This window comes from Nonomuraea montanisoli (assembly GCF_013363975.1).
GTDB lineage: Bacteria > Actinomycetota > Actinomycetes > Streptosporangiales > Streptosporangiaceae > Nonomuraea > Nonomuraea montanisoli.
Genome location: NZ_JABWGN010000005.1, coordinates 226,376 through 282,515 on the forward strand (window position 1 = coordinate 226,376; position 56,140 = coordinate 282,515).

The 56,140-nt window shown below is 72.3% G+C and carries 52 protein-coding genes (1 of these 52 only partly in view); 28 read left to right on the forward strand and 24 right to left on the reverse strand.

The window, feature by feature from the left end; translation table 11 throughout:
• The 8 genes from HTZ77_RS13665 to HTZ77_RS13700 form a co-directional block, all read left to right on the forward strand.
• A protein-coding gene (locus tag HTZ77_RS13665; protein ID WP_175589923.1) for a DUF418 domain-containing protein crosses the window boundary here: on the forward strand, positions 1–790 show its 3' portion. It extends 410 nt beyond the left edge of the window; only the last 790 of its 1,200 coding nucleotides appear in the window; its start codon lies off the left edge, out of view; the stop codon is at positions 788–790.
• 147 nt (positions 791–937) lie between these two features.
• Positions 938–2,041, forward strand: a complete 1,104-nt coding sequence (locus HTZ77_RS13670) for a lytic polysaccharide monooxygenase (RefSeq protein ID WP_175589924.1) — start codon at positions 938–940, stop codon at positions 2,039–2,041.
• Positions 2,026–2,604 carry a hypothetical protein gene (locus HTZ77_RS13675; RefSeq protein WP_175589925.1) on the forward strand — a complete coding sequence of 193 codons (579 nt, stop codon included), beginning with the start codon at positions 2,026–2,028 and terminating at the stop codon, positions 2,602–2,604. Before HTZ77_RS13670 ends, HTZ77_RS13675 begins: the two co-directional genes overlap by 16 nt.
• Positions 2,605–2,932: 328 nt before the next feature.
• A complete protein-coding gene (locus tag HTZ77_RS13680; RefSeq protein ID WP_235994660.1) occupies positions 2,933–3,508 on the forward strand; it encodes a hemerythrin domain-containing protein in 576 nt (191 codons plus the stop codon).
• Between the two features lie 114 nt (positions 3,509–3,622).
• Complete coding sequence (locus HTZ77_RS13685) at positions 3,623–4,306, forward strand: sensor domain-containing protein (RefSeq protein WP_175589926.1); 684 nt, start codon at positions 3,623–3,625, stop codon at positions 4,304–4,306.
• 206 nt (positions 4,307–4,512) lie between these two features.
• Positions 4,513–5,442, forward strand: a complete 930-nt coding sequence (locus HTZ77_RS13690) for a helix-turn-helix transcriptional regulator (RefSeq protein ID WP_175589927.1) — start codon at positions 4,513–4,515, stop codon at positions 5,440–5,442.
• A gap of 72 nt (positions 5,443–5,514) precedes the next feature.
• Positions 5,515–6,624, forward strand: coding sequence for a class I SAM-dependent methyltransferase (locus tag HTZ77_RS13695; RefSeq protein ID WP_175589928.1), 1,110 nt, complete (start codon positions 5,515–5,517; stop codon positions 6,622–6,624).
• A 33-nt stretch (positions 6,625–6,657) separates the two neighbouring features.
• On the forward strand, positions 6,658–8,085 hold the full coding sequence (locus HTZ77_RS13700) for a pyridoxal phosphate-dependent decarboxylase family protein (RefSeq protein WP_175589929.1): 1,428 nt from the start codon (positions 6,658–6,660) through the stop codon (positions 8,083–8,085).
• 52 nt (positions 8,086–8,137) lie between these two features.
• Here the strand turns inward: HTZ77_RS13700 and HTZ77_RS13705 are convergent, their stop codons facing one another.
• From HTZ77_RS13705 to HTZ77_RS13720, 4 genes are all read right to left on the reverse strand, one after another.
• Positions 8,138–8,959, reverse strand: a complete 822-nt coding sequence (locus HTZ77_RS13705) for a DUF1206 domain-containing protein (protein ID WP_328808575.1) — start codon at positions 8,957–8,959, stop codon at positions 8,138–8,140.
• 84 nt (positions 8,960–9,043) lie between these two features.
• Complete coding sequence (locus HTZ77_RS13710; protein WP_175589930.1) at positions 9,044–10,294, reverse strand: hypothetical protein; 1,251 nt, start codon at positions 10,292–10,294, stop codon at positions 9,044–9,046.
• Positions 10,291–10,800, reverse strand: coding sequence for a SigE family RNA polymerase sigma factor (locus HTZ77_RS13715; RefSeq protein ID WP_175589931.1), 510 nt, complete (start codon positions 10,798–10,800; stop codon positions 10,291–10,293). The genes HTZ77_RS13710 and HTZ77_RS13715 overlap by 4 nt, the downstream gene beginning before the upstream one ends.
• A 147-nt stretch (positions 10,801–10,947) precedes the next feature.
• Complete coding sequence (locus HTZ77_RS13720; RefSeq protein ID WP_175589932.1) at positions 10,948–12,462, reverse strand: M28 family metallopeptidase; 1,515 nt, start codon at positions 12,460–12,462, stop codon at positions 10,948–10,950.
• A 280-nt stretch (positions 12,463–12,742) separates the two neighbouring features.
• On the opposite strand from HTZ77_RS13720, the gene HTZ77_RS13725 reads away from it, so the two are divergent.
• Complete coding sequence (locus HTZ77_RS13725) at positions 12,743–12,925, forward strand: hypothetical protein (protein ID WP_175589933.1); 183 nt, start codon at positions 12,743–12,745, stop codon at positions 12,923–12,925.
• Positions 12,926–13,238: 313 nt separating this feature from the next.
• Here HTZ77_RS13725 and HTZ77_RS13730 read toward each other — a convergent pair whose 3' ends face one another.
• On the reverse strand, positions 13,239–13,466 hold the full coding sequence (locus HTZ77_RS13730; protein WP_175589934.1) for a hypothetical protein: 228 nt from the start codon (positions 13,464–13,466) through the stop codon (positions 13,239–13,241).
• A gap of 137 nt (positions 13,467–13,603) precedes the next feature.
• On the opposite strand from HTZ77_RS13730, the gene HTZ77_RS13735 reads away from it, so the two are divergent.
• Together HTZ77_RS13735 and HTZ77_RS13740 are read left to right on the forward strand one after the other, a co-directional pair.
• Positions 13,604–14,458, forward strand: a complete 855-nt coding sequence (locus tag HTZ77_RS13735) for a sulfotransferase family protein (protein ID WP_175589935.1) — start codon at positions 13,604–13,606, stop codon at positions 14,456–14,458.
• Positions 14,455–15,663: a glycosyltransferase family 4 protein gene (locus HTZ77_RS13740; RefSeq protein WP_175589936.1), complete on the forward strand. Its 1,209-nt coding sequence runs from the start codon at positions 14,455–14,457 to the stop codon at positions 15,661–15,663. Before HTZ77_RS13735 ends, HTZ77_RS13740 begins: the two co-directional genes overlap by 4 nt.
• Here the strand turns inward: HTZ77_RS13740 and HTZ77_RS13745 are convergent.
• A complete protein-coding gene (locus tag HTZ77_RS13745) occupies positions 15,602–16,957 on the reverse strand; it encodes a cytochrome P450 (RefSeq protein ID WP_205302610.1) in 1,356 nt (451 codons plus the stop codon). The genes HTZ77_RS13740 and HTZ77_RS13745 overlap by 62 nt on opposite strands.
• 248 nt (positions 16,958–17,205) lie before the next feature.
• Between HTZ77_RS13745 and HTZ77_RS13750 the strand changes: the two genes are divergently transcribed.
• Entirely contained in the window at positions 17,206–17,676 is a 471-nt protein-coding gene (locus HTZ77_RS13750; protein WP_175589937.1) for a hypothetical protein, read from the forward strand.
• Between the two features lie 28 nt (positions 17,677–17,704).
• On the opposite strand, the gene HTZ77_RS13755 is transcribed toward HTZ77_RS13750, so the two are convergent.
• Together HTZ77_RS13755 and HTZ77_RS13760 are read right to left on the reverse strand one after the other, a co-directional pair.
• On the reverse strand, positions 17,705–19,096 hold the full coding sequence (locus HTZ77_RS13755) for a CU044_5270 family protein (RefSeq protein WP_175589938.1): 1,392 nt from the start codon (positions 19,094–19,096) through the stop codon (positions 17,705–17,707).
• Complete coding sequence (locus tag HTZ77_RS13760) at positions 19,089–19,661, reverse strand: RNA polymerase sigma factor (protein ID WP_328808576.1); 573 nt, start codon at positions 19,659–19,661, stop codon at positions 19,089–19,091. Before HTZ77_RS13760 ends, HTZ77_RS13755 begins: the two co-directional genes overlap by 8 nt.
• 204 nt (positions 19,662–19,865) lie before the next feature.
• Here HTZ77_RS13760 and HTZ77_RS13765 point away from each other — a divergent pair, with 204 nt between their 5' ends.
• The 3 genes from HTZ77_RS13765 to HTZ77_RS13775 all read left to right on the forward strand — a co-directional run bounded on the left by HTZ77_RS13765 (position 19,866) and on the right by HTZ77_RS13775 (position 22,107).
• On the forward strand, positions 19,866–21,179 hold the full coding sequence (locus tag HTZ77_RS13765) for a PP2C family protein-serine/threonine phosphatase (protein WP_175589940.1): 1,314 nt from the start codon (positions 19,866–19,868) through the stop codon (positions 21,177–21,179).
• The gene (locus HTZ77_RS13770; protein WP_175589941.1) at positions 21,176–21,541 is read left to right on the forward strand and encodes an STAS domain-containing protein; all 366 of its coding nucleotides are present in this window, start codon (positions 21,176–21,178) and stop codon (positions 21,539–21,541) included. The genes HTZ77_RS13765 and HTZ77_RS13770 overlap by 4 nt, the downstream gene beginning before the upstream one ends.
• A 167-nt stretch (positions 21,542–21,708) precedes the next feature.
• Positions 21,709–22,107, forward strand: a complete 399-nt coding sequence (locus HTZ77_RS13775) for an STAS domain-containing protein (RefSeq protein WP_175589942.1) — start codon at positions 21,709–21,711, stop codon at positions 22,105–22,107.
• 15 nt (positions 22,108–22,122) lie between these two features.
• On the opposite strand, the gene HTZ77_RS13780 is transcribed toward HTZ77_RS13775, so the two are convergent.
• The 3 genes from HTZ77_RS13780 to HTZ77_RS13790 all read right to left on the reverse strand — a co-directional run bounded on the left by HTZ77_RS13780 (position 22,123) and on the right by HTZ77_RS13790 (position 25,457).
• The gene (locus HTZ77_RS13780; protein WP_328808577.1) at positions 22,123–23,577 is read right to left on the reverse strand and encodes an MFS transporter; all 1,455 of its coding nucleotides are present in this window, start codon (positions 23,575–23,577) and stop codon (positions 22,123–22,125) included.
• A 79-nt stretch (positions 23,578–23,656) separates the two neighbouring features.
• Positions 23,657–24,145 (reverse strand): MarR family winged helix-turn-helix transcriptional regulator, encoded by a 489-nt coding sequence (locus HTZ77_RS13785; RefSeq protein WP_175589944.1) that lies wholly within the window; start codon positions 24,143–24,145, stop codon positions 23,657–23,659.
• A gap of 61 nt (positions 24,146–24,206) precedes the next feature.
• The gene (locus HTZ77_RS13790; RefSeq protein WP_175589945.1) at positions 24,207–25,457 is read right to left on the reverse strand and encodes an MFS transporter; all 1,251 of its coding nucleotides are present in this window, start codon (positions 25,455–25,457) and stop codon (positions 24,207–24,209) included.
• 97 nt (positions 25,458–25,554) lie between these two features.
• Here HTZ77_RS13790 and HTZ77_RS13795 point away from each other — a divergent pair, with 97 nt between their 5' ends.
• Together HTZ77_RS13795 and HTZ77_RS13800 are read left to right on the forward strand one after the other, a co-directional pair.
• Positions 25,555–25,935: an ArsR/SmtB family transcription factor gene (locus tag HTZ77_RS13795; protein WP_175589946.1), complete on the forward strand. Its 381-nt coding sequence runs from the start codon at positions 25,555–25,557 to the stop codon at positions 25,933–25,935.
• A 198-nt stretch (positions 25,936–26,133) separates the two neighbouring features.
• Positions 26,134–28,050: a multicopper oxidase family protein gene (locus HTZ77_RS13800; RefSeq protein ID WP_175589947.1), complete on the forward strand. Its 1,917-nt coding sequence runs from the start codon at positions 26,134–26,136 to the stop codon at positions 28,048–28,050.
• 8 nt (positions 28,051–28,058) lie between these two features.
• On the opposite strand, the gene HTZ77_RS13805 is transcribed toward HTZ77_RS13800, so the two are convergent.
• From HTZ77_RS13805 to HTZ77_RS13815, 3 genes are all read right to left on the reverse strand, one after another.
• On the reverse strand, positions 28,059–29,108 hold the full coding sequence (locus tag HTZ77_RS13805; RefSeq protein WP_175589948.1) for an NAD-dependent epimerase/dehydratase family protein: 1,050 nt from the start codon (positions 29,106–29,108) through the stop codon (positions 28,059–28,061).
• Between the two features lie 49 nt (positions 29,109–29,157).
• Positions 29,158–30,339, reverse strand: a complete 1,182-nt coding sequence (locus tag HTZ77_RS13810) for a zinc-dependent alcohol dehydrogenase (RefSeq protein ID WP_175589949.1) — start codon at positions 30,337–30,339, stop codon at positions 29,158–29,160.
• A gap of 108 nt (positions 30,340–30,447) precedes the next feature.
• Positions 30,448–31,005: a DUF4142 domain-containing protein gene (locus tag HTZ77_RS13815; RefSeq protein WP_175589950.1), complete on the reverse strand. Its 558-nt coding sequence runs from the start codon at positions 31,003–31,005 to the stop codon at positions 30,448–30,450.
• 288 nt (positions 31,006–31,293) lie between these two features.
• Between HTZ77_RS13815 and HTZ77_RS13820 the strand changes: the two genes are divergently transcribed.
• The 4 genes from HTZ77_RS13820 to HTZ77_RS13835 all read left to right on the forward strand — a co-directional run bounded on the left by HTZ77_RS13820 (position 31,294) and on the right by HTZ77_RS13835 (position 37,475).
• Positions 31,294–32,292 carry a polyprenyl synthetase family protein gene (locus tag HTZ77_RS13820; RefSeq protein WP_175589951.1) on the forward strand — a complete coding sequence of 333 codons (999 nt, stop codon included), beginning with the start codon at positions 31,294–31,296 and terminating at the stop codon, positions 32,290–32,292.
• Positions 32,293–32,394: 102 nt separating this feature from the next.
• Positions 32,395–33,804, forward strand: a complete 1,410-nt coding sequence (locus tag HTZ77_RS13825) for a family 2B encapsulin nanocompartment shell protein (RefSeq protein WP_175589952.1) — start codon at positions 32,395–32,397, stop codon at positions 33,802–33,804.
• 19 nt (positions 33,805–33,823) lie between these two features.
• On the forward strand, positions 33,824–35,290 hold the full coding sequence (locus HTZ77_RS13830) for a family 2B encapsulin nanocompartment shell protein (protein ID WP_235994661.1): 1,467 nt from the start codon (positions 33,824–33,826) through the stop codon (positions 35,288–35,290).
• 4 nt (positions 35,291–35,294) lie between these two features.
• Complete coding sequence (locus HTZ77_RS13835) at positions 35,295–37,475, forward strand: terpene synthase family protein (RefSeq protein WP_175589954.1); 2,181 nt, start codon at positions 35,295–35,297, stop codon at positions 37,473–37,475.
• On the opposite strand, the gene HTZ77_RS13840 is transcribed toward HTZ77_RS13835, so the two are convergent.
• From HTZ77_RS13840 to HTZ77_RS13860, 5 genes are all read right to left on the reverse strand, one after another.
• Complete coding sequence (locus tag HTZ77_RS13840; RefSeq protein ID WP_175589955.1) at positions 37,472–37,891, reverse strand: STAS domain-containing protein; 420 nt, start codon at positions 37,889–37,891, stop codon at positions 37,472–37,474. The two genes, HTZ77_RS13835 and HTZ77_RS13840, sit on opposite strands and share 4 nt — an antisense overlap.
• A 645-nt stretch (positions 37,892–38,536) precedes the next feature.
• Positions 38,537–39,139, reverse strand: a complete 603-nt coding sequence (locus HTZ77_RS13845) for a hypothetical protein (RefSeq protein WP_175589956.1) — start codon at positions 39,137–39,139, stop codon at positions 38,537–38,539.
• Between the two features lie 503 nt (positions 39,140–39,642).
• Positions 39,643–39,876 carry a hypothetical protein gene (locus tag HTZ77_RS13850; RefSeq protein ID WP_175589957.1) on the reverse strand — a complete coding sequence of 78 codons (234 nt, stop codon included), beginning with the start codon at positions 39,874–39,876 and terminating at the stop codon, positions 39,643–39,645.
• Between the two features lie 454 nt (positions 39,877–40,330).
• A complete protein-coding gene (locus HTZ77_RS13855; protein ID WP_328808578.1) occupies positions 40,331–40,735 on the reverse strand; it encodes a MarR family winged helix-turn-helix transcriptional regulator in 405 nt (134 codons plus the stop codon).
• 188 nt (positions 40,736–40,923) lie between these two features.
• On the reverse strand, positions 40,924–41,550 hold the full coding sequence (locus HTZ77_RS13860; protein WP_175589959.1) for a DJ-1/PfpI family protein: 627 nt from the start codon (positions 41,548–41,550) through the stop codon (positions 40,924–40,926).
• 60 nt (positions 41,551–41,610) lie between these two features.
• Between HTZ77_RS13860 and mads6 the strand changes: the two genes are divergently transcribed.
• Positions 41,611–42,957 carry a methylation-associated defense system protein kinase MAD6 gene (gene mads6, locus HTZ77_RS13865; RefSeq protein WP_175589960.1) on the forward strand — a complete coding sequence of 449 codons (1,347 nt, stop codon included), beginning with the start codon at positions 41,611–41,613 and terminating at the stop codon, positions 42,955–42,957.
• A gap of 483 nt (positions 42,958–43,440) precedes the next feature.
• Here mads6 and HTZ77_RS13870 read toward each other — a convergent pair whose 3' ends face one another.
• Positions 43,441–46,116: an AfsR/SARP family transcriptional regulator gene (locus HTZ77_RS13870; RefSeq protein WP_175589961.1), complete on the reverse strand. Its 2,676-nt coding sequence runs from the start codon at positions 46,114–46,116 to the stop codon at positions 43,441–43,443.
• A gap of 113 nt (positions 46,117–46,229) precedes the next feature.
• Between HTZ77_RS13870 and HTZ77_RS13875 the strand changes: the two genes are divergently transcribed.
• Both HTZ77_RS13875 and HTZ77_RS13880 read left to right on the forward strand, forming a co-directional pair.
• Entirely contained in the window at positions 46,230–47,186 is a 957-nt protein-coding gene (locus HTZ77_RS13875; protein WP_175589962.1) for a M23 family metallopeptidase, read from the forward strand.
• Positions 47,183–48,616 (forward strand): N-acetylmuramoyl-L-alanine amidase, encoded by a 1,434-nt coding sequence (locus tag HTZ77_RS13880; protein ID WP_175589963.1) that lies wholly within the window; start codon positions 47,183–47,185, stop codon positions 48,614–48,616. Before HTZ77_RS13875 ends, HTZ77_RS13880 begins: the two co-directional genes overlap by 4 nt.
• Before the next feature lie 83 nt (positions 48,617–48,699).
• Here HTZ77_RS13880 and HTZ77_RS13885 read toward each other — a convergent pair whose 3' ends face one another.
• Positions 48,700–49,506 carry an FKBP-type peptidyl-prolyl cis-trans isomerase gene (locus HTZ77_RS13885; RefSeq protein ID WP_175589964.1) on the reverse strand — a complete coding sequence of 269 codons (807 nt, stop codon included), beginning with the start codon at positions 49,504–49,506 and terminating at the stop codon, positions 48,700–48,702.
• Between the two features lie 147 nt (positions 49,507–49,653).
• Between HTZ77_RS13885 and HTZ77_RS13890 the strand changes: the two genes are divergently transcribed.
• Both HTZ77_RS13890 and HTZ77_RS13895 read left to right on the forward strand, forming a co-directional pair.
• Complete coding sequence (locus HTZ77_RS13890) at positions 49,654–50,700, forward strand: DUF2293 domain-containing protein (RefSeq protein ID WP_175589965.1); 1,047 nt, start codon at positions 49,654–49,656, stop codon at positions 50,698–50,700.
• Positions 50,697–51,071 carry an MmcQ/YjbR family DNA-binding protein gene (locus tag HTZ77_RS13895; RefSeq protein ID WP_175589966.1) on the forward strand — a complete coding sequence of 125 codons (375 nt, stop codon included), beginning with the start codon at positions 50,697–50,699 and terminating at the stop codon, positions 51,069–51,071. Before HTZ77_RS13890 ends, HTZ77_RS13895 begins: the two co-directional genes overlap by 4 nt.
• 9 nt (positions 51,072–51,080) lie before the next feature.
• On the opposite strand, the gene HTZ77_RS13900 is transcribed toward HTZ77_RS13895, so the two are convergent.
• The 3 genes from HTZ77_RS13900 to HTZ77_RS13910 all read right to left on the reverse strand — a co-directional run bounded on the left by HTZ77_RS13900 (position 51,081) and on the right by HTZ77_RS13910 (position 54,394).
• A complete protein-coding gene (locus tag HTZ77_RS13900) occupies positions 51,081–52,319 on the reverse strand; it encodes a serine hydrolase domain-containing protein (protein ID WP_175589967.1) in 1,239 nt (412 codons plus the stop codon).
• Between the two features lie 159 nt (positions 52,320–52,478).
• Positions 52,479–53,600 (reverse strand): ABC transporter substrate-binding protein, encoded by a 1,122-nt coding sequence (locus HTZ77_RS13905; RefSeq protein ID WP_175589968.1) that lies wholly within the window; start codon positions 53,598–53,600, stop codon positions 52,479–52,481.
• Complete coding sequence (locus tag HTZ77_RS13910; protein WP_175589969.1) at positions 53,597–54,394, reverse strand: 2-keto-4-pentenoate hydratase; 798 nt, start codon at positions 54,392–54,394, stop codon at positions 53,597–53,599. The genes HTZ77_RS13905 and HTZ77_RS13910 overlap by 4 nt, the downstream gene beginning before the upstream one ends.
• A gap of 113 nt (positions 54,395–54,507) precedes the next feature.
• Here HTZ77_RS13910 and HTZ77_RS13915 point away from each other — a divergent pair, with 113 nt between their 5' ends.
• Positions 54,508–55,212 carry a dienelactone hydrolase family protein gene (locus HTZ77_RS13915; protein WP_175589970.1) on the forward strand — a complete coding sequence of 235 codons (705 nt, stop codon included), beginning with the start codon at positions 54,508–54,510 and terminating at the stop codon, positions 55,210–55,212.
• A gap of 369 nt (positions 55,213–55,581) precedes the next feature.
• On the forward strand, positions 55,582–56,124 hold the full coding sequence (locus HTZ77_RS13920) for a VanZ family protein (protein ID WP_175589971.1): 543 nt from the start codon (positions 55,582–55,584) through the stop codon (positions 56,122–56,124).
• The last annotated feature ends 16 nt before the right edge of the window (positions 56,125–56,140 follow it).

Below are 56,140 nucleotides of genomic sequence, written 5' to 3' on the forward strand. Positions count from 1 at the left end.
CATCGTGATGACGCTGGTGCTGCTGCGCCGCGGCGACAAGTTCCACCGGATCGCCCTGGCGCTCTGGGCACTGGCCGCGGTCGAGGTGCTGGCCCTCGGCGCCGTCGTGGCGGGCGGCATCCTCACGGGTCCGGGCGGGTCGGCCGCGCTGCCGGCGGGCCACGTCGACTCCCTCGCCGCGCCCGGATACCTCGACTCCATGCTGGACCGCCTCGCCGAATGGCCGACGCACACGCTGACCGTCCTGCCCTTCATCCTCATCGCCTGGCTCGGCATGTGGGCCGCCCGCCGCCGCGTCCTCGAAGAGCCGGCCCGCCACCGGAGCCTGCTCGCCTGGACCGCGGTCCTCGGCCTCGGCGCCGCCGTCGCCGGCGGCCTGCCGGCCGCCCTGATCAGTGCCGGATGGCTGCACGTCGACGAGTCGGCCGCCCGGCTGATCATGCTGCTGCACGGCGGCAGCGGCATGTTCGCCGGCCCGGGGTACGCGGCCGTCTTCGGCCTGATCGTCCTGCGGATCTCCCGGCCCGGCCCCGTCGTGGGCGCGCTCGCGGCCCTGGGCCGGCGCTCCCTGTCGGGATACCTGTTCCAGTCCGCGGCCTGGCTGATCCTCCTGGCGCCCTTCACCCTCGACCTCGGCGGCCGTTTCGGCAGCCCCACGGTCACCGGGCTGGTCGTCGCGGTGACCGTCTGGCTCGCGACCGTCCTGATCGCCGCCCTGCTCGACAGGCTCCGGTACGCCGGCCCGGCCGAGACCGTCCTGCGCCGCCTCACCTACGGGCCCCGGCCGTAGCCGCCGTCCCGCGACGGCCGCCGGCTGAAAGTTTCACCGCGCGTTGCCGGGTCCGCGGCGCCGTGTTTCAATGCGCACACACGGATGCTGCCGGGCGGGGCGGGTCGTGGACGGGTTCCTCTTTCGCTCGAACAAAGGGACTCCTCCATGAGACCGATCCGGTCGGCGGCCCTGGTGGCCGCGACGGCCGTGGCCCTGGTGACGAGCCTGCTGGTGGCGTTGTCGCCGCAGCAGGCGCAGGCCCACGGCGTCACGATGTTCCCCGGCGCGCGCACGTTCCTGTGCTGGCAGGACGGTCTGCGCGAGAACGGGCAGATCATCCCCTACAACCCGGCCTGCGCGGCGGCGGTCGCGCAGAGCGGCACGACCCCGCTCTACAACTGGTTCGCGGTGCTGCGCTCCGACGGCGCCGGCCGCACGTCGGGGTTCATCCCCGACGGCCAGATCTGCAGCGGCGGCCAGGGCGGGCCGTACGACTTCACCGCCTACAACGCGGTCCGCTCCGACTGGCCCCTCACCCACCTGACCTCGGGGGCGACGATCCAGGTCCGGCACAGCAACTGGGCGGCGCACCCCGGCTCGTTCGTCTACTACATCACCAAGAACGGCTGGAACCCCAACGCGCCGCTCAAGTGGTCGGACCTGGAGTCGTTCGGCAGCGCGGCCAACCCGCCGCAGTCCGGCGGGACGGGCGGCCTGAACTACTACTACTGGAACGTCCAGCTCCCGTCCGGCAAGAGCGGGCGCCACATCCTGTTCATCCACTGGATCCGCTCCGACAGCCAGGAGAACTTCTACAGCTGCTCCGACGTGGTCTTCGACGGCGGCAACGGCGAGGTCACCGGCGTCGGCCCGAACGGCCAGTCGCCCGGCACGACCCCGACCGTCACCCCCACGGTCACCCCGACCGTGACGCCCACCGTGACCCCCACCTCCCCCGGCGCCTGCATCGCCACGTGGCGCACCATCGCCACTCCCGGCTGGGCGGGCCACTTCCAGGCCGAGGTCACCGTCCGCAACCCCGGCTCCACCCCGCTGAACGGCTGGACGGTCAAGTGGACGTACGCGGGCGGGCAGGGCTTCGAGGGCCAGCCGTGGAACGGCGTGCTGTCCTCACAGCCGCCCAACGTGACGGTCAAGAACGCGAGCCACAACGCGCAGCTGGCGGCGAACTCCAGCACCACGTTCGGGTTCAACGCGACCGGCAACGCCCCCGACCCGGTTCCCGCGCTGACGTGCACGAGCCCGTAGACGACGCCCGGCCCGGGGCGGGCGGCGTGACCCTGACCCGGCGGAAGGGGGTCGTGGCGGCGGTCGCCGCGGCCCTCGTCCTGCTCGCCGGGGTGGGCGTGGTGCTGGGCGTCCAGCAGGCGGGGCGGCACGACCTGGAGCGAAGCCTCGCCGGCCAGGTGACCGCCCTGCTCGAACGGGCGACACCGGCCGAGCATCACGAGCACGGCCACGACTTCGGCGAGGACGCCGGGCGGGTGGTGTGCGCGGTGGAGCCGTTCGGTTTCGACCCGCCGGACGCCCGCGCGGTGTCGCAGGTGCGGTGGGTCTACGCCCGGCACATGTGCGCGGTCACAGGCACGGGGACGAACTGGGCCATGTCGGTCCGCGCCTCCGGCCCGATCGCGGTACGGCTGGGCGGCGCGCCGTGGGTCAGGGTGCCCGAGCCGGGCCCGGGCTATCCGGACCGGGTCAGGGAGATCGTCCCGGAGCGCTATCACGAGGAGGCGTTCGAGGAGTTCGCGGACGAGGGGGTGATCGAGGCGGCTCGCGACCGGTTCGAGCGACAGCAGGCGGTGCGCTGAGCGCGGGGCGCGCCGCGACGTGAAGGACGCGGCCGGCGGAGAAGGGGGAGGTCTCACGGCCGGCCGCGTCCCTGCCATCCGGGCGGGATGGTGTCATGGAACGGTCACACGGTTCGGCGGCGGCCTCACCTCCTGGCTTCGAGGGGAGCACGAGAGGGGAGCGCTGAATGGGAGCGCTCCCAAGCAGGATTGTGCGAGCCGGCGGCCAGATGTCAACGGAAAGCGGCTCCGCGCCGGGATACGTCCGGCCCCACCTGGCTCCCCGCGTGAAACTTTCACGACCGGTCATGACGCGCGTGGCGCCCGGCCCCACGGGTAGGCGGCAGACATGACCGACAGCTCGCGCCGGCCCGAGACGATGGAGGAGAAGGACGTCATCGACCTCCTCCTCGCGCAGCACGCGATGATCAGGGACATGTTCGACGACGTCGAGCGGGCGGCGCCGGACCAGCGGGGTCCCGCCTTCACCCGCCTGGTGCGCATGCTCGCCGTGCACGAGACGGCCGAGGAGGAGATCGTCCACCCGTACGTCCGTAAGGTCGTCGACGGCGGCGACGCCGTGGTGGACGACCGGCTGGCCGAGGAGCGGGAGGCCAAGGAGCTGCTCCAGCGGTTGGAGGAGGAGGGCCCGGACGCCCCCGACTTCCTGGAGCGGCTCGCGCTGCTGCGCGCCGCCGTCACCGCGCACGCCCAGAGCGAGGAGCGGCACGAGTTCGTCAGGCTGCGCGCCGAGACCGGGCCCGCCGAGCGCCGCGCGATGGCCGCCGGCGTCAAGGCCGCCGAGGCGCTGGCCCCCACCCACCCGCACCCGGGCGTGGAGTCGGCCACCATGAACCTCCTGGTCGGCACGCCCATCGCGATGGTCGACCGCATCCGCGACGTCATCCGCCAGGCGATGCGCTGATCGCCTGACGCGCGGGCACGGGCGGTCCGGCGCGCAGGGGTAGGGCTGCCCCTACCCCCGGCTGACCTGCCGGCGGCATCGTCCGGCGCCGTCCGGCTGCGTAGCGTTCTCGTCATGAAGACCCTCCGGCACCGCATCGCCACCGACACCCGCTACACGTTCATGGGCCTGCCGGCCGCGCTCGCCTCCTTCGGCCTGGTCGTGACCGGTGTCGCGGCCGGGCTCGGCAGCGCGGTCGCCGTCGTCGGCCTGCCCGTGCTGGCCGGGACCGCCGTCCTCGCGCGCAACTTCGCCGAGAGCGAGCGGGAGTCGCTCGCCGGCGTCCTGGGCCGCCCGGTCGGGCGACCGGTGTACGCGGGGCCGCCGGCGGGCGCGGGCCGGTGGCGGCGGACGCTGAACCCGCTGGCGAGCCCGCAGGCGTGGATGGACCTGCTGCACGCCGTCGTGGCGTTCCCGTTCGCCGTGGTCGCGTTCGTCATCACCACCGTGTGGTGGGCGGCCGCGATCGCCGGGCTGACGTTCCCGCTGTACGGCTGGATCATCGCCGGGATCCCGGGCGTGGACGGCGGTCTGCCGCAGCTCCTCGGCCTGGGAACCGGCACGGCGACGTTCGTGATGTTCAACACGGCCGTGGGCGCGCTGTTCGCGCTGACGCTCGCCCCCGCCGTGCGGGCGGCCGCGCTGTTCAGGGCGGCGCCCGCGCAGCTCCTGCTGGCCCGCCCGGTCGTGGAGAACCCGTACGACCTCCACGCGTACGGCACCGCGCACCCGGCGTTCCGCACCGCCGCGCACCTCTGAACCGTCAGCCTGAGGCCGTCCCGAATCAGGACAGGACCGAACGAAAGGGGCCGGCCGCTGCGGATTCCCTCCCGGTCAGCGGCGGCCGGCCCCCTCCCCCCTCCACGTCAAAGCTTGGCGGCTACCGCGCTGACCTGGAAGGATGCGTCGTTCCAAGGAACGGTTTTCCCCGGTGAAAGCTCCGCATAGATGCCATAATCCCGGTGATGCGACCACCGGACGCGAGCCCGAGAGGGCCGCTGGGCGACTTCCTGAGTGCCCGGCGCTCCCTGATCACCGCGGCGGACGTGGGTCTGCCGGAGACCGGCTACCCGCGACGCGTCCCCGGTCTGCGCCGGGAAGAGGTGGCCCAGCTCGCCGGCATCAGCATCGACTACTACACGCGCCTTGAGCAGGGCCGCGTCCGCACCGCCTCCCGGCCGGTGCTGCACGCCATCGGCCGCGCCCTGATGCTCAACGACGACCAGCAGCGCCACCTCATCCAGCTCGCGCACCCCGACGAGGCCGAGCGGCGCGGCGGCTCGGCCCCCCGGGTGAGCCCGCAGGTGGAGCGCCTGCTGGCCAACCTCGCCGACACCCCCGCCCTGGTCCTGAGCCGCTACTTCGACGTCCTCGCCTGGAACCGGCTGGCCGTGGCGCTGCTCGGCGACCTGGCCGCGATGGAGCCCCGGCACCGCAACTACGTGTGGATGACGTTCCTCGACCCGCATGTCCGCTCCATGCTCGTGGACTGGCGCGAGCGCGCGCAGGAGGCCGTGTCCGCGCTGCGGCTGGCGGCCGGTGTGGCGTGCGACGCGCCCCGGCTGCGGGAGCTCGTGGGCGAGTTGTCCGCACGGGACCCGGACTTCCGTACCTGGTGGGTCCAGCACCTGGTGACCATGCGCACCTCGGGCAGCAGCCGTCTCGACCACCCGGTGGCGGGCCGGTTCAGCGTGGACTGGCAGGTCCTCACCTGTGTGGACGACGGCGAGCAGGCGATCGTGCTCATGAGCGCGCCCGCTGGCGGACCCGACCACGCCGCCATCCGCAGGCTCGACGCCTGGGCCGAGGCGCATGGCCTCACCCACGGCACCGCCGCCCCGGCGGCTCCCCTGGTCACCACACCTCACTCAGGGGCATCAGGGACCCCGTCTTGACCCGGGCAAGGGCGTAGCCGCTCACAGACGAGGGCAAATCCCCGGCATTCCGCTCTTTTTCGAGGTGTTGCCATGGTTTCCGCGCGGCGGCTGATCAACCGGATCGTCTACGGTTCCCGCTACGACCGTGTCCACTGGACTCAGCGCGTCTACGTGCGTCCCGGCGAGCGGCTGGCGCGCGAGGCGCGGTGGCGCTGGCGGCTGCGGCGCGCGCCGGTGGTGCCGCTCGCGGACTACGCGGCCCGCACGCCGCTCGGTGCGATCGAGGAGTTCGTGAGCTGCCTGATGTGCGGGCAGTCGCGCCAGCAGCCGCTGTTCGAGCCGGCCAACGGCGACGGGTGGAGCTACCGGGTCGTCCGCTGCCCGTCGTGCGGCTTCCTGTACCGCAACCCGAACGTGCGTCCCGAGCACCTCGGCGACCTGTACGCCAACGGCTACAGCGGCTTCCTGACCGGCGACTACGCGGCCAACCGGCAGCGCCGCTACCGCCTGACGATGGACGCGTTCGCACCGGTGTTCAGCGACGGGCGGGGCCGGCGGCTGCTCGACTTCGGCTGCGGCGCCGGGCTGTTCCTCGAACTGGCCGAGCAGCGGGGCTTCGAGGCGTACGGGGTGGACCTGTCGCCCGACTCGGTCGAGCAGGCCAACGCGCGGCTGACCCGGGCGCGGGCGTACTTCGGGGCGCCGGAGGACGTGCCGGAGATCGCGGAGGGCGGCTTCGACGTGATCACCCTGTGGTCGGTGCTCGCCCACCTGCCGCGCCCGTTGTCGGACTTCTCGCTCTTCAGGCGGCTGCTGGCGCCGGGCGGCGTGCTGCTCGTCCTGACGGTGAACGCCCGCTCGCTGCTGCTCAAGGCGTACGGCCCGACGTGGAGCGGCTTCACCAAGAACCACCTGATGTTCTACTCGGCCGAGACGCTGCGCACGCTGCTGGGCCGTACCGGCTTCGCGGGGGTCTCCTACGCCCCGCACTACGGCGACGCGGTGGAGGCCGGCACGGACCGGCTGCCGGAGCCGCTGCGCCGGCGGCTCCGCCGCACGGTCGAGGCGGCCGACGGCGGCAACATGATGCGCGCGCTGGCCTTCGCCGACCAGGAGGCGATCGCCCGCTGGGGCGGCGACCGGCGGATCCACCGGCTGCGCACCCGGGCGCAGGCGCGTCCGGTCCCCGCCGCTGATTGACCGTTCCGTACGAACAGATCTACATTCGGCCGCGTGAACCTGCCCGTCACGGGGAGCACGGCCGAGGAGCTGCTGGCCGAGGTCGCCCGCCTCAAGGAGCACGACCTGCCCGTACGCGGCGGCCAGGTCACCGCGTACGTCTACGACACCGGCCGCCCCGAGGTGCACGAGGCGGCGACCCGCGCGTACGTCGAGATGCTGGAGGTCAACAGCCTCGACCCGACCGCCTTCCCCAGCGTGGTGGAGATGGAGCGGCAGGTCGTGGGCGCGGTCGCGGACCTGCTCGGCGGCGGCCACGGCATCTTCACCAGCGGCGGCACCGAGTCGATCATGCTGGCGGTGAAGGCGGCCCGCGACCTGGCCGGCCGGGAGCGGCCGGAGATGGTCGTGCCGGTCACCGCCCATCCCGCCTTCCACAAGGCGGCCCACTACCTGGGCGTGAGCGTGCGGCCGGTGCCGGTGGACCTGGACACCTACCGGGCGCGGGCGGCCGACGTCGAGGCGGCGATCACGGCCGACGCCGTGCTCGTCGTGGCCTCGGCCCCCTCCTATCCCCAGGGGGTGATCGACCCGGTCGGGGAGATCGCCGCCGTCGCCGCCGCCGCGGGTGTCCCCTGCCACGTGGACGCGTGCGTGGGCGGGTGGCTGCTGCCGTGGCTGCGCGAGGCCGGGGCGGGCGTGCCGCCGTTCGACCTGTCGGTGCCCGGCGTGACCTCGCTCTCGTGCGACCTGCACAAGTTCGGCTACGCCCCGAAGGGCGCCTCGGTCGTGCTGTTCGCCGACCCCGCGATGCGCCGCGGGGCGTACTTCGCCTCGGCGGCCTGGCCCGGTTACACCGTCATCAACGCGACCGTGCAGAGCTCCCGCTCGGCCGGGCCGCTGGCCGGCGCCTGGGCCACCCTGCGCGCGCTCGGCCGTGAGGGCTACCTGGAGCTGGGCCGTGCCACGCTGGAGGCGGCGACGGCGCTGCGTGAGGGCATCGCCCGCGTCCCGGGGCTGCGGGTGCTCGGCGAGCCGGAGTCGTCACTGGTCTCCTTCGCCGCCGCCGACGACGGTGAGGTGGACGTGTTCGTGCTGGCCGACGAGGCGCGGGCGCGCGGCTGGTTCCTGCAGCCCCAGCTCTCGTACGCGGGCATCCCGGCCAACCTGCACGTCACCGTGACCGGGGTGACCAGGGCCGGGGTGGACGCGATGCTCAAGGTGATCGCCGAGTCGGCGGAGGCGGCCCGGCTGCGCGGCCCCGTCGCGCTGCCCGAGGGGCTGGTGGAGCTGGTCGCCGGGCTCGACCTGGAGGCGCTGGACGACCCGACGTTCGCCGAGCTGGCCGCCTCGGTGGGCGTGGACCTGCGGCCGGGCCGGGGCCAGCCGGAGATGGCCGTGGTGAACGCCGTCCTCGACGGCCTCCCCGCGGCTCAGCGGGAGGCCGTGCTGGTCAGGTTCCTCTCGGTCCTCTACGGCTGACCCCGGCCCGGCCGAGGTCCGTACGCTGCGGTTGTCGGTGCGGCCGGCCTGCTCAGGTGCGGCGCCAGCGAGACTCGCCGAAGCAGTAGCCGGCGAACAGCAGCAGCCCGAGGGCCACCACCACGAGCAGCCACGGCCCGACCGGGGTGTCGGCGAAGGCCCGCAGGGTGGCGTCGATGCCGCCCGCCTTGTCCGGGTCGTAGGTGATCGCCGCCTGCACCACGAACACGCCCGCGAGGGCGGCGATGGCGCCGCGCGCCAGGTAGCCGGCCGTGCCGAGGCGGTCCATGATCTTTCGCGCCCTGGCCGACATGCGGCCCTGGTCCAGCTCCTCGCGGAACTTCTTCTTCCACCCCTGGTAGATCCAGTAGACGCCGAGCCCGATGATGCCGAGCCCGATCAGGCCGACGATGAACTGCCCGCCGGGCAGGTCGAGCAGCTTGCCGGTCACGTCCTGCGACTTCTTGTCGTCCGAGCCGGCCTTCCCGGCCAGGAGCAGGGTGAGCAGGGAGCCGACGATCAGTGTGTACACGGCGGCGCGGAACGCCGCCTCGACGCGGTCCTTGGTGATCCTGAGCCCGCCGAACAACGCCTCGGACGCCTGCCACAGGGCCAGACCGGCGAAGCCGACGACCATGACCCACAACAGCACCGAGCCGAACGGCAGGCTCGCGATCGTGGTCATCGCGCCGCCCTTGTCGGCCTGCTTGTCCCCGCTGCCGAGAGCGATCTGCACCGCCAGCACCCCGATGAGCGCGTACAGCACACCCCGGCAGGCCAGGCCCACCCTGGCCAGCCGGTCGAGCATCGGATGGTCAGCCGCCCGCCGCGCCATCGCGCGGGCCTGCCGCCCGGCGTTCTCCACCGTGGTCACCGGAACCTCCTCAAATCGCCCGAAGACGACCTACCAGGTGCCCCGGAACGCGGCGTCCAAGCCTCTGTGGGACGTGTGCGCAGGTCAGCGGGGTGTGAGGACCCAGCGCCAGGAGCCCTCGCCCTCGCTCTTGCCGGTGGCGGCGAGCTGGGTGGTCCTGGTCCCGTCCACGCTGACGAGCACGAGCCCGTTGTCGAACTCGTCGTCGCACTCCCGGGCGCAGCCCAGCGCGACCACGTTGTCGTCGTCGGCCCAGGCCAGGAGCTGGAGCACCTTCTGCCGGCCGACCACGGCCCCCGTCGCGGCGTCGGTGATCTCCGTGGGCAGCCCCGACTGCCGGGGACCGATGACGAGCTTCCCGTTGGGGGACAGGGCGGTCGTGCCGGTGTAGGGGATGTACCGGTCGGCGGGCGGGTCGTGGCGCTTGCCGTCCAGGGTGTAGAAGAGGCGGTCCGGAGTGGTGTCGGTGGGGGCCCAGATCAGGGAGCCGTCCACGCTCCAGCCCAGGTCCTGCCGGTTGTTGCCGTTGCCCGGTTCGGTGCTTCCCGGGGTCGGGAGCGAGGTCATCGCGGGGAACTCGTGATACTGCTTCTCGCCCTTGGTCACGTCGATGACGTAGTAGCCCGTACGGTTGCCGATCTTCGTGTTCCGGTCGTACGTGATCGCGTTGTTCTTCATGGGCGGCTGCTCGTCGGGATAGCCGGAGTACGTCGTGACGAGGAGCTTGGTGCCGTCCGGCGACCAGGCGACCGACCCGGCGTCGTGATCCAGGCCGATGACCGACCGGACCTCGCGGGTCGCCATGTCCAGGATCACGATCTGCCTGCCCAGCAGGTCGCCCTGGATCGCGGCGGCCGCCTGGAGCCCCGGGGCCACGTCCACCCAGGCCCATCCGGTCTTCTCGTAGCCGTCGTTCCTCGGGTCGTACAGCCACCAGGTCCGCCGGTAGCGCTCCAGCTTCTCGGACACCTTCTCCGTGGCGGTCGTCCAGTAGGCGGAGACCGCGACGTTCCCCGCAGCGATGAGCGTGCGCGGCGGCCGGCCCTCGGTGTACGTGCGGATGTCCGTGGGCGCGGGTGACGGCCGCTCCGGGAGCGTCAGGCCCGTCGCGGGCCGCACGGTGGCCCCACGCTCATCCATCGCCCCCGGGACGACGAGGGCGGCCGTCACCCCCGCGGCCAGGGCGAGCGCGCCCGCGACCAGCGCCCACGGCCGGACGCGCCCCCGCGGCGCCCGTGCCGGACGCCGGCCGCCGAGCGCCCGGTCGGCCAGGTCGTGCGGCACCCGGGCCTCGCCGGCCCACTCCGCCAGGGTGTCGCGCAGCAGTCGGGTCATCGGACGGCCTCCAGTTCCTCGGCGAGCTCGGGAGCGATCTCGCGCAGCCGGGCGAGGGATCGATGGGTGGTGCTGCGTACCGTTCCGACGGAGCAGCCGAGTTCGCGGGCGACCTGGTGGTCGGGCAGGTCCTCGAAGTACCGGAGCACGAGCATGGTGCGCTGACGCGGGGTGAGCCGGGCCAGGGCGGAGCGCAGCACCATCCGCAGCTCGCTCTGGTGAGTGCGGTCCACGCCGGGCAGCTCGGGCGGCGCGGCCTGGACGACCTCGCCGCGGCGGGCCGCCGTGCGCCACCAGCTCACGTGCTGGCGGTACATGATCTGCCTGACGTACGCCTCGGGCGCCTCGACGCGCCGCCAGCGGGAAGCCAGCTTCGCCAGCGCTCCCTGCACCAGGTCCTCGGCGGCGTACTGGTCACCGCCGGTGATCAGATAGCCGAGACGCATCAGCGCGGGCGAGCGGGCGGAAACGAACTCGCGGAAACCTCGCTCGTCTGCGGGGTCCACGGTCACCTCCAAGAGATGTGGATGTCATCCCATGAGACGCCGCGTCGCGCCTCCCGCTATGCCTCCGATTCTGGGCACTGTGCCGCTGATCCTGAGCACGCCGAAGGGCGGCCGCCTCGCGGCGACCGCCCTTCGGGACGGACCAGGTCAGCTGGCGGTGCGCAGGGCGACCCGGGACGTGCTCGCGGTGCCGGTCCGCTCCGGGATGGACCCCAGGTTGAAGGCGTACCGGGCGGTGGAGTCGGCGATCGCGTCGGCGCTGACGTCGAGCGCGGTCGCGTTGATGTTGGCCGTGGTGTCGCACGCCTGGTGGTAGCAGGCGTCATAGGCGGCCCCGGCCGTGCCGCCGAACACGGCGGCCTCCTGAGCCGTCTTGATCCCCTCGGCGCCGGTGAAGATGCCGCCGGACGGGATGCCGACCGCGATGAACGGCCCGTAGTCGGACCGGCCGTCGAAGTCGGTGCCCACGTGACCCAGCCCTCGCGCGTCGTAGAACGCTTCGAGCTGCTTCTCGATCTGCGCGGATCCGGGCGGGCCCGCCGGGGAGCCGGTGGCGTCGGAGTCGTCGCCGTCGTACAGCTTGTAGGCGTAGTTCGGCGAGGCCACCATGTCGAAGTTCAGGTACAGCCGGATCCGGTCGCGCTCGGCGTCGCTCAGGTTCTCCACGTACTGGTCGGAGCCGAGCAGGCCGATCTCCTCGGCCGCCCAGAACCCGAACCTGACCTTGTTGCGCACCGGGTAGTGCGCCATCCGCAGGGCGGTCTCCAGGATGGTCGCGCTGCCGGAGCCGTTGTCGTTGATGCCCGGCCCGGCCGTCACGCTGTCGAGGTGGGCGCCGATCATGACCACGTTCCGCGGGTCGCCGAAGCGCGTCTCGGCGATGACGTTGTGGTCGGTGCCGAGCTTGAGCGTCGTGTTCACCTTGAGGTGGACGGTCGCGCCGGGAGTGGAGGCCAGCTCGTTGCCGACCGCGAAGTCGGCGAAGACCATGGGCACCCCGGCCCGCCACTCGCCGATGTTCAGCGGGAACGCGTCGGTGCGGCCGGGCTGGCCCTCGTTGAAGACGATGATGCCGGACGCCCCGGCGAACCCGGCGTTACGGATCTTCTGGGCGAACGCGCACGTGCCCCGCTGGATCAGCGCGATCCGGCCGGCCACGAACCCATTGAAGTCGGACGCCTCGCAGCCGCTGGTGGAGGTGGGCGTCGGGGTCGGCGGCAGCGTCAGGTCCACGCCCTGGACCTGCGCGGTGACCTCGCCGGCCGGCGACGGCTGGAAGGTGTAGAAGGCGTCGTTGGGGGCGTACGTCTTCTGGTTCGGCGCGGTCAGCTCCAGGGTCGGCGGGCTGTCCTCGGTCCAGCTCTCCACGAAGTGGATCGGGTTGAGCGTGACCTTGTAACCGGCCTTGCGCAGCTTGCCCGCCACGTAGTCGCGCGAGGCGGCGTAGCCGGGCGTGCCCGCCGCGCGGGTGCCCCCGTTGGCGTCGGCGATGCCCTGGAGCGCGGCCAGGTGCTTCTGCACGTTCGCCCCCGTGACCTGCTTCATCAGCAGTTTGGCGAAGGCGTCGTCGAGCCCCTTGGCCTGCGCCGGACCGGTGACGGCCAAGGGTAGGGCGAGAGCGGCGACGACAGCGGTGACCCCTTTGATGATGGATACGCGCATATGGCTCCTCCACAGCGAAAAGCGGCATGATCCCCCGATGCCGCCTCATGGAAGGTAACGCCGCATCTGATGCGCGCCTAGAGCCCAATTCCCCGGCGGCGGTCATGCCGGCACATGGTTGACTGACCGGATCTCGCGAACGGGAAAGGCCGTAACCGGCCCCCCGGGGCCGCCGGCGGGACGTCCGCCGACATGAGCGTGCCCGTCGCGGGCAGGGGCCCGGTGACCGCCGCCCGCCGGCCCGCGGCCCCGGGCGGAGCATCCGATCGCAGGAGGAGCCATGTCGCAGCCCGACGAGCGGCCGCTCGCCGACCGGCGGGAGAATCCCGAGGAGTACGACGACGCGGACTTCGCCGAGGAGTTCGACCCGTCGCCCACGGACCCGGCCAACCAGCCGGAGCAGGACCCGAGTCGCGGGGTCCACGGCGGGGCCGAGGGCTACGACCGGCCCACCGAGGCGTGAGCCGCGCCCGCCGCCGAGGTCCCATGGGCCTTCCCCTCGCTCCGCGAACACGCGCCGGATGAACGAGATCAACCGGCGAGATCATCAGAACGGGAAAGGCGCGGAAAGTCCACTCGCACACGCAGGCCATGAGAACCTGCTGAATCACGCATGAATGTCGGCGAATCACGCGGGACGTCGGCGGATCACGCGGGAGGTCGGCGAATTACGCGGGAGGTCGGCGGATCACGCGGGAGGTCGGCAGATCACCTGGGAAAAGGCCGGTTCCGGCAGGGCCCCGCCGCCCCGCCGGAACCGGCACGCCCGGACGGCGCTAGTGGCCGTGGTGCGCGGCGTGCTGGTGCGGCTTGCCCTCCACCCACACCCGGGTCGCGTCGGCGCGGTCGCGCAGCTCGGTCAGCAGTGCGGCGAGGCCGGCGTGGTCCATGTAGGAGCTCTCCTCGATGGCCGAGGCGTGCGTGGCCACCTGGTCGGACAGTGCGCGGATCTCGCTCAGGGAGTCGAGAACGTCACGGCTTTCCTGTGGGTTCAGATCGCACATGACTCGAACGTAGGGGCGCCGTCGCGGACGGTACATAGACGCGATCGCGTCAAAGACCTTGCCGCCGGACGCCCGTACCGCCCCTGACGAGGGCATTGACAGGGAATTGCCAGGAACGCTGGGTAGCCTCCAACGGCATGACCTGGCAGCGAAAGCTCAACGACGCGCTCGGGAGGTACGCCGGCGTCCGTTTCGAACGCGTCACCCCGACGCGCCCGGAAGGCTCGTCCGACGCGGTGGAGAGCCCGCCCCGGCCGCCCGCCGACCCCGCGCACGACCGCCTGCTGACCGCGCCGGTGTTCATCCTGTCCCCCGTCCGGTCCGGCTCCACGCTGCTGCGCGCGATGCTCGACGCGCACCCCGAGCTGCACGCGCCGCACGAGCTGCACGTACGACGGCTCAGCGTCGGCTTCGGCACCCCGCTGGCGCGCAGGGCGATGGAGGAACTCGGCCACAACCAGGCCGACCTGGAGCACCTGCTGTGGGACCGGGTGCTGCACCGGGAGCTCACCCGGAGCGGCAAGCGGTACATCGTGGACAAGACTCCCGCCAACGCCTTCGCCCACCAGCGGATCGCCACCTGCTGGCTGGACGCGCGCTTCGTCTTCCTGCTGCGCCACCCCGCCTCCATCGCGGCGTCCTGGTACGAGGCGGGCGCGGGCAAGCGCACCCCGGAGGAGGCCGCGGCCGACGCGCTGCGCTACATGAAGGCGGTCCAGCGGGCCCGCAAGGGGCTCGACGGCCTGACCGTCCGCTACGAGGACCTGACCGGCGACCCCGAGCGGGTGACCAGGGAGCTCTGCGCGTTCCTGGACGTGCCGTGGGCGCCCGGGATGCTCGCGTACGGCACGCCCGGCGTGATCAGCAAGGGGCTCGGCGACTGGCAGGAGAAGATCCGCTCGGGCACCGTCCAGCCGGGACGCGGCCTGCCGGCCCCCGAGGAGATCCCCGACCTGCTGAGACCCATGTGCCGCGACTGGGGTTACCTGTGAAGATCCGCTACGTGCTGCTGCACGCCTACGGGGTCGGCGGGACGATCCGGACGGTGTTCAACCAGGCCGGCGCGATGGCCGCCCTCGGCCACGACGTGGAGATCGCCAGCGTCGTGCGCCGCCGCGCCAAGCCGCAGTTCGCGCTCGACCCCCGGGTACGGCTCGCGCCCCTGGTCGACCAGCGGGAGTCGGTGGCCGCCGACTCGCTCGGCCGCAAGGTGTGGCGGCGGCTACGGGGCAAACTGGTGCCGCGCGGCGAGTTCGCCGCCGAGTACTTCACCGAACGCGTGGAGAAGGCGGTCATCGACTACGTCTCCGCCCTGAGCGACGGCATCCTGGTCACCACCCGCCCGGCGCTGAACCTCATCTCCGCCCGCCGCGCGGGCAAGCACGTCGTACGCGTGGCGCAGGACCACATGAACCTGGACGCCTACCCCGAGCCGGTGCGCGCCGACATCGCCCGCTACTACGATCGGTTCGACGCCGTGGTGGTGCTGACGCGCGGCAACCAGCTCGCCTACCGGGAACTGCTGCCGCGCACGCCGATCGTGCGCATCCCCAACGCGGTCCACCCGGCGGAGCGGATGTCGGCGCAGGAGCACCCGGTCGTGGTGGCGGCCGGCCGGCTGGTCTGGCAGAAGGGCTTCGACCTGCTCATCCCCGCGTTCGGGCAGGCGGCGCGGCGGCACCCGGAGTGGCGGCTGCGGATCTTCGGCTCCGGGCCGAAGAAGGAGCGGCTCGCCGAGCTCATCGAGAGCGAGGGCCTGACCGGCCGGGTCAGCCTGATGGGGCGGACCGGCCGCATGGCCGAGGAGCTGGCCGGCGCCTCGATCTACGCGCTGTCCTCCCGCTTCGAGGGGCTGCCGATGGTGATGATCGAGGCCATGGGGCACGCCCTGCCCGTCGCGGCGTTCGACTGCCCGACCGGGCCCGGCGACGTGGTCACTCCCGAGGTGGACGGGCTGCTCGTGCCGCCGCAGGACGTCGGCGCGCTCGCCGCGGCGCTCGACCGGCTCATGGGCGACCGGGAGCTGCGGCTGCGGATCGGCGAGCGCGCCGCCCGCACGGCCCGCGGCTACGCGCCCGAGGCGGTCATGCCGATGTGGGAGGACCTGTTCAGCGAGCTGCTGGCGCACGAGCCGATCATGGACACCTACTGGACCGACCCGTCGCACCCGGCTCGGCGGGGATCACGCGGTCGATGACGAAGCCGCTGGCCGGCAGGGCGGGCGCGCGCCACCGCGGGATGCTGAGGTCCTGCTCGGGCAGCACGCCGTACGACATCCAGCGGGTCAGCGCGGTCACCGCCACCTTCATGAGGTCGACGGTGAGCCACTCGCCAGCGCACCGGTGGCCGCGGTGGTGGTCGCCGCCGCCCTGCGGCACGAGGTCGAACGCGCCGCCGTCCCACGTGCCGAACCGCTCGGGGCGGAACTCCTCCGGCCCCTCCCACACCCGGGGGTCGTGGTCGATGCCGTGCAGGTCGAGCAGGACGCGCCGGCCCTTCGGGAAGTGGTGTCCGTTCCACTCGAACGGCTCGGCCACCTTCGCGGCGACCATCGGGAAGAACGGATAGAACCGCCGCACCTCCTGGACGAAGTACTCCAGGTAGGCGTCGTCGCCGGAGCTGATCCGCTCGTGGCAGTGCGGGTTCGCGTGCAGGGCGAGGGCGGCGAGGGTGACGAACCGGCCGACGGCCACGATCGGCCGCAGCAGGTTCAGCACCTCCACGGCGGCGACCCGCGGGTCCAGCGGCGCACCGTCGGCGTCGCGGTGCAGCGCGACGGCCTGCAACGGGGTGCCCGCGAACCGCTCGGGCCGCTCACGCACCCGTCTCACCAGCTCGGCGATGCCCTTCTCGGCCTGGACGCGGGCCCTGCGGCCGCGCAGGTGGCGCGGGCCGACGGCGGCGGGCGCCTCGATCATCGCGAGCAGCCGCGCGGTCGCGTGCGGGATGCTCCCGCGGTCGAGCCGCACGCCCGTCCACGCGCACGCCACCTCGCACAGCAGCTCGCTGACCTCATCGAACAGGTTGACGCGCGGCATCCGGCTCCAGCGGCCGATCCGCTCCCGCCACGCCTCCCCGGCCAGCTCGCGCATCCGCTCCCGCTCCTGCGGCGTCATGAGCGACATGAACATCGCCTTGCGGACGGCGTGCGCCTCGCCGTCCAGCGACTGCACCCCGCCCCGGCCGAAGAGCGTCAGCAGCAGCCGGCGCGGCGCCGCCCCGTGGCGGACGAGCCGGCGCTCGCCGTAGAAGACCCTGGCCGCCTCGGGCCCGGTCATGCAGGTGGTCGGCCGCAGGAGCAGCCGCGTGTCGAAGACGTCCGTGCCGAGCTCCCTGGCCCGCTCGGAGACGAAGGTGTACGGGCTGAGCCGGAAGGCGGGGGTGTCGTCCACGCCCAGGACCGGCGGCGCCGACATCTCGGCGCCGCTTCGGGGGCATCGCGCGGCCGGCTCCCGCTCACCCTGGCGTGAAGGCGATTCCAGAGTGGTCATGGCCTGGCCTCTTTCCCGGGCCGGGCCACGGAAACCTCACCGGGCACGACCTGCTCAGGAGCGGCATCTCAAGGATGTGCCGTCGTGGCAGGCCAGCACAAGTTCGATGGTGATGTGCCGGCCTGACACAATCGGATGCCTTCCAGGATGCGGTTGCCTGCAAGGCACACATCAGCAATCTCTCGCACGCCGTGATGACGACGGCTCACTCATCGTGAAACATGCGGCGGCGCATTGGAGGGGTCAACGTGGCGGAGATCATGACCTTTATTGTTGACCCCTTCGATCTGCCGGTGAACGAGATCCCGGCCAACCTCCCGGTCGGCCACATGTTTGCGGAATCCGCACGGTGCGCTGTGTTCATGGAACGGATGGCGATCTTCTCCCGAGGTCTGGAAATTCAGGTGGGATACCACGTGCGAGAAGACGCTCCGACGGCAGGGGAAGGATTCGGCATTCCAGTTGTCGGGTCGGCGGACGACTTGGGGTTGGAACTGCGGCCCGAAGGTTCAACGAGACGCCTGACAGTTCGAAAGACGGGTGCAAGCGGTCAAGACTTTTCGGGCCGGATGTTCTATTGGGCAGCGCCCGTGCCACCTGGCCAAGGACTGGATGTGTCGATCGTGTGGCCGTCCCTTGGCGTCGAGTCCCGTAATTGGCTTATCCGCCATGACGCCCTGAGAGAGGCGGTCTCGGAAGTCAGAGTGTTGTGGCGGTGATGACGGGCGGCGCGACTGCCCGTCCAGGTCACTCCCGCCCGGTGGCCTGGGCGGGGCGCTCGTCGGTCCAACCGATCTGCTCGTAGGCGGTCTGGTGGTGAAGCCGGACCTCAGGCCCGCCGGTCGTGTCCACCGTCGTCGTCTCCTTGGCCAGCGTCCGGCCGGTACGGGGATCCACCACGATCCGCTCCTTCACCCGGCCGTCCGAGCGGTAGACGATCGCCTGGCCCGTGCGCCCGAGCCGGTCGGTGACCTCGCCCTCGGCACGCACTCCCGGCATGGTCGCGAGCAGACGGAAGGCCGAAGCGCGCACCCGCGGCGTCACCGGGAGCCCCTCGACGATCTGCACGACGGCCTCCCCGAGCAGGTTCCGGGCCCTGTCCGGATCGTCGGCGGGCCCCTTGCCCTTGCCGACGAGCCTCGTCAGGTACGCCCGCAGCCCGTCCACGTCGTCGGGGATCGCCGCCAGGTCGTCCCAGGACAGCAGTTCCTTCGCCAGGTCTCCCCCGGAGCCCTTCCACTTGCCGCGCAGCTCGGAGACGACCGGCTCGCCGGGCTTCGCCGCGACCACGTCCGTGACCTTCTCCCCGGGGGGCAACAGGTTCCACGAGGACGGCGATCCGGCCTTCCGCCAGGCCGCCTCGTCGTTCGCCGTGGCGGGCTTCGCGCCGAGGAAGCGTGAGATCCGCCGGCTCTTGTCCCCCGGGCGGCGGGCCAGCCACATCTCCTCCGACAGGCTCAGCTCAAGGACGTACGCGCGGTCGCCCGTGGGCGTCTGCCACCAGGTGACCCTCTTCGTCCGCCAGTAGGCGCCCTCGCCGGCGGGCTGCTTCGCCGCGGCGTCGGCGGTCGCGAGCAGCACCTCGCGGGCCTTCCGCGTGTTCGCCGAGGGTGTCGAGGAGGCGCCGGGCGTGTCCTGCGCGGTGCTGACGGGCGTGCCGGGCCCCATCGAGGTGACCGGACCGCCGGGCGCGGCCAGGACGGCCGCCATCAGGATCGTCGCCGCAGCGGCCAGCCCCGCCCCCACCGTGGCCAGCCGCCTTCTCATCCGGCCGGTCGTACGGAGCCGGCCCGGCTCCCGGGTGGCGGGGTCGTGCGCGCCCCGGAGCGGGATGGGGTCCTCCCGGGGCTCAGCCGGCACCGCGTCCCCGGCCTCGGCCTCGGCGTCGGCGTCGGCGAAGGGACCGGCATCGGCGAAGGGGCCGGCGTCGGTGAGGAAGCCGCTGTCGGGGAGGGAGCCGACGTCGGCGAGGGAGCCGGCGTCGGCGGCATCTCCCGCCAGCGCGGCCAGCAGGCGGGCCCGGCCGTCCACGACCGTGTCCAGCGACGGCTCGGGCGAGCCGAGCAGGGCGCGCACCGCGTCGAGGTCGCCTCGGTCGTGCGGCAGGCCGGGGAAGGGACGCCCGTTCAGGTCACTCATCGGTTCCTCCGATCGCCGGGTCGGCGCCGCCCAGGGCCGCGCGCAACTTCCTGCGGACCCGGTTGAGCCGGGATCCGACGGTGCCGGACGGGATGTCCAGGGCCTGCGCGACCTCCTCGTAGTTGAGGTCCGCCAGGGCGACGAGGAGCAGCACGTCCCTGTCGTGGTCGGGCAGCCGCCTCAGCTCCGCGGCGAGCCGCCCCCGCGAGCCCGCCGCGAGGAGCCTGGCGGCCACCCGATCCTCGTGTCCGCCGTCCGTGTCGTCCTCGGCCGGCGCCCGCCGCAGCGCCTCCAGCCTGCGGGTCTCGCTCCTGCGGTGCTGGGCCACGAGGTTGGTGGCGATCCCGAAGAGCCAGGCGCGCACGACTCCACGCCCGGGGTCGAACGTCGCGCGCTTGCCGTACGCCACGACGAACGTCTCGGCGGCGAGATCGTCGGCGACCTGCGTGCCGACCCGCCCGGCGACGTATCTGTAGACGTCGCCGAAGTAGCGGTCGTAGAGCGCCGCGAAGGCGTCGGGACGCCGCCACGACTCCTCGATGAGCGCGGCGTCGTCGATCCTCACAGGTACTCCGGGTGGAGCGGTCATCCGGCTGGGTCCCTTCGACGGGGTCACATCTGTACTCCGTCGAACGGGCGATCCGTCTTCACGCGGGATCTTTTGGGAATTTTGGGGGTATTGGGGGTTCTGTAGTGAATCCGGCGGGAGCAGAGAAGCTTGACAAGTAAACTTCGTGCGTCCTCGAAAGAGAAACGGTGACGCGACTAGATGACGGCAACGCTGATCGACCCCGGTGCCGAGGCCGCGCGGCTGGAAGCGCTGCGCCGGTACCAGGTCCTCGACTCCCCGCCCGAGGGGACGTTCGACCGGGTCGTCGCGCTCGCGGCCCGCGCCTTCGGCGCGCCGATCGCCTCCGTGACGTTCGTCGAGGACGAGCGGGTCTGGGTCAAGGCCCACACCGGGCTGGCGGGGGTCCAGCACGACCTCGCGCGTGACCCCGGCCTGTGCGTCTCCGCGATCCAGGAGTCGGAACCGTACGTGGTGGCCGACACGCTCACCCACCCGGAGGCGTGCGACCACCCGCTGGTCCGTGGAGAGCCCCGCGTGCGCTTCTACGCCGCCGCGCCGATCGTCACGGCCGACGGCCACCGCCTGGGCACGGTCAACGTCATGGACGTCGAGCCGCGCGAGGTGGACGAGGCCGGCCTGCGCACCCTGACCGACCTGGCCGCCCTGGTGGCCGGGCAACTGGAGACGCGGCTGTCCGCCCGCGCCGCCGTCACGCTCGAACGCCGCCTGCGCCAGCAGGCCGAGGCCGAGCGCGGCCGGCTGGAGCTGCTCACCTCCACGCTGCGCAAGGTGCTGCTCCCGCCGTCCCCGCCGAAGGTCCCCGGGCTGGACATCGCCACGCACTACCACGTGGCCTCGGCCGACCAGGTGGGCGGCGACTTCTTCGACGTGTTCCGGCTCGACGAGCACAACTGGGCGTTCTTCCTCGGCGACGTGTGCGGCAAGGGCGCCGACGCGGCCGTCGTGACCGCGCTGGCCCGGCACACCCTGCGCGCCGCCGCCGTCTACGCCGGCGACCCCGAGGCCGTGCTCGCCAACCTCAACATGGTGCTCATGGACGAGTTCCTGGGCGCCGACCCGTGCTACTGCACGGTCCTGTACGGCGTGCTCATGCCGACCGGCGAGGGCATGCGCGTCAAGGTCGCCGGGGGTGGCCATCCCCCGGCACTGATCGTCCGCGCCGGCGGCGACGTCGAGGCCCTGCGCACCGAGGGCGGCATGCTCGTCGGACTGCTGCAGGAGGCGCGCTTCGCCGTCGCCGAGACCACGCTGTGTCCCGGCGACGGCATGCTGCTCTATACCGACGGCCTCACCGAAGCACGCACACCGGCCGGGCACATGTACGGTGAGGACCGCCTACGAAGCCTGGCCGCCGGCCTGGCCGGACAACCAGCCCAGGAGGTGGTGACGCGGCTGGAGGAGACTCTGTCCGCGTTCGGCCCCGGACTGACCGACGACACGGCCATCCTGTCCATGACCGTTCCTCCGATCGTGAAAAGGCACTCACGGTGACCACACCCGTTCACCTGACGCAGATCTCGGCCGACCCGACCACGGGCACGTGCGTCCTGGCCCTGGTCGGTGAGCTCGACTACATCAGCGCGGCCCAGCTCCGCGCCGACATGGAGAGCACCCTCCGGCCCGAGCACCGTCATCTCGTGCTCGACCTCAGCGGGCTGGAGTTCTGCGACTCCACCGGCATCCGCCTCTTCCTGGTCTTCCGCAAGCTCATCCTGGAACGCGGGGGGTCGATCGCGCTGGCCGGGCTGACCAGCCGGCTGGAACGCGTCTTCCACATGACGGGGCTGTCCCAGGCGTTCAGCCTCTATCCCGACGCCGAGCAGGCCCGGGCCGCCATCACGGCCGACGCCTGACGGCCGTCCCCGGAGACTCGGCACAGCGCATTCGCGAGGACCGGCGGACGCGCCGGGATATTCGTGATGCGAATGCCTGGATCTCCGGGCAGGTCGGCGGAGGTCCGGCGGGATATCGTCGGCTCATGGCGACGTGCGCCGTACGACCCCGGCCGGCTGGAGGCCTGATGTCACGGTTGACCTTCGCCTGCCAACACCTGCCCGGAGCCACCGTGATAGCCGTGGGCGGCGAGATCGACTCGGCCACCGCCGGTCGGCTGGAGTCGTTCATCGCCGAGTCCCGACGCCGGCCCGGCGACCATCTCGTGTTCGATCTGACCGAGGTGCGGTTCATGGACAGCGCGGGGCTGCGCGCGCTGCTCAACACCTACCTGGACGCGGAGGCCCACGGCGGGAGCGTGCGGCTGGCGGCGCTGCAGCCCATGCCGGCCCGCCTGGTCGCGATCACCCGCGTCGACGAGCACCTGCCCGTGCACGCCACGGTCCAGGAGGCGCTCACCGCCGTCCTCAACGCGCCCGAACCCCCGCGCCGCCCGGCCAGCGGCACGAGCACCGGCGCCGCCTGACCCTCCAGGGGCCCGTCAGGAGCTCACGGAGGGCTCCGCCACCGCCGCCGCGCCGTCCCCCTGGACGGGCCCGGCCGGGGCCGCGGCGGGCCGGCGCAGGACCAGAAGCCCCACGGCGAACGCCGCGACCAGCAACCCGGCCGAGATGCCGAACGCCAGCCGGTACCCACCGGTCAGCGCGACCGCCTGGCCCGCCCCAGCGGCCAGCAGGTCGCCGGTGCGCGAGGCGGCCATCGTGGACAGCACCGCCACGCCGATGGCCATGCCGACCTGCTGGGTGGTGTTGAACAGCCCGGAGGCCAGCCCTGCGTCGCTCTCCCGCGCGCCGGACATGCCCAGCGTGGCCAGCGCCGGGAGCACCAGCCCGCCGCCCGAGATCAGCACCATCACCGGGAGCAGGTGGGTGAGGTAGCCGGCGTTCACCGAGATCCGGGTGAGCAGGAGCATCGCCGCGATCAACAGCACCAGACCGGACAGCAGGACGGCGCGGGCGCCGAAGCGGGCGCTGAGGCGGGCCGAGACGAACAGAGAGATCGCGCCGATGCCGACCGCGGCCGGGAGCATGGCGAGGCCGGTGTCCAGCGCCCCGTAGCCGAGGACCCGCTGCATGTAGAGCGCGACGAGCACCTGGAAGGCGAACATGCCCGACAGGGCCAGCATCTGCGCGAGGTTGGCGCCGGTCACGTTGCGCGAGCGCAGGATCCGCAGCGGCATGAGCGGGGTCCTGGCCGTGGCCTGCCGGACGACGAAGGCGGCGAGCAGGGCCAGCGACACCGCGCCGAGCCCCAGCGTGTGGACGGCGAGCCAGCCGTACTCCTCGACCTTGACGACCGTGTAGATGCCCAGCATGAGGCCGCCGGTCACCAGCACGGCCCCGGCGACGTCGGCGCCCGCGGCGAGGCCGGCCCCGCGGTCGGCGGGCAGCACCAGCAGAGCCAGCCCGACGGTGATCACGCCGATCGGCACGTTGATGAGGAAGATCCACGGCCAGCTCAGGCCGTCGGTGAGGACGCCGCCCAGGACCTGGCCGATCGAGGCGCCGGCCGCCCCGGTGAAGCTGAAGATCGCGATCGCCTTGGCCCGCTGCACGGGGTCGCCGAACAGCGTCACCAGGATGCCCAGGACCACGGCCGAGGCCAGCGCGCTCCCGACGCCCTGCAGGAACCGGGCGGCGATCAGCAGGCCGGGGCCGGTGGCCGCGCCGGCCAGCAGGGAGGCGGCCGTGAAGATCGCGTTCCCGGCCAGGAACATCGTCCGGCGCCCGACCAGGTCGCCCAGCCTGCCCGCGAGGAGGAGCAGGCCCCCGAAGGGGATCAGGTACGCGTTGACGATCCAGCTCAGCCCGGCGGCCGAGAAGCCCAGGTCGCGCTGGATGGCCGGCATCGCCACCGTCACGATGCTGCCGTCGAGGATGGTCATCAGTCCGGTGGCGGACAGCACGCCCAGCGCGGTCCAGCGCGAATTGCGCACGTACGACATGGTCTCTCCCGTCTCAGTAGACAAGAGAGACCGTAGCAGATAGTTCCGTAATAGACGATCCTCTTCGGACCTACTTCGCCCGCTCCCTCGCCCGGCGGGCCGGCTGCGGCCCCTCCGCCGGCTCGGCGAGATGCCCGCCCACCAGGCGGTTCAGGGCGCGCACCAGGACCTCGCGCTCGTCATCGGGCAGCGCCCGCAGCGCGTCGCGGTGCACGCCGTCCACGATCTCCTGGCTGCGCCGGGCGACGGCCGCGCCCGCCTCCGTCACCGCGATGATCCGCGCCCGCCGGTCGGTGCTGGACGGGCGGCGCTCGGCATACCCTGCCTTCTCCAGCGCGTCCACGGTCACCACCATCGTGGTCTTGTCCATGTCGCCCAGCTCGGCGAGCTGGATCTGGGTCCGCTCCTCCTCCAGCGCGTGGACCAGCACGCAGTGCATGCGCGCCGTCAGCCCGATCTCGGCCAGCGCCGCCGCCATCCGGGTACGCAGCACGTGGCTGGTGTGGTCGAGCAGGAAGGACAGGTCGGTCTCGGTGCGCGCGGGCGCCATCGCGGTCATGCCGTCAGCCTACCCAAGTCGTCCAGGTGTGGATTATCTGCAAAAAGACGATTTTTGCTGGTCATCTCGACTCGGGCACCCACCGGCGGCCGAGGACCGCCACGAGACCGCCGGCGACCGCGAGAGCCATCAGAACGGCGCCGAAGAGGGTCGTTCCGCCGGTCAGCCCCATGGCGTCGCTGAGGTAGCCGGCCGACACCGGCAGCAGGCCGGCCAGGGCGTAACCGCCGACGTTGAGCGCCGCGTTCGCCTCGGCCAGCCGCCCGGCCGGGACGGTGGAGTTGAGCAGGGACAGCCCGCCGAGCTGCCCCATGCCCTGACCGGCGCCGGCCAGCAGCGCGGCGACGACGAGGACCTGGACCGACGCCGCCTGGACGGCGGCGACGAGCACGACCATGGCGAGGGCGGTGGAGGCCGCCCCGGCGATCAGGATCGTGCCGCGGCGCAGCCTCTGGACCGCGAACTGCACCCCCGTCGAGGCCAGGAACATCGCGAACGCCATGGCTCCCGCGAGGATCCGGTTGGTGCCGCCGAGCAGGCCGGTGAGCAGCGAGGGGCCGAGCGAGAGCACGAACGAGGTCGCCGTGATGCCCGGCGCGAACACGGCGACCCCCAGGGCGAGGTGACGGCCGTTGCCGCGCGGCACGGAGGGCACGCGCACCCAGGACGCGCGTCCCGAAGCGCCCGGGGCCGGACGGCGGACCGGCATGCGGAGCACGACGGCGACGGCGGTCACCAGCAGCGCCGCCACCACGGCGAAGACGGTCACGGTGGGCGCCGGCAGGGCCTCGGAGAGCACTCCGGCGAGCAGCGGGCCCAGCCCGGCGCCGAAGACCATGGCGCAGGACGCGAGCAGGGCCCCGAGCCGGGCGCGGTGCGGGCCGGCCACGTCCGACACGGCGGCCATGCCGCCGGAGACCACGGCCCCGACCGCGACGCCGGCGAACAGCCGGGCCACGATCAGCGCGGCCACGCTGCTCGCCGTCGCGAAGATCAGACAGGCCGCGAGGGCGAGCCCGAGCGCGGGCAGCAGCACGGGCTTGCGCCCGAGCCGGTCGGACAGGACTCCCGAGACGAGCAGCGAGCCGATCAGGCCGACGATGTAGAAGGCGAAGACCACGGTCAGGGTGCCCTTGGAGAACCCGATGTCACGCTGCCACAGCGCGTACAGCGGGGTGGCCGCGTTGGACAGGACGAAGACGGCGGTCACCGGCCAGGCCGCCAGCCAGACCCACCGGGCGGGAGCCGCCGCGGCGGCCGTCCCCGGGCGCTCGACCGGCACTCTCACGGGCAACGCTCGACTCATGGACATGGCGGCTCCTTCCAGCCGACACAGTACGAACTAAGTCGAACTTAGCATGCAGTACGATCGGACTCGTACAGCCGACACCGGGAACGAGGAGCCGCACATGCCATCGACGACGCCTCCGGCGCCCGCCTTCAGGACGCTTCCGGAGCCCGCGGGACTGCCCGAACCGCTGCCCGAGCCGGCGGTCGAGGACCTGCGGCTGGAGACGGTGCTCGGCGTGCTGAGCGACCCGCTGCGCCTGACCATCGTGCGCAAGCTGCTTCTGGAGTCGGAGGCGTTCGACCACACCTGCGGCTGGTTCGGCCTCGACCGCCCCAAGTCCTCCCTCACCCACCACTTCAAGGCGTTGCGCGAGGCGGGCGTCACCCGGCAGCGGCAGTACGGCCTGGAGCGGCGCAGCCACGTGCGCGTCGCCGACCTCGAAGCGCGCTTCCCCGGCCTCCTCGCCCTGGTGGCGGCCTGGACGCCGGACTCGAACTGACCGGACGAGCCATTTACCCGACACGCAAGGTGCGCTGTTCTTCCCAGCTCTGACCTCTCCGATACAGTCTCGGCACAGGAAAAGCCGGATCAACCGGGACGCCGCGTTTCCTGCGACAAAGCGCAGATGTCCGCATTTCGGCGTCGTACGGCATGAAAAAGGTCCGCGACTTTCTCCAGCCGTATGCCTTGGGGAGGTATGCCCGAATTGAAACGTCGGCGCTTTCTACAGATCGCCACCCTTGCCGGAGCCGCCACGGCGGCCCCGGTCCGGCTTTTCGGCGCCGCCTCGGCGCACGTTTCGCCGAAAGGAACGCTCGACCCGGTCGTCATCCACAAGTACGTGACCCGGCTGGTCATACCGCCGGCGATGCCGCCGACCCGGGTCAGCCGCGGACTCGACTACTACGAGATCGCCGTACGCCAGTTCGGGCAGCAGATCCTCCCCCCGGATCTCCCGGCGACGACCGTGTGGAGCTACGGATCGATCAACCACCGCGGCACGTTCAACTATCCGGCCTTCACGATAAACGCTCATTATCGACGGCCGGTCCGGGTCAAGTGGATCAACGACCTCGTCGACCGCAACGGCGACTTCCTGCCGCACCTCCTACCGGTCGACCAGACGCTGCACTGGGCGAATCCGCCGGGCGGCATCGCGGACCGCGACTCGAACGGCACCAGCCAGAAGCCCTACCGGGGACCGGTTCCGATTGTCACGCACGTTCACGGCAACCACACGTTCGACTACAGCGACGGCTATCCCGAGGCGTGGTATCTGCCGAAGGCCCGCAACATTCCGGCGGGATTCGCCCGTGAGGGCTCCTTCTACAATTTCTTCAAGGAGAAGTCGCCGATCGGCGATCTCTGGGACCGCGGGAACGCGGTCTTCCAGTACGCCAACGACCAGGCCGCCAACACGCAGTGGTACCACGACCACACCCTGGGGATGACCCGGGCGAACGTCTACGCCGGACCCGCCGGCTTCTACCTGCTGCGCGGCGGCCCCGGCGACCTGCCGAACGGGCGCCTGCCCGGTCCCGCGCCGCAGGTCGGCGACCGGCCGGGCAAGCGCTACTACGAGATCCCGCTGGCCGTGCAGGACCGTTCGTTCAACCACGACGGTTCGCTGTTCTACCCGAGGAGCCGGACCTTCTTCGACGGCTTCACCGGACCGTACGCCCCGACCAGCGACGTCCCACCGATCTGGAACCCCGAGTTCTTCGGCAACACGATCGTGGTCAACGGCAGGACCTGGCCGGTGCACGAGGTGGAGCCGCGGCGGTACCGCTTCCGCATCCTCAACGGATGCGACTCGCGCTTCCTCATCTTCAAGCTGGCGTCGAACCCCTGGCTGCCACGCCCGGTCAAGCCGGTGCTGCCCATCTGGATGATCGGCGCGGAGGGCGGCTTCCTGCCCGCGCCGGTCAGGCTCAACCAGCTCCTGCTCGCGCCGGCGGAGCGGGCCGACGTGATCGTGGACTTCACCGGCCTGCCGGTGGGCACGGAGATCTACCTGATCAACGAGGGACCCGACGCGCCCTTCCCCGGGCCGCCCAACTCGTTCGCCGACCCCCTCACCACCGGTCAGGTCATGAAGTTCGAGATCGTGCGGCTCACCTCCCGCGACACCAGCACTCCGCCGAGCCGGCTGACCCTGCCGCAGTTCCACCCGCTCGGCCCGGCGGTCAACCACAGGAAACTCTCGCTCACCGAGCAGGGCTCGGTCGACTTCCCGGACGTCAGTCCCGTCATCGTCCAGCTCGGCACCGTGAAGAACGGAGTCCCCAACCCCTTGCTGTGGAGCGACCCGATCACCGAGGACCCGATCCTGAACACCACCGAGGTCTGGGAACTGTACAACTTCACGGCGGACGCCCATCCCATCCACATCCACGAGGTGCAGTTCCAGGTCGTCGACCGGCAGCCGTTCGACGGCAGCCCGCGGCCGCCGGAGCCGTGGGAGCGCGGCTTCAAGGACACCGTCATCGCGCCTCCCGGAGAGATCACGCGGGTGAAGGCGACGTTCGATCTGCCCGGCCGGTACGTCTGGCACTGCCACATCCTCGAACACGAGGACAACGAGATGATGCGGCCCTACCAGATCATCGGGTGACCCGTGGCTCAGGGCCGGCCGCCGACCCCCGTGGCGGTCTCCCTGAGCCGCCCGGCCGGGCCCTCGTCGGGCGCGAGCGGGGCGGTGTCCGCCCCTGCGCCCTCGCGCAGCCCCTCGACGACCGCCTCCAGCGCCTCCCGCGAGGAGTGCGCGGGCGTCCACCCGAGCACCTCTCGGGCCCGCGTCACGTCCATGAGCGGGACCTGGAACAGCATCTCCAGCAGCCCCGGCGCCGCGGGCAGCAGCCGCAGGTGCCACCCCGCCGCCATCGCCGTCCTGGCCAGGAACGGCGGGACGGGCACCGGGCGGGCGCCCAGCAGCCGGGCCAGCTCCTCGGCGTCCAGCGGCGGCTCGGCGGCCAGGTTGAACGCCCCGCTGACCTGCCGGACCACCGCCAGCCGGTACGCCTCGGCCGCGTCCTCGGCGTGCAGGCACTGGAAGCGCAGCCCCGGCATGTCCGGCACGAACGGGATCAGCCCCGGCCGCACCAGCCGGCGCGGCACGAACGGCCCGCCGAACAGGCGGCGCTGCTCCGTGGCGGCCTCCCGCTTGAAGATGAACCCCGGCCGCATCCGCACCACGCGGATGTCGGGGTTGTCGTTCTCGAAGACGTCCAGGACCCGCTCGACGTAGGCCTTCTCCCTGCCGTACGCGGCGCCCGGCCAGCCGTGCGTGGGCCAGCTCTCGTCCACCGCCCGGTCCTTGGGGCCCGGCGAGTACGCGCCCACCGAGGAGGCGTACACCAGGGCGGGCACCCCCGCCTCGGCCACCGCGCGGAAGACCCGCATCGCGCCCAGCACGTTGGCCCGCCACGTCACGGTCGTGTCCCTGGTCGGCTGGAACAGCCACTCCAGGTGGACCACCGCGTCGGCGCCCTCGAAGACCGGCGTCAGGTCGTCGGTGACCACGTCGCCCCTGCGCCACTCGACCTTCTCCGGCTGCCACCCGGGCAACCGGCGGGCCACGCCCACGACCGACCTCACCTGGTCGTCCGTGCGCAGGGCCTCCACCACGCTCGTGCCGACGTTGCCGGTCGCGCCGACCACCACCACCTTCATACCGGCGCGGGTGCCCCCTGAGAGGGGACCGAAACCCCGGGACCGAAACCTAGGGCCGCAACAGCACCTTGATGGCGCCGTCCTGCTTCTTCTGAAAGATCTCGTAACCGCGCGGCGCCTCGTCCAGCGGCAGCCGGTGGGTGGCGAGGTCCATCACGGCCAGCGGGTCGGCGTCGTCGGTGACCAGCGGCATCAGGTCGTCGATCCAGCGCCTGACATGCGCCTGCCCCATGCGCAGCGTGACGCCCTTGTCGAACATGCGCAGCATGGGCAGCGGGTCGGTCATGCCTCCGTAGACGCCGATGACCGAGATGACGCCGCCGCGCCGGACGGTGTCGATGGCCTGGTTGAGCACGACCAGCCGGTCGACGCCCGCCTGCTTCATGAGCGGCGCGGCCACCGCGTCCGGCAGGAGTCCGGTGAGGGTCTGGGCCAGCTTGGCGCCGGGCGAGCCGTGCGCCTCCATGCCGACGGCGTCGATGACGGAGTCGGTGCCGCGCCCGCCGGTCAGCCCGCGCACCGCGTCGGGCACGTCGTCCGCCGCGCGGGCGTCGACCACCTCGATCCCGTGGCGGCGCGCCATCTCCAGCCGCTCCGGCACGCCGTCCACCGCGATCACCCGGTAGCCCCGGTGCCGGGCGATGCGGGCGGTCATCTGGCCGATCGGGCCGAGCCCGAAAACCGTGACGCTGCCGCCCTCGGGCACCTCCGCGTACTCCACGGCCTGCCAGGAGGTCGGCAGGACGTCCGACAGGTAGACGAAGCGCTCGTCGGCCGGGCCGTCCGGCACCTTGACCGGCCCGAAGTGGGCCTGCGGCACCCGGAGGTACTCCGCCTGCCCGCCGGGGACCTGGCCGTACAGCTTCGTGTATCCGAACAGGGCGGCGCCCATGCCGTGCTCGCGCACCTGGGTGGTCTCGCACTGGGCGTACAGCCGCATGCCGCACATGTGGCAGTGCCCGCACGAGATGTTGAACGGCACGACCACCCGGTCGCCCGGCCTGATGTGCTCGACATCGGCGCCGACTTCCTCCACGACGCCCATCGGCTCGTGGCCCAGGATGTCGCCCTGGGTCATGAACGGCCCGAGGACCTCGTACAGGTGCAGGTCGGATCCGCAGATCGCGGTGCTGGTGATCTTGATGATCGCGTCGGTCGGCTCCTTGATCGCCGGATCAGGGACCTCCTCGACCCGCACGTCCCGCTTGCCGTGCCACGTGACGGCCTTCATGGCTGCTCCTCCCGCCGGCACCCCCCATACCCCCACACCTGCCGCCAAACGGCTCCGGCCGGGCGCGGCCCGTGCCCCGGCCGGAAGCCGCCGTACGGCGACCCGCGGTCAGGAGCCGTCCGCCTCGCGCAGCATGGCCAGGTGGTGCTCCAGGGACGGCAGGGTGGACTTGGCCAGCGAGACGATCTCGGGGGCGGACCCCTTCTTGATCTCCCGCTTGGTCGAGCTGATGGCCCGCTTGTGCGACTGGGCCATCTCCTTGACGAAGCGCCGGTCGAACCGGGCGTGCCCGGCCTTCTCCAGGGCGACTGCCTCCTTCTGCTGGGCGGTCGACAGGCCGGTGGGCAGGCGGACGCCGTGCCGCTCGGCCGTGCGCACGAGCTGCTCGTCCAGGGTGCCGTGGTCCTTGACGAGCGTGTCGCCGAGCGCCTTGACGTCCTGCGACCCCTTGTCCTGGGCCAGCTTGGCGGCGTGCAGCTCGGCCAGGCCGCCCAGGTGGAGCTGCCGCATCCAGGCCCGGTCCTGGCCGGAGGCGTGCCCGGCCGGAGCGGACGCGGACGACGACGCCTCGCTGGAGGCGGAGGAATCGGTGACGCCGCCGCCGCAACCGGCGGTTGCGGCGGCGGCCACGGCGGCGAGGAGCAGGCTCAGATGTGAGCGGCGCATGGACATGGAATCCCCACTTGTTTGGAAACGCACTGCGTGTAATTACAAGTAGACACCTTTCGGATGCGCTCCGTAGTCATGCGCGTTCCGCGTGTCGCCGGTCCTCCCAGCTCAGAGCCTCCTCGGCGGCGCGCCGCCCCGGCGCCGCCCACCTGGAGCTACAGAAGAGACTTTACACACTCCGTGTTCGATGAATAACTACATGTAGTGTGGCCTTGGCGGAAGGGGCCTTCAGTCATGACAGTCGGCTTCACTCACAATCTGGTCGGAGCTCGCGTTGACCAGCGCTTGACCGGCTTCCTCGAAGCGTGGCGGGCGCCGGTGTCCGACCCCGACGTGGTCGCGGCGTACGAGCTGCTGACCGACTTCATCCTGAGCGGCGGCAAGCGGGTGCGCCCGCAGCTGTGCTACTGGGGCTGGCGGGGGGCGGGCGGCGACGACTGCGACGAGATCGTCAGCGCGGCGGCGGCGCTGGAGCTGTGTCACGCCGGCCTGCTGATCCACGACGACATCATGGACGGCAGCGAGCTGCGCCGGGGCCACGCGACCGTCCACCGGCGCCTGTCCCAGCTGCACGCGGGGCCCGGCGCCGAGACCTTCGGCCAGGCCGGCGGCATCCTGCTCGGCACCCTCAGCCTGGCCTGGGCCGACGCCCTGCTGTCGTCCTGCGGGGTGGAGCCCGGCCGGCTGCGCGTGGCCCACCACCTGTTCGACGCCATGCGCAGCGAGGTCATCAGCGGCCAGTACCTCGACATCCTGGCCCAGCTCCGCGCCGGCGCCTCCGTGCCCGAGTCGCTCACCGTGATCCGCTACAAGACCGCCAAGTACACCGTGGAGCGGCCGATGCAGATCGGCGGCGCCCTCGCCGGCGCGCCGCCCGAGCTGCTGGAGTCCTACTCCCGCTTCGGGCTGCCGCTGGGCGAGGCGTTCCAGCTCCGCGACGACGTGCTCGGCACGTTCGGCTCGTCCGCCGAGACGGGCAAGTCGGCGCTCGACGACCTGCGCGACGGCAAGCACACCGTGCTGTTCGCCCACGCGGTCCAACGGGCCACGCCCGCGCAGCGCTCCTACCTGCGCACCTGGCACGGCCACCCCGACCTGACCGAGGAGCAGGCCGACGAGCTGCGCCAGATCATCATCGCCACCGGCGCGCTCGCCGAGGTGGAGGACATGATCGCCGAGCGGGTGCGTGAGGCGGCCGCCGAGCTGCGGGCCGCCCCCATGACCGCCGAGGCCCGCGAGGCGCTGGCCGTGCTGGCCGAGCGGCTCGCCCACCGCGACCGGTAGGCGACCGGCGGCCGCCACGGCCGCCCGCCCCGGGTTCTGGAACGTTCCATCCCCCCGCGCCGGGCCACCGGCGTCGTTCCCCATGAAGATTGGTGGTGCAGTATGACCGAAACACCCGAGTCGACCGCTTCCAACGGGCACGACCAGCAGCTCAGCCTCAGTACCGAGGCCGCCCGCAATCTGGCGACGACCACCAAGACGGTCCCCCAGATGCAGGAGATCACCTCCCGCTGGCTGCTGAAGCTGCTGCCCTGGGTGCAGACCTCCGGAGGCGTCTTCCGGGTGAACCGCCGGCTCACCTACACCCTCGGCGACGGCCGCATCACCTTCACCACCACGGGCGCCGAGGTGCGGGTCATCCCGGCGGAGCTCACCGAGCTGGCCCCGCTGCGCGGCTTCTGCGAGATGGAGGTGCTGGAGGCGCTGGCCGCCCGGTTCATCCAGCGCGAGTACGAAGCGGGCCAGGCGATCGTCACCGAGGGCAGCGCCGTCGACCAGCTCGTGCTGATCGCCCACGGCCGGGTCGCCAAGAGCGGCCACGGCGCCTACGGCGACGAGCAGGCCCTCGGCGTGCTGGCCGACGGCGACCACCTGGGCGAACAGCTCCTGACCGAGCCGGGCCGCTTCCCCTTCACCGCCAAGGCCGCCACCACCTGCACCGTCCTCGTGCTCTCCCAGCACGACTTCCAGCAGATCCACGACCAGTCGCCCGAGCTGCGCGATCACCTGGCCGGCATCCGCGACGTCGAGAACCGCGCCCGCAACGACTACGGCGAGGCCGCGATCGACATGTCCTCGGGCCACACCGGCGAGCCGACGCTGCCCGGCACGTTCGTCGACTACGACCTCGCGCCGCGCGAGTACGAGCTGAGCGTCGCCCAGACCATCCTGCGCGTCCACACCCGCGTCTCCGACCTGTACAACCAGCCGATGAGCCAGCTCGACCAGCAGCTCAGGCTCACCATCGAAGCGCTTCGCGAGCGCCAGGAGCACGAGCTGGTCAACAGCCGCGACTTCGGCCTGCTGCACAACGCCGACTTCTCCCAGCGCATCCGCACCCGCAGCGGCCCGCCCACCCCCGACGACCTCGACGAGCTGCTCGCCAAGGTGTGGAAGGAGCCGGCCTTCTTCCTCGCCCACCCGCAGGCCATCGCCGCCATCGGCAGGGAGTGCTCCAAGCGCGGCCTCTACCCGCAGGCGAGCGAGGTCGGCGGGCACCGGGTGCCGGCCTGGCGCGGCGTGCCGATCTTCCCGTGCAACAAGATCCCCGTCACCGACACCCGCACCACCTCGATCATGCTCATGCGCACCGGCCAGGAGAGCCAGGGGGTCGTCGGCCTGCACCAGACCGGCATACCCGACGAGTACCAGCCGGGCCTGTCGGTCCGCTTCATGAACATCAACGAGAAGGCGGTCATCTCCTACCTCGTCACCGCCTACTACTCCGCCGCCGTCCTGGTTCCCGACGCGCTGGCCGTCCTGGAGGACGTCGAGCTCGGGCACGAGCACTGAGCGGATGGACGGTGCCGGTTTGACGGAGCAGCAGCGGGACGCCGCGCGGCAGGGCCTCGGCACCGAGGCCCTGCCGCAGAGCCTCGGTACCGAGGCCGCGCGGCTGCTCGCCACGACGACCAAGACCCCGCCGCAGGCGCGCGAGATCACGCCTCGCTGGCTGACGCGGGTCCTGCCCTGGGTGGAGGTGGCCGGCGCCGTCTACCGGGTCAACCGCCGGCACACCTATCCCGTCGGCGGCGGCCGGGTGGGCTTCGCCTTCGAGGGGGCGCGGGTCCGGGTGATCCCGCCGAGCCTGGCCGAGCTGCCGCCGCTGGGCGGGTTCGACGACGCCGCCGTCCTGGAGCGGCTGGCGGGCCTGTTCGAGCAGCGGGAGTACGCACCGGGCGAGGCCGTGGTGCGGGCCGGCGAGCCCGCCGGGGGCCTGGTGCTGCTCGCGTACGGCAAGGCGGTCCGGCTGGAGCGGGGCCCGTACGGCGACGCCCTGGTCCGGGCGACGCTGTCGGCGGGCGACCACGCCGGGACCGAGCGGTCCTGGACCGCGCCCCCCGGGACCGATGGACGATCCGGGGCGGAGGGGGTCTGGTCGTACACGTTGGAGGCCCGCACGCCCTGCACGGTGCTGTACCTGCCGTGGGAGGCGTTCGACGCGCTGGCCGACCGGTCGCCGTCGCTGCGCGCCCGGCTCGACCGGCACCGCGCCGAGCTGGCCAGGCCGCGCAACAAGCACGGTGAGGCGGCCGTCGCCGTGGCCGCCGGTCACCGGGGCGAGCCGGTGCTGCCCGGCACGTTCGCCGACTACGACCCCGGCCCGCGCGAGTACGAGCTGAGCGTCTCCCAGGCCGTGCTCCGGGTCCACACCCGGGTCGCCGACCTGTTCAGCCAGCCGATGGACCAGACCGAGCAGCAGCTCAGGCTCACCATCGAGGCGGTCCTGGAGGCGCAGGAGCACGCGCTGGTCAACGACCCGGGCTTCGGGCTGCTGCACAACGCCGATCCCCGGCAGCGTTTCCCCACGCGTGGCGGCCCGCCCGCCCCCGACGACCTCGACGAGCTGCTCAGCCGCCGCAAGAAGACCCGCTACTTCCTCGCCCACCCGCGGGCGATCGCCGCGTTCGGCCGCGAGTGCAACCGCCGGGGCGTCCACCCCGAGCCCGTCACCGTCGAGGGGCGCGTGCTGCCGGGCTGGCGCGGGGTGCCCATCCTGCCCTGCGACAAGCTGCCGGTCAGCCGGGCGGGCACGACCGCGATCCTGGCGTTCCGCACCGGCGAGGACGACCAGGGCGTGGTGGGGCTGCGGCAGACCGGCCTGCCCGGCGAGCGCCTGCCCGGGCTGAGCGTGCGGCACACCGGCATCGACGAGCGGGCCATCACCTCCTACCTGGTCAGCGCCCACTACTCGGCGGCCGTCCTGGTGCCCGACGCGCTCGGCATGCTCACCGACGTCCAGGTTCACGATCAGAGGTCCACGAGCGGAGCAGAGTGATCCCATGGCCGACCAGCCGTTCGAGCTGCCCGACTTCTACCTGCCGTATCCCGCCCGGCTCAACCCCCACCTGGAGGAGGCCCGGCGGCACTCCAGCGAGTGGGCCCGCGCCATGGGCATGCTGGAGGGCTCCGGCGTCTGGGAGCAGCGTGACCTCGACTCCCACGACTACGCCCTGCTGTGCGCCTACACCCATCCCGACTGCGACGGGCCCGAGCTGAGCCTGGTCACCGACTGGTACGTGTGGGTGTTCTTCTTCGACGACCACTTCCTGGAGCTGTTCAAGCGCACCGGCGACCGCGAGGCCGGCAAGCAGCACCTCGACCGGCTGCCCGCGTTCATGCCGCCGGACCTCGCGGCCGGCATGCCGGAGCCGGCCAACCCGGTGGAGGCCGGCCTGGCCGACCTGTGGAGGCGCACGGTGCCCAGCCGCTCGCAGCAGTGGCGGGAGCGCTTCGCCGAGAGCACCCGCAACCTGCTGAACGAGTCGCTGTGGGAGCTGTCCAACATCAACATCGGCCGGGTGCCCAACCCGGTCGAGTACATCGAGATGCGCCGCAAGGTCGGCGGGGCGCCGTGGTCGGCCGGCCTCGTCGAGCACGCCGTGGGTGCCGAGGTGCCCGCCCGCATCGCCGCCTCGCGGCCCATGCGGGTGCTGCGCGACACGTTCTCCGACGCCGTCCACCTGCGCAACGACCTGTTCTCCTACCAGCGGGAGGTGGAGGAGGAGGGCGAGCTGAGCAACGGGGTGCTGGTGCTGGAGACGTTCCTCGGCTGCACCACGCAGGAGGCCGCCGATTCCGTCAACGACCTGCTCACCTCCCGGCTCCAGCAGTTCGAGCACACGGTGGCCACCGAGCTGGGCCCGCTGTTCGCCGAGCACGGCCTCGACCCGCTGTCGTGCGCCGGGGTGCTGGCCTACGTCAAGGGGCTGCAGGACTGGCAGTCCGGCGGCCATGAGTGGCACATGCGCTCCAGCCGTTACATGAACGAGCGCGCCGGACGCGGCGCCGGGCTCGGCATGCGCGCGGTCGTCGACATCCTCGGCGCCAAGCGGTTCCGCTCGTACGCGCACGTCCCCCACCGGCGGGTCGGGCCGTCGGTCATCCCGGAGCTGCTCATGCCGTTCGAGGCCCGGCTGTCGCCCCACCTCGGATCGGCCCGCGTCAACCTCATCGCCTGGGCGCGCGAGATGGGCATCCTGGAGGCGCAGCCCGGCGTGGTGGGCTCGGCCGTCTGGGACGCCGACAAGCTGGCCGACTACGACCTGCCGCTGTGCGCGGCGGGCATCCACCCCGACGCCTCCCCCGCCCAGCTCGACCTGTCGTCGGCCTGGCTGGCCTGGGGCACCTACGGCGACGACTACTTCCCCGTCGTGTTCGGCCGCACCCGCAACCTGGCCGCCGCCAAGGTGTGCGTCGAGCGGCTGCCGATGTTCATGCCGCTCGACGGGCCGCCGCTCGCGGCGCCGGTGAACGCGCTCGAACGCGGCCTGGCCGACCTGTGGGCCCGCACGGCCGGGGCGATGGAGCCGGCGGCGCGCCGCAGGTTCCGCGGGGCGATCGAGGACATGGTGCGGAGCTGGCTGTGGGAGCTGGCCAACCAGATCGCCAACCGGGTGCCCGACCCCGTCGACTACGTCGAGATGCGGCGCATGACGTTCGGCTCGGAGCTCACGATGAGCCTGTGCCGCCTGGCCCACGGCGACCGGGTGCCGCCCGAGATCTACGACAGCGGGCCGCTGCGCTCGCTGGAGAACTCCGCCATGGACTACGCGGCCCTGCTCAACGACGTGTTCTCGTACCAGAAGGAGATCGAGTTCGAGGGCGAGACGCACAACGTCGTGCTGGTCACCGAGACGTTCTTCGGCTGCCGCTACCCCGAGGCGCTCGGCATCGCGACCGACCTCATCAACTCGCGGATGCGGCAGTTCCAGCACGTCGCCGAGCACGAGCTGCCGGTGCTCTACGACGACGCCGGGCTGAGTGACGAGGCGCGCGAGGTGCTGCGCGGCTACGTGACGGACCTGGAGAACTGGATGTCGGGCATCCTGGTGTGGCATCGCGACTGCCGCCGCTACGACGAGGAGTCGCTGCGCCGCCACCACCAGCCGCCCCGGTGGCGGCTGGCCGGTCCGACGGGGCTCGGCACCTCGGCGGCGATGATGTGGGGCTCGGCGGTCTAGGGAGCGGCCTGGGGCGCGGCGCTGTCGGGCTCCGGGTCCAGCTCGTAGAGCCAGCCGATCAGGTGCAGCAGTCTCTCCTGGTACGGCGTGACGTTGCGCAGCCGCACCCAGCGCTGCGGCGCGGGGAGCGCCGGCATGATCAGCGCCCGCAGGCCCGCCAGGTCGATGAAGGTCAGCCGACCGGTGTCGACGGTCACGTGCCCGCCACCGGCTCGGCAGGCGGTCAGCGCCCGCGTCAGCGCCGTGCAGTTGCTCACGTCGATCTCCCCGACCAGCGTGACCACGGGGCCGGCGTCTCCCGGCGTGAACAGAAGGTGGGGTGTGGTCCGCGGATCCCGGAGCGGCATCCGCAGGGAGATCCGGACGAGCCGGTCCGCGTAGAGCAGCCGCTCGTTCGTGTCCGTGTCGTCGCTCATCGGCCGCGCACCCCCATCTCTCCGAGCGTGGGGGTCGGCCTCCGGCCCCTGCGCACTGGGGGAACGGACCGGCGTCGTGTGTCTCGCCAGTCCGGAACCAGGATTACACGAATTGTCTCTCGGTAAGTGATATCCAGGCTAAAGGGGTGGTATGGCTGTGGGGGTATGAGCCGGTCTGAGGAGGCTCTGTCCGGTACGTACCCAACCAGGGCGAACCCCGCCCCCCTGCCGCGTGGGCTGTGTACGCCGGGCGGCCGCGGACCTGATGGCCCGGACGGCCGCCTTGACCCTCGCGTTGGTCTCCGCCGGACGGGGCATGGGCTCCCCTGTACAGGATCGCCATCACCCGCCCACACCCGCCGGCGGATCACTTCGTGCTCGTCACCGCGTACACGCGGGCCCGGGTCCACCTGGGAGTGCACCATCCCACCGGCACCGTCGGCCCGATCCCGGGTGAGCACCGCCGCCATCCAGCTGGTGCTCCCCCTGTCGGGGGTCGTCGTGGACGAGCCACTCGGGATGGCTCGAACACGGGTGCCGGCCGGACCCAGGCCGTCTGAGGACGCGGGCCCCCGTTCAGACGAGCACGGCGCGCACGCGTGCCTCCGGCGACAGGCGGGAGGCCGGTCCGTGCCTAGCCGTGGTTCAGCAGGGGGCGAGCACGGAGGTGGCGCCCGCCTGGTGGTTGTTCAGCACGCCCACGTTGACCTTGTCGAGCTTGCCGACGTTGAGCACGTCGATGTGCTTGACGGAGTTGTTGGCCACGTCGTTCAGCAGAACGAGGTCGTTGGCCGCCGACCACTGGCTGCCGATCTGGTTGCCGGTGTTGAGCGGGCCGCTCATCGGCACGTAGCTGATCGAGCTCGTGGCGGTGGAGCTGGTGGCCGTGGAGTGCGTGGACGAGGACTGCGAGGACTGCGAGGACTGCGACGACTGGGTGGACTGCGTGGAGGAGGACTGCGTCGCCCCGGAGTTGGTCGCGCACTTCGTCGTGCAGGTCGTCGTGCACTGCGTGGTGCTCGTCGCGGTCGTCACGATCTTGGTGGCGCAGGGAACCGCGATGACCGGCTTGGGGGGAAGGACGACCGGCTGGGGCGTGAGGACGACCGGCTTGGGGGCGCAGTCGGTCACGACGGTCGGCTTGGGGGTGCAGAGCGCACTGGTGCCGCTGTCCGCGTGGGCGCTCACGGTCGAGAGGCCGAAGACGGCACCGGCGAGGGCTGCACCGACGAGAATGCGACGCATCATTTTGATTTCTCCTTCGTGGGAATCAGCGCGGAAGGGGAGGCGCTTCTTCTGAATCGCTCTCTCACGGGACCGCGAGAGGCCGAATAACGATCCCGCGCTTCACCGGCCCGCCGCAACTCGAATTCGCTAAGCCCAAGTCAAATGCAACCCTCAATTACTTGGCGCTTGATTATGCGTCGCCCGGATATGTCCGCGAACGACGCATTTGGCGGATTATCGCGTGGGCGGCGACGAACATCCGATATCGGGCCGTGTCTGGGGCCTGGGGGCCGGAAACGACGACGGCGGCCCGGGACGTCTCGCTCTGGAGCGGAACGTCCCGGGCCGCCGTCGCATCGGGCTCGTCGGCGAGCCGGACGGAGCGCGCTCCCGGACGGGGAGTCGCGGCCGTTCTGTGAAGGTGATGAGGCGCCGTGACCACGCGGGGATGGCGGCCGCCGGCCCGCCGGCGGGAAACCGGACGGTCGGCGAGGAACCGCGGGCTCGCGCCCCGCGACAGTGGGTCAGCCGTTGTTGAGGACCGCGACGTTGACGTCCTCGAGCTTGGCGACGTTGAGGACGTCGATGTCCTTGACCGAGTCATTGAGCACGCCGTTCAGCACAGTGGCGTTGTCGAGCGCGCTGAACTGGCTCAGCACGCTGTTGCCGCTGTTGTAGTCGTCGGCCGAGGCGGCGGTGGCGGAGAAACCGAACGCGATGCCCGCGATGGCAGCACCGGCGAGAATACGACGGATCATGTTTGTTTCCTCCATTGATCGGCGCGGAAATCACTGGCGCCATAGTCGTTTGTACGGGGCGGTGAGGTGCCGTCAATAACGATCCCGGCACCGGACGGGCGTCGCAACCCAAGAAAGCCTCATGGCGGTCAAGGAGCCGCCTCGTTTTCTTGGCACACCCGCGCTTTCCGCGGCACCCGCCGAATCACCGCCATATACAGAATGGCGCGACGCGCACACGTCGTTGTTTAAGCACGATCATCCAAATCTTGGAGCGCGCCGTTCGCTCGGGAGGACGGTTCGCCGCGCTCGGGAGAGTCGGTCGCGCCCGGAAGGACCGTTCGTCGCGCGCAGGAGGGGGTAGGCCGCGCCCAGCCGGACAAGTCGTCGCGCTCAGGAGAGTCAGCCGCGCCGAGCCGGACAGGTCGCCGTCCTCAGGAGAGCCGATCGCGCCCAGGAGGACGGGGCGTCGTGCTCAGGAGGACAGGTCGTCGAGGGCGGCCGAGAGGCGGCGCAGGGCGCGCAGGCACTCGCGTGCCTCCGCCTCGCCGAGCCGGGCGACCAGGCGCTCGGCGAAGCGCCGATGCCCGGGGTTGATCAGCGCGATCGCGTCATGGCCGGCCCGGGTGGGCTGGAGCAGCTTGGCGCGGCGGTGGGCCGGGTTGGGCCGGTACTCGGCCAGCCCCCGCTCCACCAGCAGGTCGGCGATCCGCTGCACCCCCTGGCGGGTCATGCCCATGACCCGGGCGATGCCGGCCACGGGCAGCGGCTCGGCCAGGACGGCGCCGAGCACCTGCCACCAGGCCGCCGTCAGCCCGGCGGGCCGGGCCAGCTCCTCGGCGACCTCCAGGAGCTGGCCGTTGAGCCGGAAGGCGGTCAACGCGGCGGCCGACAGAAACGCCGCCGCGTCGTCCGCGTCCTGGCCGACGGCACCACCGGACGCCGCAGACCCGGAGGACGCCGCAGACTCACCGGACGCCGCGGATCCTGAGGGTCCGCTGCCCCGCGCCCCACGGCCGGGCGTCGCTTCGTGGCCGGCATCGCCGGGAAAGGCAGGCTCTGTCCCGGTCATGCCGACATCAGCACGCCGAACGCCGACGGGTCGCTCTTGGCGAACAGCCTGTACCACGCGTCCAGCACCTCGGGCCGGTACGTGTCGAGGCGGCCGAGGATCTCGCGGGCGAAGGCCACCGGCTCCGTGGGCCCGGCGGTGATGAGGTCCCCGTCCGTCACCGCGTCGCGGTCGAGGTAGCGCTTGGCGCCCTCGTAGCCGGGCTGCGCCTCCAGGTACGGCAGCGCGGCACTGGTGTGGTCACGGTCGTCGAACAGCCCCTCGCGAGCCAGCCCCGCCGTGGCCCCGCAGATGGCGGCCACCGGCACGCCCGCGTCGAGGAACGCGCGAGCCGCCCGGGCGAAGGGCGCGAGCTCGTCGCCCGCGTCCCACAGGTCGGCGCCCGGGAGGATCAGCATGGTGCTGTCGGCGGGCGAAAGGTCCTGCAGCGCGAGGTCGGGAACGACGCGCAGGCCGCCCATGGTGGTGATCGGCTCGGTGGACAGGCCGACGGTGACGATCTCGTAGCCGCCGGGCTCGCGGTGGAACCGCTCGGCCCGGAGGTGGGCGATCGCGTGCCCGACCTCCCAGTCGGCCCACGTGTCGTAGATCCCTACATGTACCGGCTTCTTCGTCTTCATCATGACAACATACTGTCATATCGACAACATGCTGTCAATGCGTCCACGTGCGAGGATATGCGCATGGCACAGATCGTCGGCGGGGGACGTCCGGTCAACGACGCCGAACGGCGCGTGATCGCCTATCTGCGCGACCACGCCCCGGCCGAGTGGTTGCTGCTGCACAACGTCGAGGTGCCCCGCGGCGAGGACGTGTTCGAGGTGGACCTGCTGGTCCTGACCGGCCACTCGCTGGCGGTGGTCGACGTCAAGGGCACGCGTGGCCGCATCCAGGTGTCGGGGTCGCGCTGGTTCCCGCCGCGCCGGGAGGCGTTCGGCTCCCCGGTGACGAAGCTGCGGGGCACCGCGCGGGCGCTCAAGGGCCTGCTGGTCTCCCGGGCCACCCAGCTCGAACGCGTCTACGTCGACAGCATCGTCGTGCTCACCTCGCCCGACGCCGAGCTGGTCGACCCCAGTGGGCGCGACGCCGCGCACGTCACCGGCCTGGCCGGCCTGGTGCCGATGCTGGCCGACGCGTCACGGGTCAAGCGCGGGTGCAGCCCCGACGCCCGGCCGTACCTGACGGCGGTCCTCGACGCGCTGAACCAGACCGTACGGCGCAGCACCGCGCCCCCCAGGTACGGCAACTGGGAGGTCGAGGAGCAGCTCGGCGGCGACACCAGGGTCACCGAGTACCGCGCGTTCAACGCGACGCTGCCGGGCAGCGAGACCGTGCTGCTGCGCGTCTACCAGGCCGACCCCCTGGCTGACGAGGCCGCCCGGGCCGCCGAGCGGCAGCGCATCGCCAACGCCTACCAGTCGCTGGCCCGCATCCCGCCCCACCCGTGCGTGGTGCGCTCGCGCGACTTCTTCGCCATCGACGACGAGAGCCGGTTCGTGCTGGTGCTCGACGACGTCCACGGCGAGGCGCTGCACCTGAGCCCCGGCCGGGGCGCCGGATCGCCGTTCGTGATCCCCGACCTGCTGAGCGGTCTCGCGCACGCGCACGCCCACGGCGTCATCCACCGCGCGCTCACGCCCGCGTGCGTGCTCGTCACCGACGACGGCCATGCCGTGCTGACCGGCTTCGACTACTCCAAGCCCGGCCCGCGCAACTTCACGGTGGCCCACGAGCTGAGCAACGTCCTCGACGGTCACTACGTGGCGCCCGAGTGCCAGGACCGGCCCGACCGCATGACGGCCGCCTCCGACGTCTACGCCGCGGGAGTGATCGCCTATCAGCTCCTCGCCGGGGAGCTGCCGGCCGGGCCCGACGCGCTCGGCCCCGAGGTTCCCGACGTGGTGCGGCGGATGCTCGACCACTCGCCGGCCAAGCGGCCCTCGGCGGCCGAGGCGCTCGACGGGCTGCGCGGGATCCCACAGCGGTCCCGCCTCAGACGGCTCGTGCGCCGCATCGTCTCCGGCCCCTGACGGCGGCGCCCGGCCCACCCGCGGTCCTGCCCTGCGCGCCCGGACACGGCCGAGACGTATACAAGACGCGCTGAGACGACCCGACGACGCAGGACGTCCGGGAGGGGCCGGGATTCAGTGCGGCCCAGCGGCGGCGTAGCGGGCGAGGTCCTCGGCAGTGGGTGTGTCCGGGGACCGAGGCCGTGAGTCATCGCTTCACGGGCGGTCGGCGGGGGCGCGGTGCCGGGACGACGGGACGACCGCACGGGGCGAGGCGACCGGACGGGGCGAGGCGACCGGACGGGCTGAGACGACCGGACGGGCTGAGACGACCGGGCAGTCTGCGTACGACCGGGCGGGCTGGGACGGCCGGACAGCTCGGGACGTACAGGAGAGAACAGGAGGGAGAGGGATGGCCGTCCTGTCGGGACGACCGGAACGATCCGGCACGTCCCGACAAGACGGCCCTCCCGAAACGGGCGGGTAGGAAGGAGTGGGTGGGACTCAGACGGGCAGGCGGCGGCGCAGGTCGCTGGCCTGCTTGAGATAGTCGAGCGCCAGCCCCGTACGGCCCGCGGTGCGGTACAGCTCGCCCAGGAGCTGCGTGCTCGACACCTCGCCGCTGCGGTCGCCGAGCTCCTGGAAGACCTCGAGCGAGCGCTGGAGCCCGGCCGAGGCGGGGGCCAGGTCGCCGCGGCGCACCTGGAGCCGGGCCAGGCTCTGCAGGGCGTACGCGCCGCAGTGCCGGTCGCCGAGCGACTCGAAGATGTCCAGCGCGTGGTGGTGGAAGGACACCGCCTCGTGCAGCTGCCCCATCTGGAGGCAGACGCAGCCCTCGCGGTGGGAGTCGCCGAGCTCCTGGGCCAGCCGCATGGCCTGGGCCAGCGACTCGGACGCCTGGGTCAGGTCGCCGGACTTGAGGCAGACCCGGCCGATGGCCTGCCGGGCGAGCGCCTCGCCCTGGGGGTCGTCGGCGGCCAGGAACATGGCCAGGGCCCGCTTGAAGTGGCCGAGCGACTGCGCCGGCCGGCCGCGGAACTGGCTGACCGCGCCGAGGCCGCAGATCGTCGTTGCCTCGGCCCGTACGTCGCCCAGGTCGTGGAAGAGCTGGCGGGAGCGCACGAACCCGTCGACCGCCTCCTCGTAGCGGTCCTGGTAGAGGGCGACCTGGGCGAGCCCGCGCAGCATGGCGGCCTCGCCGTACGTGTCGCCGCCGGCGCGGGCGGCCTGCAGGGCGACGCTGTGGGTGCGCTGCCAGGTGTCGAGCCGGCAGTGCAGGTCCAGGTACGGGACCATGGCGGCGGCCAGGCCCCAGGCCGACTCGGCCAGCCCGGCCTCGGCGGCCACGCCGACGGCCGCGACGAGCGAGTCGTGCTCGGTCTCGAACCAGCCGAGCGGGTTGGACGTGAGCCGCTCCAGCATCTGCTCGGGCAGGCGCCAGCGCGGCGTGCGGGGCGCGGTGAGGCTGAAGACGGTGGTGGGCAGCCGCGCCATGGCGTGCTCGGTGGTCGCGGTCCAGGCGGCGAGCACGCGGCCCAGGGCGTCGCGGTCGGGCGTGCGTTCGAGGGCGTGGCGGCGGATCAGGTCGGGGACGCGGTAACGCGGCTGCCCGACGGGGTCCGTTCCGACGAGCTCCAACAGGTTCACGTCGACGAGGAGATCGGTCACATCGTCAGCACGATGCCGGTCGAGCGCCGCATCGACCACCCAGCCGGGCTGCGCGAGGGCGCCGAGCCGGCCGAACGTGCCCAGCATGCGGGCGGCCTCGTCGGGCAGGTCCCGGTAGCTGCGGTCGAGGCTGACGCGCACCTCCTGCAGCTCGTTGAGCCGGTCGTCCTCCAGCCGTTGCCGCAGCACCGCCAGCGACCAGCCGGGCCGACCGGCGAGCCGGGCCCCGGCGCTGCGCACGGCCAGCGGCAGCCCGCCGCACGCCTCCGCGATGGCGCGGGCGTCCTCCTGCTCGCGGGCCACCCTGTCGGGGCCGACGATCCGGCCGAGGAACTGCAGGGCCTCCTCGACCGGCAGCTCGCCGAGGTCGATGTGGCGGGAGCCGGGCAGCTCGGTGATGCGTCGGCGGCTGGTGACGATGACCACGGAGTCGTTGCCCGGCAGCAGCGGCCGTACCTGCGAGGCGTCGAGCGCGTCGTCCAGCAGGACGAGCATGGGACGCTCGGCGAGCATCGAGCGGAAGAGCGCGGAGCGCTCGTGGACCGTGGGCGGGGGCGGGTCGGCGCCGAGCGCCCGCAGCGCCTCGGCGAGGAGATCGGCCGGCTCCCTGCCGTCGAGGTCGAGATGGAGCTGACCGGCGGGGAACCTCTCGCGCAGCGCGTGCGCGGCGTGCACGGCCAGCGCGGTCTTGCCGACTCCGGGCCGTCCGGAGATGACGGCGACCTGGAACGGCTCATTCAGGGCGGCGAGGGCGTCGGCCCGGCCGGTGAAGTCCGGCACGTCGGGCGGGAGCTGGCGGGGGGCGGCGGGCGGCGCCTCGTCGGCGAGGATCGACTCGTACGCGGCGCGCAGTCCGGTGCCCGGCTCGACGCCGAGCTCGTCCACGAGGAGCTGCCGGACCGTGGCGTAGGCGCGCAGCGCCTCGGCCTTCCTGCCGCCCCGGTGGAGGGCCAGGAGTAATCGTCCCCACAGGTCCTCGCGGTAGGGGTGCTCGGCGAGCAGCCCGCGCAACTCACTCACGGCGCCGGCGTGGTCGCCCTGGTCCATCCTCCGGCTGATCAGTTCCTCGGCCGCGCGCAGCCGCACCTCGTGGAGGGGGTCGAGGCGCCGGTCCCAGAGCGGGCTGCCCGGCAGATCGGCGAGCGGGGCGCCGCGCCACAGGGACAGCGCCTCCTCGTAGCGGGCCTGGCCCACCAGTTCCTCGAAGACCAAGAGGTCGAGCGCGCCCTCCGGCACGTCGATGGCGTAACCCGAGCCGTTGCCGCGCAGGCATCGGCCCTCCTCGCCCAGATCCGTCCGGAGCGAGCTCACATAGGTGCGCAGGTTCGCCTGCGCGGATCGGGGCGGGCGCTCGGGCCAGAGCACCTCGACCAACTGGTCGGCACCGACGACCCCGCCCGCGTCCAGCAACAACGTGGCCAGCAGCAGGCGAGGCTTCTTGCCGGAGATCCGGACGGGTTGACCCGATGTCCGGACCTCCAGCGGTCCAAGCACGTGAAAAGTGACCGTCATGACCGCATCTGCTCCTTATGGAGGCGTGACAGCTCTTTGTACCGGGTCTGGACGTTTCTTGTGCGCCATATGCACACCCTTGTCTCAGAGATCCCACCAGAAAGGATCACCCGATGAAGCTCAACGGAGCGCTGATCACGGGTTTCGCGCTCTTAGTCAGTCTGGGGACCGGTACGGCCGCATTCGCGGACCCCGCGCCCTCCCCCACGGCTTCGCCGGTGCCCGCGCCGACCTCCACCGCCACGGCGGAGACGGCGACCCTCGCGGCACCGAACTTCCAGCTGCCGTTCCCGTGCGGTCAGAGCTGGACGGGTAACTCCAGCGGAAGCAGCGCCCACCAGTCGTACGAGATCGACTTCAACCGGGGCGCCACCCCGGACGCGGACCTCGGCGACACCGTCGTCGCCGCGGCCTCCGGCACGGTCGTGATCTCCGCGCACCAGGGCTCGACCAACGGCTTCGGCAATCTGGTCAAGATCGACCATGGTGACGGCTACGCCACCTACTACGCCCACCTGAACAGCCGCGCGGTCAGCGCCGGCCAGACCGTGTCGCAGGGGCAGACGGTCGGCACGGTGGGCAACACCAGCAAGCCGGGCAACAACATCACCCCGCACCTGCACTTCGAGGTCCGCAAGGGCACCAGTTACCCGGCGAACATCCAGAAGGCCGTCTTCGACGGCGTGACCTTCGGCTACCCGGTGCAGACCGTCACCTCCAGGAACTCCTGCGGCGGCGGCACCACCAACCCGCACACCGCGGAGTCCGTCTGCGGCTCCGGCTACAAGGTGATCGACTCGGCGGCCCTCGGGGCCGACGGCACGGTCTACCTGCTCTACAGCAGCTCCACCGGCAAGAACTGCGTAGCCACGATCAAGTCGACGTCGGTCGGCACGGCCAGCGCGGTCTCCGCCTACCTGGAGGTCGCGGGCGCGGCGCGCCAGACCGACACCGGCAGCTTCGCGTACTACGCGGGCCCCGTGACCGCCTCTGCCGCCGGCAAGTGCGTCAAATGGGGCGGCTCGGCCGGTTCCACCACCTACAACAGTCCCTCTGAGCATTGCGGATGATGAAGACTACAACTCTTGTGATCGCCGGACTCATTGCTCTGTCCGGCCCGGCGGTGGCCCAGGCCGCCACCGCGACCCCCGCCGCCACCACCGCGGCCAACCCCCTGGCTGACGCCTTCACCAAGGCCGCCGCCACGTACGAGGTGCCCCGCGACCTGCTGGTCGCCCTGGGCTACGCCGAGACGCACCTCGACAACCACGAGGGCGAGCCCAGCGCCAGCGGCGGCTACGGCGTGATGCACCTGGTCAGCAACCCCACGAACAAGTCGCTGGAGGAGGCCGCCAAGATCACTTCCCTCTCCGCCGCGAAGCTGAAGACCGACGACGCGTCCAACGTCCTGGGCGGCGCCGCCGTGCTGCGCGCCAAGGCCGACGCGCTCGGGCTGGACGCCACCGCCCGCAAGGACCCCGCCAAGTGGTACGGCGCGGTGGCCGCGTACGGCCAGTTGGCCGACGACACCACGGCGCGCATCTACGCCGACGCCGTCTACGAGGCCCTCGCCTCCGGCGTCGACGCCGAGGGCGTGCAGACCGAGCCCGTGCAGGTGACGCCGGACCGCGGCAAGTACGCCGACGACGCGCCGCGCGCGCTCGCCGCGGCCGTCGACTACCCGGGCGCCATCTGGAAGGCGGCGCACAGCAGCAACTACGCCGTCTCCAACCGGCCGACCGGCGACAAGATCGACCGCATCGTCATCCACGTGACGCAGGGCTCGTACGCGGGCACGATCTCCTGGTTCCAGACCGGTCCCCGCCCGAACCCCACCTCTGCCCACTACGTGATCCGCTCCTCGGACGGTCAGATCACCCAGATGGTGCGCGAGAAGAACCGGGCCTTCCACGCCGGCAACTACAACCGACGCTCGGTCGGCATCGAGCACGAGGGCTACGTCAACAACGCCTCGTGGTTCACCGACCAGATGTACCGCTCCTCGGCCGCGCTGACCCGCAGCATCGCCGACCGTTACGGCATCCCGAAGGACCGCAGCCACATCGTCGGCCACAACCAGGTTCCCGGCTCCGACCACACCGACCCGGGCCCGAACTGGAACTGGACGAAGTACATGAGCTACGTGACCGGCGGCACGGGCGGCGGCGGGTCCACCAACCCGCACACCGCCGAGGAGGTCTGCGGCCCCGGCTACAAGACCATCGACTCGCAGGCCCTCGGCACCAGCGGCACGGTCTACCTGATGTACAGCAGCTCGGCCGGCAAGAACTGCGTCGCGACCATCAAGAAGACCTCGCTCGGCAAGGCCAGCGCGACCAGCGCCTTCCTGGAGGTCAAGGGCGCGGCGCGCAAGACCGACTCGGGCAACTTCGACTACTACGCGGGCCCGGTCCAGGCCGCGGCCGCGGACAAGTGCGTCAAGTGGGGCGGCTCGGTGGGCACGGCCACCTACACGAGCGAGTTCGAGCACTGCAGCTGACCCTTAAGCCATCTCCTTCCCCCTCCCGGTGGCCCGGCGTCCCCTCCTGACGCCGGGCCACCGCCCTTTGCCTGTGCGAGGGTTCAGGAGGGCTGGAGGGCGTCGAGGATGTCGACGACGTACACCGTCCGCTCGCCCGCGGCCCGGCCCGGCTCCGGCAGGGCCAGGCGGGCGCCCACGTGGCCGCCCACGATCCCCGACACCCAGGACGCCGGCGCCGCCCCCGGCGCGAGCGTCACGGCGCTCGGCCCGCCGCGCCGGTAGGACGAGTCCACGACCCGGCGCTCGGGCAGCCGCATCGCCAGGTACTGCACCACCACCCTCGCCCCCGCCCGCACCTCCGGCCCGGAGCCGTCGATGAGCGTGCTCGGCCCGTCGAGCGGCAGGCCGTCGGGCACGCTCGGCAGCGGCTTGCCCACCAGGCGGGCGTCCGGCGGGTAGCCGCCGAGGACGTCGAAGACCACGACCACGACCGCCTCGGGATCCACCCCGTCCAGGGAGACACCGGGGCCCGCCGCCTCGGCCGCCGCGCCGACCAGCACGACCCGGCTGCCCGCCGGCCGGTCGAGGAGCGCCTCGCGCCAGGTCGCGGGCACCGCGCGGCCGTCGAAGGACACCGAGACGGGCTGCCGGGCGTCGTACGTGCCGGCCTGCCTGCTGCCGTCCGACCACAGGCGTACGGACACGTCCGCGAGCACCACGTCGCCGGGGGCGGTCCGGCGGCCCTCGCCGGCGGACAGGACGGCCACGCGCGGGATGCGCCCCGGCTCGCCGGCGGGGATCGCGACGGCCGGCTCCGCCCCGAACGCGCCGGTCACCACCGGCAGCCCACTGTCACCGACTCCGCAGGACGTCGCGAGCACGAGCATGGCGGGCCAGAACAGGCGCACGATCCCCTCCGGAGGTGCCGGAAATCTCCGGAGCGGCGAGGTCTCTCCGGAACTGCCTGATCCGGCGCGCCGGATCCGCTGGGATCCTTGCCGTGATCGGCCCAAGCGAAGCCGATCGGAGGTCAAAGAGGCGGCACACTGGGGTGCGTGAGCAAGCCCAACCTGTCCCGCCGGGTCGCCGAGGCCGCCGGGATCGCCCTGGCCAACCGGAAGTACGTGACGTTCGTGGACGTGGTCACCGGACTGCGGTGGCTGCACTCGCGCCACGTCGACACCTGGCGGCAGGGCCGGGCCGCCACGCTGGCCGAGCTGGCGGCGGTGGACGACGACCGGCTGCTCACCGCGGCGGCGCTGCTGCGCGAGTGGGCCGAGGGGCAGGGGCTGCGGCCGATGGAGGCGTCGTACGTGTCGGGCGGCCGCGACCGGCGCGATCTGCGGTTCACGGCCGGCGACCACCCGCAGGAGGCGTTCCGCGTCCACTGGGTGTCGCCGGAGCTGAGCGAGGCGCGGGTGCGGCGGCTCGCCGAGCGCCAGAGCAAGGCCCCCGACCTGGTGGCCGTCGCCCCGCTGGAGGCGTGGACGTGCGCCTCGTGCGGCGACACCGGCCCGTACCTGATCATGGAGGACGATCGGCCGCACTGCCTGACCTGCGCGGACATGGACCATCTGGTGTTCCTGCCGTCGGGTGACGCGGCGCTCAGCCGCCGGGCCAAGCAGGAGAGCGGCCTCGCGGCCGTGGTCGTGCAGTACAACCGCCGGCGCAAGGTCTACCAGCGCCAGGGCCTGCTGGTGGAGGAACGCGCGCTCACGCTGGCCGAGGAGCGCTGCCTGGCCGACGAGGAGGCCCGGCTGCGCCGGCGCGAGCGCGACCGGGAGCGCCGGGCCGAGCAGGACGTCGAGTACCTGACGCGGATGGCGGCCGAGATCCGGTCCCTGTTCCCCGGCTGTCCGCCCGAGCGGGCCGAGGAGATCGCCGCGCACGCCGCCCGGCGCGGCAGCGGCCGGGTCGGCCGCACGGCGGCGGCCAAGGCGCTCGACGCGAACGCGATCACCCTGGCCGTGGTGGCGTCGATCCGTCACCTCGACACCGACTACGACAGGCTGCTGATGGCGGGCGTCCCCCGGGCCGAGGCCCGGGACCGGATCCGCGACGCCATCGAGGCCAAGCTGGCCGACTTCAGGAGGACGACATGACCGAGTGGTCACCAGTGCGCGACGAGCTGCGGGACTTCGCGCTCGGCCTGCCCGAGACCCGCGAGGACCACCCGTGGGGCGAGAGCGTCGTCAAGGTCGGCAAGAAGGTCTTCCTCTTCCTCGGCATGGACGAGCCGTCCGAGAAGTGGGCGCCGAGCTTCAGCGTGAAGCTCCTGTCCGAGGCGCACGGCCACGCCCTGACCGTCGAGGGCGCGGCGCCCACCGGTTACGGACTCGGCAAGGCCGGCTGGGTGACGGTGCCGTTCCTCGCCGAGCTGCCCGAGACCGAGATCCTGCTCGACTGGGTCGAGGAGAGCTACCGGACCATCGCGCCGAAGCGGGCGGTCAAGGCGCTGGACGAGCGGCCCTGACACCTCCGCCTACCTGGCGAAGGCGGCCAGCGCGATGCGCAGGGTCCGCTCGTTCTGGCCCTGCGCCTTGGCGTCGGTGGAGTTGACCGAGTAGACCAGGGTGCGGCTCAGGTCGCGGGTGGCGCCCAGACCGGCCGAGGAGCCGTACCTCGCCCCCGTCTTGCCGTAGGCGACGATGCCCCCCGGCAGTTCCAGGCGGGTGAGGCCCGAGGTGTAGACGGCGGACTTGTCCGTGCCGTACATCGTGACGTCCGGGACCGTGAACATCGGTTCGAGCTGCGCCGCGGGCACGACCTTGCCGGAGAACAGCGCCCTGACGAACTTCTCCAGGTCGGCGGTCGTCGAGATGAGGTCGCCCGAGGCCCACGTCGAGGTGACGCTGGTCTCGGTCATGTCCAAGAGGTACGCGTCGCCGTACGCGAAGGAGTCGGGGAAGCCCTTGGGCACCACCTGGTAGCCGTGGTTGTGCCGGCCCCTGATCCGGACCGAGTCGCCGGGCAGGTAGCTGTCGCGCATGCCGACGGGGCGCAGGATCCGCGTGGTGACCTCGTGCTCGTACGAGCGGCCGGTGACCTTCTCGATGATCATGCCGGCGACGAACGTGTTGGTGTTGAGGTAGTGCTGCCGCGTGCCGGGGGTGAACTCGATCGCGTTCTCGACGGCCTTGGCGACGTACTTCTCGGGGGTCCACTTCTGGAACCGGGTCCTGTAGACCCACTCCAGGTCGCCGGGGACCTTCGGCGACGGCAGGCCGCTGGTGTGGTCGAGCAGCCGGCCGACGGCGATGGCCGGGTAGTCCTCGGGGAGCAGGCCGGGCAGGTACTCCTGCACGGTGCCGTCGAGCCTGATCCTGCCCTCGGCGACGAGTTGCAGCACGACCGCGGTGGTGAAGACCTTCGTGACGCTCCCGGCGCGGAACCGGGCGCCCTCGCGGGCCGGCCGCTCGGTGCGCACGTCGGTCACGCCGGTGACGCCGTGCCAGGAGCCCGCGGAGCCGCCGATCCGGACCTCGGCGGCCGTGGCGTCGGCGCCGGGGATACCGGCGATGGCGGCCTTGAGCGCCGCCTGGTTGATCGGCGGGACCTCCGCGGCCGTCCCCTGCGTCGCGGCGACGGCGGCGGCCGTGCGGGGGACCGCGGTGACGGCGGGGGCCGTGCGAGAGGTCGCGGCGAGGGCGGCGGGGCCGGCGGCGACGGTCGTGAGCGCGGCGACGGCGAGCGCGGCGGCGGCGGCGCGGGTGCGGTTCATGATGGCGTATCTCCAGCTCGGAAGGGGTTTCTGAGATGACTCCATCCTGTCGATCACGCCCCGGCGCCGGATCGCCGAGACCGGCGATCTTCCGCCTCCCTCGCACGAGGGAGCCCGCCTCGCCCCGCCGGGCGAGTCCTCCGCCGTCGGCCCCCGGCGTCACCCCCTCGGGGGAATGGTGGCGATGACCCGGTTCACGCCGTTCTCGTAGCGGCGGGCGTACCAGTTCTGCACCGGACTGTGCGTCACCGGGTCCAGCCGGAACGTGCCGCGCGGGCTGTCCACCTGCCGCACCTCGCCGAGCGCCCGCGTCAGGTCGCCCCGGTCGGCCCCGCCCTCCGACATGGCGAGGTCGATCAGCCGCATGGCGTCCCAGCCCTGCACGGCCATCGTGGACGGATCGCGCCCGGTCGCCGCCCGCCACCTGGCCGTGAACGCGGTGTTGGCCGGGTTGGCCAGCGCCGGCGAGTAGAGGCCCACGCTGGTCATCCCCTCGGCGTCGGCCCCGACGGCCGTCACCACGTCCTCGTCGGTGAGCTGCTGGCAGGCCAGCAGCTCCACCTTCCGGTCGTAGCCGAGCTGCTTGTACGTCCTGGCGAACGAGACCGCCTCGGCCCCCGCGTAGAACGCGTACAGCAGCTCGGCGTCCGCCGGGACGCGGCTCAGGTACGGGCCGAGATCGGTGGCGTCGCCGAACGGCGTGAGCACGCGCTTGATCGGCTCGGCCCCGAAGCCCTCGGCGAACCCGTCGAGCGTCTGGACGCCCGCCGAGTAGTCGGACGCCATCGCCACGGTCCGGACCCGGCCGTGGACCCGCGCCGCGTACCGGCCGGCCGCCTCGCCCTGCTCCCGGTTGGTGAACGACACGCGGAACACCGCCGGGCCGCCGAGCTCGTCCGCGCCCGCGTTGGCGATCACCACGGGGGTGCCGGCCACCTCCCGCACCACCTCCACGGCCACCGGGGAGGAGACCAGGCCGGTGACCACGCTCACGCCCTCGCTCGACACGAGCCGCCTGGCCTGCTTGCGTCCCTGGTCGGGGCTGCCCGCGTCGTCGGCGACCAGCAGCCGCGCCGGCCTGCCGCCCAGCATGCCGTCATGGGCCTGCAGGTAGAGGCGCATGGCGGTCTCCATGTCCTCGCCGAGCCGGGCGTACACGCCGGTCCGCGAGACGATCGCGCCCACCTTGACCACGGGGTCGTGCCGCACCTGCATCGCGGGCGAGGCGCCGCACCCGCTCACGAGCAACGCCACCGCCGCCGCGGCGGTCCTCCGGATCACCGGTCGAACACGGCACGCACGGACCCGAGCCCCTCGATCCGCGCCTCGAACACGTCACCCGGCTCCACCGGCACCACCGGCCCGAGCGCCCCGGTCAGCACGACGTCGCCCGCGCGCAGCGGCCGGTCGGTGCGGCCCACCGCCCCGGCCAGCCAGGTGAGCGCGTTCAGCGGGTGCCCCAGGCAGTCCGCGCCCGAGCCGGCCGACACCTCGGTGCCCGCCCTGGTCATCGTCATCGCGGCGACCCGCAGGTCGAGCCCGGCCAGCGGGACGGGTGTGCCGCCCAGTACGAACCCGCCACCGGAGGCGTTGTCGGCGATCGTGTCGACCGGCGTGATGTCCCAGCCCGCCACGCGCGAGTCGGCGATCTCGATCGCGGGCAGCGCGAAGTCCACCGCCCTGATCACCTCCGCCACCGTGAACGGCCCGCCCACCAGGTCATGGCCCAGCACCAGGGCGACCTCCGCCTCCGCCATCGGCTGGAGGAACCGCTCCACCGGCACGGGCATCCCGTCCAGGAACGCCATGTCGGCGAAGAGGACGCCGTGGGAGCACTCTCGGGCGCCGAACCGCTCCCGCACCGCCGCGTTGGTCAGCCCCACCTTGCGGCCGACCGGGCGCCGTCCCTCCGCCAGGGCCCGCCGGGTCGCGATCTCCTGCACGGCGTACGCGTCGCCCGGCGTGCCGATGAGATCCCTGACCGGCGGAACCGGCTTGCCCGAGCGCACCGCCTCGGCCAGCCGCTCGGCCGCCTGTCCCCTGATGTCCACCGCGTCCGACCATTGGTCCTGCATGCCGTACCGTCCTGTCCGCGTCGCCCGACATCTGCCAGCTTCGCACTGCCGGGCGCCGCGCGGCAGCGGCCATTCCCCGCGGCTCTCGTACGGGATGCGCGATCCTGGACACCATGGACAAGCGCATCGATCAGGTCACCGCACACGACGGCTCGTTCGACGTCCACCTCTGGCTCCCCGACCGGGGCAGCGGGCCGGGCATCCTGCTGGTGCAGGAGATCTACGGCGTCGGCCCGTACATCGCGAAGGTCGCCGAGGAGCTGGCCGCGCGCGGCTACGTGGTGGCGGCGCCCGACCTGTTCTGGCGGCTGCGGCCGGGCTGGATCGGCGAGCACACCCCCGAGGGGACGGCCGCGTCGATCGAGCTGGCCTCCGGGTTCGACCTGCCGCAGGGCGTGGCGGACTGCGCGCTCACGCTCGTCCACCTGCGCGGGCTGCCCGAGGTGACGGGCGGAATCGGGGCGCTCGGGTTCTGCCTGGGCGGCTCGGTGGACTACATGCTCGCCACGCAGGCCGAGCTCGACGCCGTCCTGTCGTTCTACGGCTCGGCCGTGCCGGAGGCCACCGGGCTGATGGAGCGGATCACCTCGCCGCTGCTGCTGGTCTTCGGCGGGAGCGATCCGTACATCCCGCGCGAGCAGGTGGCCCGGGTCGAGGAGGCGGCGCAGGGACGGCCCGGGGTGCGGGTGTACGTGGACGAGGAGGCCGGTCACGCCTTCCACAACAGCGAGTCGCCGATGTTCCACCATCCGGAGGCCGCCCGGCGCGCCTGGAGCATCGCCCTCGACTTCCTCGACACCCACCTCCCGCCCTCCTGATCTGTTCGAAGGCCGTTCGGGCAGCCGGCCCGCCGAAGCCGCGGGCCGGCCGCTCCCAGGCCATCAAGGGATCAGATGGGCCAGCCGATGCCGAGGATGACGATCATGGGGCACCTCCTTCCGTCGGTCGCTCTCTGTCGACGGAACCAGCATCTCGCCAGGTGAAGACCATGATCAACGATCATCTCGTAAACACACCGATAACCGGACGGTTCATGATCGAGAGGGGCGGAGCTCGGCGGGCGCGGGCGTGACCGGCGGGCGCGGGCGGGCGGGGATCGGGGCGTCAGGGAGACGTGTAAAGGGCGTGGCGGGGCTATCGCGAAGGACAGGTTCTCGTACCCGTAATCCGGCCCTCATGATGGTCCGATGGCGCGGACGTGGGAGCTGTGGGGAAATATCATCATCGCCGCGGTTTTGGCGCTTCCGCTGGCGGCAGCCCTCGCCTACCTCCTCGCCCGGCGCCGCGCCCGCGCCGGGCATCCCGCGCCGGTCCGCACGGCGCTGGCCGACGTCGGCATCCCGGCCGGAACGCTCCCCTGGCTGTGGATGATCCTCACCCCGGCCACCGGTCAGGAAGGGGTCAGTCTCGTCCCGTTCACCGACCTCTTCACTCTCGCCGACGCGCCTGCCGGCGCGGTGTTGACGCAGGTCGGAGGCAATCTGCTGGTGTTCGCGGCACTGGGCGCGCTGCTGCCCGTGCGCGACCCGCGCCTCGCCTCCGTGGCGCGCGTGGCGGCCGTCGCCGCCACCGCGTCGGTCACGGTGGAGGTGCTCCAGTACGCCCTGCGGCTCGGCCGCTACTCGTCCGTGGACGACGTGCTCGTCAACACCGCCGGTGCCGTGCTGGCGGCGCTGGTTACTCGCCGCTGGTGGGCACCCCGGATTAAGGCGCGCTCGGTGCCCGATTAAGGACTGGCGGAAACCC

Coding starts and splice junctions, on each gene's coding strand:
- HTZ77_RS13920 (WP_175589971.1), top strand. CDS start 55,582: ATGGCGCGGACGTGGGAGCTGTGGGGAAATATCATCATCGCCGCGGTT.
- HTZ77_RS13685 (WP_175589926.1), top strand. CDS start 3,623: ATGAAGACCCTCCGGCACCGCATCGCCACCGACACCCGCTACACGTTC.
- HTZ77_RS13695 (WP_175589928.1), top strand. CDS start 5,515: ATGGTTTCCGCGCGGCGGCTGATCAACCGGATCGTCTACGGTTCCCGC.
- HTZ77_RS13875 (WP_175589962.1), top strand. CDS start 46,230: ATGAAGCTCAACGGAGCGCTGATCACGGGTTTCGCGCTCTTAGTCAGT.
- HTZ77_RS13840 (WP_175589955.1), bottom strand. CDS start 37,891: ATGAGCGACGACACGGACACGAACGAGCGGCTGCTCTACGCGGACCGG.
- HTZ77_RS13835 (WP_175589954.1), top strand. CDS start 35,295: ATGGCCGACCAGCCGTTCGAGCTGCCCGACTTCTACCTGCCGTATCCC.
- HTZ77_RS13670 (WP_175589924.1), top strand. CDS start 938: ATGAGACCGATCCGGTCGGCGGCCCTGGTGGCCGCGACGGCCGTGGCC.
- HTZ77_RS13910 (WP_175589969.1), bottom strand. CDS start 54,394: ATGCAGGACCAATGGTCGGACGCGGTGGACATCAGGGGACAGGCGGCC.
- HTZ77_RS13815 (WP_175589950.1), bottom strand. CDS start 31,005: ATGCGCCGCTCACATCTGAGCCTGCTCCTCGCCGCCGTGGCCGCCGCC.
- HTZ77_RS13800 (WP_175589947.1), top strand. CDS start 26,134: ATGCCCGAATTGAAACGTCGGCGCTTTCTACAGATCGCCACCCTTGCC.
- HTZ77_RS13810 (WP_175589949.1), bottom strand. CDS start 30,339: ATGAAGGCCGTCACGTGGCACGGCAAGCGGGACGTGCGGGTCGAGGAG.
- HTZ77_RS13745 (WP_205302610.1), bottom strand. CDS start 16,957: ATGACCACTCTGGAATCGCCTTCACGCCAGGGTGAGCGGGAGCCGGCC.
- HTZ77_RS13795 (WP_175589946.1), top strand. CDS start 25,555: ATGCCATCGACGACGCCTCCGGCGCCCGCCTTCAGGACGCTTCCGGAG.
- HTZ77_RS13680 (WP_235994660.1), top strand. CDS start 2,933: ATGACCGACAGCTCGCGCCGGCCCGAGACGATGGAGGAGAAGGACGTC.
- HTZ77_RS13880 (WP_175589963.1), top strand. CDS start 47,183: ATGATGAAGACTACAACTCTTGTGATCGCCGGACTCATTGCTCTGTCC.
- HTZ77_RS13690 (WP_175589927.1), top strand. CDS start 4,513: ATGCGACCACCGGACGCGAGCCCGAGAGGGCCGCTGGGCGACTTCCTG.
- HTZ77_RS13730 (WP_175589934.1), bottom strand. CDS start 13,466: ATGTGCGATCTGAACCCACAGGAAAGCCGTGACGTTCTCGACTCCCTG.
- HTZ77_RS13790 (WP_175589945.1), bottom strand. CDS start 25,457: ATGTCCATGAGTCGAGCGTTGCCCGTGAGAGTGCCGGTCGAGCGCCCG.
- HTZ77_RS13850 (WP_175589957.1), bottom strand. CDS start 39,876: ATGATCCGTCGTATTCTCGCCGGTGCTGCCATCGCGGGCATCGCGTTC.
- HTZ77_RS13755 (WP_175589938.1), bottom strand. CDS start 19,096: ATGAGTGACCTGAACGGGCGTCCCTTCCCCGGCCTGCCGCACGACCGA.
- HTZ77_RS13825 (WP_175589952.1), top strand. CDS start 32,395: ATGACCGAAACACCCGAGTCGACCGCTTCCAACGGGCACGACCAGCAG.
- HTZ77_RS13870 (WP_175589961.1), bottom strand. CDS start 46,116: ATGACGGTCACTTTTCACGTGCTTGGACCGCTGGAGGTCCGGACATCG.
- HTZ77_RS13735 (WP_175589935.1), top strand. CDS start 13,604: ATGACCTGGCAGCGAAAGCTCAACGACGCGCTCGGGAGGTACGCCGGC.
- HTZ77_RS13845 (WP_175589956.1), bottom strand. CDS start 39,139: ATGATGCGTCGCATTCTCGTCGGTGCAGCCCTCGCCGGTGCCGTCTTC.
- HTZ77_RS13785 (WP_175589944.1), bottom strand. CDS start 24,145: ATGACCGCGATGGCGCCCGCGCGCACCGAGACCGACCTGTCCTTCCTG.
- HTZ77_RS13805 (WP_175589948.1), bottom strand. CDS start 29,108: ATGAAGGTGGTGGTGGTCGGCGCGACCGGCAACGTCGGCACGAGCGTG.
- HTZ77_RS13710 (WP_175589930.1), bottom strand. CDS start 10,294: ATGACCCGACTGCTGCGCGACACCCTGGCGGAGTGGGCCGGCGAGGCC.
- HTZ77_RS13895 (WP_175589966.1), top strand. CDS start 50,697: ATGACCGAGTGGTCACCAGTGCGCGACGAGCTGCGGGACTTCGCGCTC.
- HTZ77_RS13725 (WP_175589933.1), top strand. CDS start 12,743: ATGTCGCAGCCCGACGAGCGGCCGCTCGCCGACCGGCGGGAGAATCCC.
- HTZ77_RS13720 (WP_175589932.1), bottom strand. CDS start 12,462: ATGCGCGTATCCATCATCAAAGGGGTCACCGCTGTCGTCGCCGCTCTC.
- HTZ77_RS13915 (WP_175589970.1), top strand. CDS start 54,508: ATGGACAAGCGCATCGATCAGGTCACCGCACACGACGGCTCGTTCGAC.
- mads6 (WP_175589960.1), top strand. CDS start 41,611: ATGGCACAGATCGTCGGCGGGGGACGTCCGGTCAACGACGCCGAACGG.
- HTZ77_RS13765 (WP_175589940.1), top strand. CDS start 19,866: ATGACGGCAACGCTGATCGACCCCGGTGCCGAGGCCGCGCGGCTGGAA.
- HTZ77_RS13900 (WP_175589967.1), bottom strand. CDS start 52,319: ATGAACCGCACCCGCGCCGCCGCCGCCGCGCTCGCCGTCGCCGCGCTC.
- HTZ77_RS13860 (WP_175589959.1), bottom strand. CDS start 41,550: ATGATGAAGACGAAGAAGCCGGTACATGTAGGGATCTACGACACGTGG.
- HTZ77_RS13775 (WP_175589942.1), top strand. CDS start 21,709: ATGTCACGGTTGACCTTCGCCTGCCAACACCTGCCCGGAGCCACCGTG.